This is a genomic window from Microcella frigidaquae, assembly GCF_014200395.1.
Taxonomy (GTDB): Bacteria; Actinomycetota; Actinomycetes; order Actinomycetales; family Microbacteriaceae; genus Microcella; species Microcella frigidaquae.
In genome coordinates this window covers 734,586-786,414 of the sequence record NZ_JACHBS010000001.1, presented here as the reverse complement: position 1 = coordinate 786,414, position 51,829 = coordinate 734,586, and the positions used below count along the sequence as shown (strand labels likewise).

General features: G+C 71.1%; 72 protein-coding genes, 1 tRNA gene and 1 riboswitch (2 of these 74 only partly in view). Of the genes, 47 read left to right on the top strand and 26 right to left on the bottom strand.

Annotation, left to right across the window (positions count from 1 at the left end):
- Positions 1-876, bottom strand: the 5' portion of a protein-coding gene (locus BJ959_RS03970) for a homocysteine S-methyltransferase family protein (protein ID WP_153982478.1). 63 nt of this gene lie to the left of the window's left edge; only the first 876 of its 939 coding nucleotides appear in the window; the start codon lies at positions 874-876; its stop codon lies off the left edge, out of view.
- A gap of 215 nt (positions 877-1,091) precedes the next feature.
- Here BJ959_RS03970 and BJ959_RS03965 point away from each other — a divergent pair, with 215 nt between their 5' ends.
- A complete protein-coding gene (locus BJ959_RS03965; protein ID WP_153982479.1) occupies positions 1,092-1,685 on the top strand; it encodes an RNA polymerase sigma factor in 594 nt (197 codons plus the stop codon).
- A gap of 13 nt (positions 1,686-1,698) precedes the next feature.
- Complete coding sequence (locus tag BJ959_RS03960) at positions 1,699-2,493, top strand: hypothetical protein (RefSeq protein WP_153982480.1); 795 nt, start codon at positions 1,699-1,701, stop codon at positions 2,491-2,493.
- 99 nt (positions 2,494-2,592) lie between these two features.
- On the opposite strand, the gene BJ959_RS03955 is transcribed toward BJ959_RS03960, so the two are convergent.
- Genes BJ959_RS03955 through BJ959_RS03945 form a run of 3 tightly spaced genes read right to left on the bottom strand, consistent with a single transcriptional unit; the run spans position 2,593 to position 5,904 of the window.
- Positions 2,593-3,555 (bottom strand): NYN domain-containing protein, encoded by a 963-nt coding sequence (locus BJ959_RS03955; protein WP_153982481.1) that lies wholly within the window; start codon positions 3,553-3,555, stop codon positions 2,593-2,595.
- A 59-nt stretch (positions 3,556-3,614) separates the two neighbouring features.
- Complete coding sequence (locus tag BJ959_RS03950; RefSeq protein ID WP_341799994.1) at positions 3,615-4,928, bottom strand: MFS transporter; 1,314 nt, start codon at positions 4,926-4,928, stop codon at positions 3,615-3,617.
- Positions 4,929-4,956: 28 nt separating this feature from the next.
- Positions 4,957-5,904, bottom strand: a complete 948-nt coding sequence (locus tag BJ959_RS03945) for an SDR family oxidoreductase (RefSeq protein WP_153982482.1) — start codon at positions 5,902-5,904, stop codon at positions 4,957-4,959.
- An 88-nt stretch (positions 5,905-5,992) separates the two neighbouring features.
- Here BJ959_RS03945 and BJ959_RS03940 point away from each other — a divergent pair, with 88 nt between their 5' ends.
- The gene (locus BJ959_RS03940; protein ID WP_153982483.1) at positions 5,993-6,757 is read left to right on the top strand and encodes a potassium channel family protein; all 765 of its coding nucleotides are present in this window, start codon (positions 5,993-5,995) and stop codon (positions 6,755-6,757) included.
- Here BJ959_RS03940 and BJ959_RS03935 read toward each other — a convergent pair.
- Positions 6,724-7,761: an NAD-dependent epimerase/dehydratase family protein gene (locus BJ959_RS03935; RefSeq protein WP_153982484.1), complete on the bottom strand. Its 1,038-nt coding sequence runs from the start codon at positions 7,759-7,761 to the stop codon at positions 6,724-6,726. The genes BJ959_RS03940 and BJ959_RS03935 overlap by 34 nt on opposite strands.
- 50 nt (positions 7,762-7,811) lie before the next feature.
- Between BJ959_RS03935 and BJ959_RS03930 the strand changes: the two genes are divergently transcribed.
- Positions 7,812-8,444: a hypothetical protein gene (locus BJ959_RS03930; protein WP_153982485.1), complete on the top strand. Its 633-nt coding sequence runs from the start codon at positions 7,812-7,814 to the stop codon at positions 8,442-8,444.
- On the opposite strand, the gene BJ959_RS03925 is transcribed toward BJ959_RS03930, so the two are convergent.
- Positions 8,441-9,235, bottom strand: a complete 795-nt coding sequence (locus BJ959_RS03925) for an alpha/beta hydrolase (protein WP_153982486.1) — start codon at positions 9,233-9,235, stop codon at positions 8,441-8,443. The two genes, BJ959_RS03930 and BJ959_RS03925, sit on opposite strands and share 4 nt — an antisense overlap.
- Positions 9,236-9,275: 40 nt before the next feature.
- On the opposite strand from BJ959_RS03925, the gene BJ959_RS03920 reads away from it, so the two are divergent.
- Positions 9,276-9,455, top strand: coding sequence for a hypothetical protein (locus tag BJ959_RS03920; RefSeq protein WP_153982487.1), 180 nt, complete (start codon positions 9,276-9,278; stop codon positions 9,453-9,455).
- Between the two features lie 61 nt (positions 9,456-9,516).
- On the opposite strand, the gene BJ959_RS03915 is transcribed toward BJ959_RS03920, so the two are convergent.
- Positions 9,517-10,011: an FBP domain-containing protein gene (locus BJ959_RS03915; RefSeq protein WP_153982488.1), complete on the bottom strand. Its 495-nt coding sequence runs from the start codon at positions 10,009-10,011 to the stop codon at positions 9,517-9,519.
- A 52-nt stretch (positions 10,012-10,063) separates the two neighbouring features.
- On the opposite strand from BJ959_RS03915, the gene BJ959_RS03910 reads away from it, so the two are divergent.
- Positions 10,064-11,422 (top strand): MFS transporter, encoded by a 1,359-nt coding sequence (locus BJ959_RS03910; protein WP_153982489.1) that lies wholly within the window; start codon positions 10,064-10,066, stop codon positions 11,420-11,422.
- Here the strand turns inward: BJ959_RS03910 and BJ959_RS03905 are convergent.
- On the bottom strand, positions 11,419-11,979 hold the full coding sequence (locus BJ959_RS03905; RefSeq protein ID WP_341799996.1) for a YceI family protein: 561 nt from the start codon (positions 11,977-11,979) through the stop codon (positions 11,419-11,421). The genes BJ959_RS03910 and BJ959_RS03905 overlap by 4 nt on opposite strands.
- 148 nt (positions 11,980-12,127) lie before the next feature.
- Here BJ959_RS03905 and BJ959_RS03900 point away from each other — a divergent pair, with 148 nt between their 5' ends.
- The gene (locus BJ959_RS03900) at positions 12,128-13,666 is read left to right on the top strand and encodes a DUF7059 domain-containing protein (RefSeq protein ID WP_348531756.1); all 1,539 of its coding nucleotides are present in this window, start codon (positions 12,128-12,130) and stop codon (positions 13,664-13,666) included.
- On the opposite strand, the gene BJ959_RS03895 is transcribed toward BJ959_RS03900, so the two are convergent.
- The 4 genes from BJ959_RS03895 to BJ959_RS03880 form a co-directional block, all read right to left on the bottom strand.
- On the bottom strand, positions 13,663-14,472 hold the full coding sequence (locus tag BJ959_RS03895; protein ID WP_153982491.1) for a hypothetical protein: 810 nt from the start codon (positions 14,470-14,472) through the stop codon (positions 13,663-13,665). The two genes, BJ959_RS03900 and BJ959_RS03895, sit on opposite strands and share 4 nt — an antisense overlap.
- Positions 14,469-15,362, bottom strand: a complete 894-nt coding sequence (locus BJ959_RS03890; RefSeq protein ID WP_153982492.1) for an ABC transporter ATP-binding protein — start codon at positions 15,360-15,362, stop codon at positions 14,469-14,471. Before BJ959_RS03890 ends, BJ959_RS03895 begins: the two co-directional genes overlap by 4 nt.
- A complete protein-coding gene (locus BJ959_RS03885) occupies positions 15,359-15,715 on the bottom strand; it encodes a GntR family transcriptional regulator (protein WP_153982493.1) in 357 nt (118 codons plus the stop codon). Before BJ959_RS03885 ends, BJ959_RS03890 begins: the two co-directional genes overlap by 4 nt.
- Before the next feature lie 68 nt (positions 15,716-15,783).
- On the bottom strand, positions 15,784-16,632 hold the full coding sequence (locus BJ959_RS03880; RefSeq protein WP_153982494.1) for a hypothetical protein: 849 nt from the start codon (positions 16,630-16,632) through the stop codon (positions 15,784-15,786).
- 65 nt (positions 16,633-16,697) lie between these two features.
- Between BJ959_RS03880 and BJ959_RS03875 the strand changes: the two genes are divergently transcribed.
- Positions 16,698-17,564 (top strand): DUF3097 family protein, encoded by an 867-nt coding sequence (locus tag BJ959_RS03875; protein ID WP_153982495.1) that lies wholly within the window; start codon positions 16,698-16,700, stop codon positions 17,562-17,564.
- A gap of 201 nt (positions 17,565-17,765) precedes the next feature.
- Here BJ959_RS03875 and BJ959_RS03870 read toward each other — a convergent pair whose 3' ends face one another.
- Positions 17,766-17,969 (bottom strand): cold-shock protein, encoded by a 204-nt coding sequence (locus tag BJ959_RS03870; protein WP_047567327.1) that lies wholly within the window; start codon positions 17,967-17,969, stop codon positions 17,766-17,768.
- A gap of 256 nt (positions 17,970-18,225) precedes the next feature.
- Between BJ959_RS03870 and BJ959_RS03865 the strand changes: the two genes are divergently transcribed.
- From BJ959_RS03865 to BJ959_RS03845, 5 genes are all read left to right on the top strand, one after another.
- Positions 18,226-18,816 carry a hypothetical protein gene (locus BJ959_RS03865; protein ID WP_153982496.1) on the top strand — a complete coding sequence of 197 codons (591 nt, stop codon included), beginning with the start codon at positions 18,226-18,228 and terminating at the stop codon, positions 18,814-18,816.
- A gap of 2 nt (positions 18,817-18,818) precedes the next feature.
- On the top strand, positions 18,819-19,316 hold the full coding sequence (locus tag BJ959_RS03860; RefSeq protein WP_153982497.1) for a DUF427 domain-containing protein: 498 nt from the start codon (positions 18,819-18,821) through the stop codon (positions 19,314-19,316).
- A gap of 92 nt (positions 19,317-19,408) precedes the next feature.
- Positions 19,409-20,488 carry a VIT1/CCC1 transporter family protein gene (locus BJ959_RS03855; RefSeq protein ID WP_153982498.1) on the top strand — a complete coding sequence of 360 codons (1,080 nt, stop codon included), beginning with the start codon at positions 19,409-19,411 and terminating at the stop codon, positions 20,486-20,488.
- Between the two features lie 229 nt (positions 20,489-20,717).
- On the top strand, positions 20,718-21,386 hold the full coding sequence (locus tag BJ959_RS03850) for a M23 family metallopeptidase (RefSeq protein WP_153982499.1): 669 nt from the start codon (positions 20,718-20,720) through the stop codon (positions 21,384-21,386).
- A gap of 20 nt (positions 21,387-21,406) precedes the next feature.
- Entirely contained in the window at positions 21,407-22,264 is an 858-nt protein-coding gene (locus tag BJ959_RS03845) for a glycosyltransferase (protein ID WP_153982500.1), read from the top strand.
- A 60-nt stretch (positions 22,265-22,324) separates the two neighbouring features.
- On the opposite strand, the gene BJ959_RS03840 is transcribed toward BJ959_RS03845, so the two are convergent.
- The 3 genes from BJ959_RS03840 to BJ959_RS03830 are packed head-to-tail and all read right to left on the bottom strand — an operon-like array spanning position 22,325 to position 25,277.
- On the bottom strand, positions 22,325-22,978 hold the full coding sequence (locus BJ959_RS03840; protein ID WP_153982501.1) for a LuxR C-terminal-related transcriptional regulator: 654 nt from the start codon (positions 22,976-22,978) through the stop codon (positions 22,325-22,327).
- Positions 22,975-24,429 carry a GAF domain-containing protein gene (locus BJ959_RS03835; protein WP_153982502.1) on the bottom strand — a complete coding sequence of 485 codons (1,455 nt, stop codon included), beginning with the start codon at positions 24,427-24,429 and terminating at the stop codon, positions 22,975-22,977. Before BJ959_RS03835 ends, BJ959_RS03840 begins: the two co-directional genes overlap by 4 nt.
- Positions 24,426-25,277 carry a TerC family protein gene (locus tag BJ959_RS03830; protein WP_153982503.1) on the bottom strand — a complete coding sequence of 284 codons (852 nt, stop codon included), beginning with the start codon at positions 25,275-25,277 and terminating at the stop codon, positions 24,426-24,428. Before BJ959_RS03830 ends, BJ959_RS03835 begins: the two co-directional genes overlap by 4 nt.
- Before the next feature lie 32 nt (positions 25,278-25,309).
- Positions 25,310-25,420, top strand: a riboswitch (TPP riboswitch).
- Between the two features lie 56 nt (positions 25,421-25,476).
- Between BJ959_RS03830 and BJ959_RS12570 the strand changes: the two genes are divergently transcribed.
- Genes BJ959_RS12570 through BJ959_RS03815 form a run of 3 tightly spaced genes read left to right on the top strand, consistent with a single transcriptional unit; the run spans position 25,477 to position 28,893 of the window.
- Entirely contained in the window at positions 25,477-26,151 is a 675-nt protein-coding gene (locus tag BJ959_RS12570) for an ECF transporter S component (RefSeq protein ID WP_153982504.1), read from the top strand.
- Positions 26,148-28,409, top strand: a complete 2,262-nt coding sequence (locus BJ959_RS12955) for an ATP-binding cassette domain-containing protein (protein ID WP_165879019.1) — start codon at positions 26,148-26,150, stop codon at positions 28,407-28,409. The genes BJ959_RS12570 and BJ959_RS12955 overlap by 4 nt, the downstream gene beginning before the upstream one ends.
- Positions 28,396-28,893, top strand: a complete 498-nt coding sequence (locus BJ959_RS03815; RefSeq protein ID WP_153982505.1) for a nucleoside/nucleotide kinase family protein — start codon at positions 28,396-28,398, stop codon at positions 28,891-28,893. The genes BJ959_RS12955 and BJ959_RS03815 overlap by 14 nt, the downstream gene beginning before the upstream one ends.
- Positions 28,894-28,914: 21 nt before the next feature.
- On the opposite strand, the gene BJ959_RS03810 is transcribed toward BJ959_RS03815, so the two are convergent.
- From BJ959_RS03810 to orn, 7 genes are all read right to left on the bottom strand, one after another.
- Positions 28,915-30,189, bottom strand: coding sequence for a D-alanyl-D-alanine carboxypeptidase family protein (locus BJ959_RS03810; RefSeq protein WP_153982506.1), 1,275 nt, complete (start codon positions 30,187-30,189; stop codon positions 28,915-28,917).
- Positions 30,189-30,560 (bottom strand): metallopeptidase family protein, encoded by a 372-nt coding sequence (locus BJ959_RS03805; RefSeq protein WP_153982507.1) that lies wholly within the window; start codon positions 30,558-30,560, stop codon positions 30,189-30,191. Before BJ959_RS03805 ends, BJ959_RS03810 begins: the two co-directional genes overlap by 1 nt.
- A complete protein-coding gene (locus BJ959_RS03800; RefSeq protein WP_165879020.1) occupies positions 30,557-31,096 on the bottom strand; it encodes a DUF2017 family protein in 540 nt (179 codons plus the stop codon). Before BJ959_RS03800 ends, BJ959_RS03805 begins: the two co-directional genes overlap by 4 nt.
- Before the next feature lie 25 nt (positions 31,097-31,121).
- Complete coding sequence (gene clpS / locus BJ959_RS03795; RefSeq protein ID WP_153982509.1) at positions 31,122-31,487, bottom strand: ATP-dependent Clp protease adapter ClpS; 366 nt, start codon at positions 31,485-31,487, stop codon at positions 31,122-31,124.
- A 59-nt stretch (positions 31,488-31,546) separates the two neighbouring features.
- Positions 31,547-31,951 carry an SHOCT domain-containing protein gene (locus BJ959_RS03790; RefSeq protein ID WP_153982510.1) on the bottom strand — a complete coding sequence of 135 codons (405 nt, stop codon included), beginning with the start codon at positions 31,949-31,951 and terminating at the stop codon, positions 31,547-31,549.
- Between the two features lie 68 nt (positions 31,952-32,019).
- Positions 32,020-32,095, bottom strand: a tRNA-His gene (locus tag BJ959_RS03785).
- A 37-nt stretch (positions 32,096-32,132) separates the two neighbouring features.
- The gene (orn, locus tag BJ959_RS03780) at positions 32,133-32,753 is read right to left on the bottom strand and encodes an oligoribonuclease (RefSeq protein ID WP_153982511.1); all 621 of its coding nucleotides are present in this window, start codon (positions 32,751-32,753) and stop codon (positions 32,133-32,135) included.
- 56 nt (positions 32,754-32,809) lie between these two features.
- On the opposite strand from orn, the gene BJ959_RS03775 reads away from it, so the two are divergent.
- Complete coding sequence (locus BJ959_RS03775; protein WP_153982512.1) at positions 32,810-33,073, top strand: thioredoxin family protein; 264 nt, start codon at positions 32,810-32,812, stop codon at positions 33,071-33,073.
- On the opposite strand, the gene BJ959_RS03770 is transcribed toward BJ959_RS03775, so the two are convergent.
- On the bottom strand, positions 33,033-33,458 hold the full coding sequence (locus tag BJ959_RS03770; RefSeq protein ID WP_153982513.1) for a hypothetical protein: 426 nt from the start codon (positions 33,456-33,458) through the stop codon (positions 33,033-33,035). The genes BJ959_RS03775 and BJ959_RS03770 overlap by 41 nt on opposite strands.
- 119 nt (positions 33,459-33,577) lie before the next feature.
- Positions 33,578-33,847 carry a helix-turn-helix domain-containing protein gene (locus BJ959_RS03765; protein WP_153982514.1) on the bottom strand — a complete coding sequence of 90 codons (270 nt, stop codon included), beginning with the start codon at positions 33,845-33,847 and terminating at the stop codon, positions 33,578-33,580.
- 122 nt (positions 33,848-33,969) lie between these two features.
- On the opposite strand from BJ959_RS03765, the gene BJ959_RS03760 reads away from it, so the two are divergent.
- The 28 genes from BJ959_RS03760 (at position 33,970) to BJ959_RS03625 (ending at position 49,248) form a co-directional block, all read left to right on the top strand.
- Positions 33,970-34,161: a helix-turn-helix domain-containing protein gene (locus BJ959_RS03760; RefSeq protein WP_153982515.1), complete on the top strand. Its 192-nt coding sequence runs from the start codon at positions 33,970-33,972 to the stop codon at positions 34,159-34,161.
- Between the two features lie 35 nt (positions 34,162-34,196).
- Entirely contained in the window at positions 34,197-34,913 is a 717-nt protein-coding gene (locus BJ959_RS03755) for a BRO family protein (protein WP_153982516.1), read from the top strand.
- Between the two features lie 156 nt (positions 34,914-35,069).
- Positions 35,070-35,339 (top strand): hypothetical protein, encoded by a 270-nt coding sequence (locus BJ959_RS03750; protein WP_153982517.1) that lies wholly within the window; start codon positions 35,070-35,072, stop codon positions 35,337-35,339.
- Complete coding sequence (locus tag BJ959_RS03745; RefSeq protein WP_153982518.1) at positions 35,339-35,554, top strand: hypothetical protein; 216 nt, start codon at positions 35,339-35,341, stop codon at positions 35,552-35,554. The genes BJ959_RS03750 and BJ959_RS03745 overlap by 1 nt, the downstream gene beginning before the upstream one ends.
- 79 nt (positions 35,555-35,633) lie before the next feature.
- On the top strand, positions 35,634-35,936 hold the full coding sequence (locus tag BJ959_RS03740; protein WP_153982519.1) for a hypothetical protein: 303 nt from the start codon (positions 35,634-35,636) through the stop codon (positions 35,934-35,936).
- A complete protein-coding gene (locus tag BJ959_RS03735; RefSeq protein WP_153982520.1) occupies positions 35,933-36,454 on the top strand; it encodes a RuvC family protein in 522 nt (173 codons plus the stop codon). The genes BJ959_RS03740 and BJ959_RS03735 overlap by 4 nt, the downstream gene beginning before the upstream one ends.
- 22 nt (positions 36,455-36,476) lie before the next feature.
- Positions 36,477-36,785 (top strand): hypothetical protein, encoded by a 309-nt coding sequence (locus BJ959_RS03730; protein ID WP_153982521.1) that lies wholly within the window; start codon positions 36,477-36,479, stop codon positions 36,783-36,785.
- Positions 36,785-36,958: a hypothetical protein gene (locus BJ959_RS03725; RefSeq protein WP_153982522.1), complete on the top strand. Its 174-nt coding sequence runs from the start codon at positions 36,785-36,787 to the stop codon at positions 36,956-36,958. Before BJ959_RS03730 ends, BJ959_RS03725 begins: the two co-directional genes overlap by 1 nt.
- Positions 36,955-38,013: a YqaJ viral recombinase family protein gene (locus tag BJ959_RS03720; RefSeq protein WP_153982523.1), complete on the top strand. Its 1,059-nt coding sequence runs from the start codon at positions 36,955-36,957 to the stop codon at positions 38,011-38,013. The genes BJ959_RS03725 and BJ959_RS03720 overlap by 4 nt, the downstream gene beginning before the upstream one ends.
- Positions 38,014-38,098: 85 nt before the next feature.
- On the top strand, positions 38,099-39,328 hold the full coding sequence (bet, locus tag BJ959_RS03715; protein WP_153982524.1) for a phage recombination protein Bet: 1,230 nt from the start codon (positions 38,099-38,101) through the stop codon (positions 39,326-39,328).
- Positions 39,328-39,984, top strand: a complete 657-nt coding sequence (locus BJ959_RS03710; protein WP_153982525.1) for a hypothetical protein — start codon at positions 39,328-39,330, stop codon at positions 39,982-39,984. The genes bet and BJ959_RS03710 overlap by 1 nt, the downstream gene beginning before the upstream one ends.
- An 8-nt stretch (positions 39,985-39,992) precedes the next feature.
- Positions 39,993-40,361 (top strand): hypothetical protein, encoded by a 369-nt coding sequence (locus tag BJ959_RS03705; RefSeq protein WP_153982526.1) that lies wholly within the window; start codon positions 39,993-39,995, stop codon positions 40,359-40,361.
- On the top strand, positions 40,358-40,645 hold the full coding sequence (locus tag BJ959_RS03700; RefSeq protein WP_153982527.1) for a hypothetical protein: 288 nt from the start codon (positions 40,358-40,360) through the stop codon (positions 40,643-40,645). The genes BJ959_RS03705 and BJ959_RS03700 overlap by 4 nt, the downstream gene beginning before the upstream one ends.
- The gene (locus tag BJ959_RS03695) at positions 40,645-40,905 is read left to right on the top strand and encodes a hypothetical protein (RefSeq protein ID WP_153982528.1); all 261 of its coding nucleotides are present in this window, start codon (positions 40,645-40,647) and stop codon (positions 40,903-40,905) included. Before BJ959_RS03700 ends, BJ959_RS03695 begins: the two co-directional genes overlap by 1 nt.
- Positions 40,905-41,135: a hypothetical protein gene (locus BJ959_RS03690; protein WP_153982529.1), complete on the top strand. Its 231-nt coding sequence runs from the start codon at positions 40,905-40,907 to the stop codon at positions 41,133-41,135. The genes BJ959_RS03695 and BJ959_RS03690 overlap by 1 nt, the downstream gene beginning before the upstream one ends.
- Positions 41,132-41,350, top strand: a complete 219-nt coding sequence (locus tag BJ959_RS03685) for a hypothetical protein (RefSeq protein WP_153982530.1) — start codon at positions 41,132-41,134, stop codon at positions 41,348-41,350. The genes BJ959_RS03690 and BJ959_RS03685 overlap by 4 nt, the downstream gene beginning before the upstream one ends.
- The gene (locus BJ959_RS03680) at positions 41,347-41,721 is read left to right on the top strand and encodes a hypothetical protein (RefSeq protein WP_153982531.1); all 375 of its coding nucleotides are present in this window, start codon (positions 41,347-41,349) and stop codon (positions 41,719-41,721) included. Before BJ959_RS03685 ends, BJ959_RS03680 begins: the two co-directional genes overlap by 4 nt.
- Positions 41,718-41,969, top strand: coding sequence for a hypothetical protein (locus tag BJ959_RS03675; RefSeq protein ID WP_153982532.1), 252 nt, complete (start codon positions 41,718-41,720; stop codon positions 41,967-41,969). The genes BJ959_RS03680 and BJ959_RS03675 overlap by 4 nt, the downstream gene beginning before the upstream one ends.
- A 113-nt stretch (positions 41,970-42,082) precedes the next feature.
- Positions 42,083-42,844: a hypothetical protein gene (locus tag BJ959_RS03670; protein ID WP_153982533.1), complete on the top strand. Its 762-nt coding sequence runs from the start codon at positions 42,083-42,085 to the stop codon at positions 42,842-42,844.
- Between the two features lie 26 nt (positions 42,845-42,870).
- A complete protein-coding gene (locus tag BJ959_RS03665) occupies positions 42,871-44,238 on the top strand; it encodes a ParB/RepB/Spo0J family partition protein (RefSeq protein WP_153982534.1) in 1,368 nt (455 codons plus the stop codon).
- Complete coding sequence (locus tag BJ959_RS03660; RefSeq protein WP_153982535.1) at positions 44,235-44,642, top strand: hypothetical protein; 408 nt, start codon at positions 44,235-44,237, stop codon at positions 44,640-44,642. Before BJ959_RS03665 ends, BJ959_RS03660 begins: the two co-directional genes overlap by 4 nt.
- Positions 44,643-44,847: 205 nt before the next feature.
- Positions 44,848-45,045, top strand: coding sequence for a hypothetical protein (locus BJ959_RS03655; RefSeq protein WP_153982536.1), 198 nt, complete (start codon positions 44,848-44,850; stop codon positions 45,043-45,045).
- Positions 45,042-45,776: a helix-turn-helix domain-containing protein gene (locus BJ959_RS03650; protein ID WP_153982537.1), complete on the top strand. Its 735-nt coding sequence runs from the start codon at positions 45,042-45,044 to the stop codon at positions 45,774-45,776. The genes BJ959_RS03655 and BJ959_RS03650 overlap by 4 nt, the downstream gene beginning before the upstream one ends.
- A complete protein-coding gene (locus BJ959_RS03645; protein ID WP_153982538.1) occupies positions 45,773-46,171 on the top strand; it encodes a hypothetical protein in 399 nt (132 codons plus the stop codon). Before BJ959_RS03650 ends, BJ959_RS03645 begins: the two co-directional genes overlap by 4 nt.
- On the top strand, positions 46,164-46,925 hold the full coding sequence (locus BJ959_RS03640) for a DNA-methyltransferase (protein WP_153982539.1): 762 nt from the start codon (positions 46,164-46,166) through the stop codon (positions 46,923-46,925). The genes BJ959_RS03645 and BJ959_RS03640 overlap by 8 nt, the downstream gene beginning before the upstream one ends.
- Positions 46,922-48,271 (top strand): replicative DNA helicase, encoded by a 1,350-nt coding sequence (locus tag BJ959_RS03635; protein ID WP_153982540.1) that lies wholly within the window; start codon positions 46,922-46,924, stop codon positions 48,269-48,271. Before BJ959_RS03640 ends, BJ959_RS03635 begins: the two co-directional genes overlap by 4 nt.
- A gap of 12 nt (positions 48,272-48,283) precedes the next feature.
- Positions 48,284-48,514, top strand: coding sequence for a hypothetical protein (locus BJ959_RS03630; protein ID WP_153982541.1), 231 nt, complete (start codon positions 48,284-48,286; stop codon positions 48,512-48,514).
- A gap of 8 nt (positions 48,515-48,522) precedes the next feature.
- Positions 48,523-49,248 (top strand): hypothetical protein, encoded by a 726-nt coding sequence (locus BJ959_RS03625; protein WP_153982542.1) that lies wholly within the window; start codon positions 48,523-48,525, stop codon positions 49,246-49,248.
- Positions 49,249-49,671: 423 nt separating this feature from the next.
- Here BJ959_RS03625 and BJ959_RS03620 read toward each other — a convergent pair whose 3' ends face one another.
- Entirely contained in the window at positions 49,672-49,932 is a 261-nt protein-coding gene (locus tag BJ959_RS03620; protein ID WP_153982543.1) for a hypothetical protein, read from the bottom strand.
- Between the two features lie 43 nt (positions 49,933-49,975).
- On the opposite strand from BJ959_RS03620, the gene BJ959_RS03615 reads away from it, so the two are divergent.
- Both BJ959_RS03615 and BJ959_RS03610 read left to right on the top strand, forming a co-directional pair.
- On the top strand, positions 49,976-50,200 hold the full coding sequence (locus tag BJ959_RS03615; protein WP_153982544.1) for a hypothetical protein: 225 nt from the start codon (positions 49,976-49,978) through the stop codon (positions 50,198-50,200).
- Between the two features lie 405 nt (positions 50,201-50,605).
- Positions 50,606-51,829, top strand: the 5' portion of a protein-coding gene (locus BJ959_RS03610) for a glycosyltransferase family 2 protein (protein ID WP_153982545.1). 189 nt of this gene lie beyond the right edge of the window; 1,224 of the gene's 1,413 nt are visible here — the first part of the coding sequence; it begins with the start codon at positions 50,606-50,608; its stop codon lies off the right edge, out of view.

The following is a 51,829-nucleotide window of genomic DNA, read 5'->3' as shown; positions in this document are numbered from 1 at the left end:
CCCGAGCACGGTCAGCGCCGGCAGCGTCGCGGTGAGGGCGGCGACGCGCTGCGCGAGGTCGTGCGGGTCTCCCGCGTCGAGGGCCTCCGCCTCGTCGAGTTCGGCGTGGCTCATCGTCGATGCGTTGGCGCGGAAGCCCCGCAACCGAGCGAGCGCGGGCGACGTGGGGTCGAGCGCGGCCTCCAGGTGGGTGGGGTGCGCGCAGTTCACCATCAGGTGCAGGGCGCCGGCATCCGTCGCGTCGTCCAGCTGCAGAATCGCCTCGGTGAGGGGCTGACCGCTCGGCAGTCGGCCGTCGACCTCCACCGTGAACGACATCACCGTTGCCACGTCGACCGAGGCGCCGGCCCGCACGACGCCGATCGCCTCCTCGACGTGCGTGATGGTGTGCGCCGACACGAGGTCGACGCCGGCCGCGGCCAGCGTGGCGATCTGCGCGTGGTGGTAGGCGGCGGCCTCATCGGGGGTCATCCGCAGATCTGCCGAGTAGCCGTCGCCGCGGGGTCCGACGCAGCCGCTGATCAGCACCGTGCTGGGTTCCGCCTCGGCGTCGCGCAGTTCGCGCAGCAGGTCGACGGCGGCGACGGTGATGTCGCGCAGCGCGGCCGCGTCGTACCCGAGCAGGGCACCCCAGTCGGCGCTCGCCCGCCAGGTCGCGGTCTCGAGAATGATGCCCAGGCCGTGCCGGCGGGCGATGGCGAGGTAGGCCCGGTAGTAGCGGCGCAGAGCGTCGCGGCCGGGCTCGCTCGCCAGCAGCGGGAAGGCGGCGAACGAGGGCAGGTCGAGGCCCTCGTGGAAGATCAGGGTCGTCTCGAGGCCGCCGTCGGTGAGCAGCATCGGGCCGTCGGGCAGCGCGAGCGGAGTGGTCGGCGTCATCGTGGCCTCCAACCAGCGGCAGGCGTGAGTGCCCGGCGCGGATCCGCAGTGTCGCCGTCGATCAGCTGCAGGGTAGCGGCCGAGTAGCCGCCGAGTCTGCCACGGGGGCGGTCGCCAGACAAGCCTCGCCCCTCTCGCCCCCTCGACGCGAACGCGAACATTCGTGCGCCAACCGGTTTGGCGCCCTCCTGTCGCGCCCCTAGCCTGTAGTGGCGATGACCGACCGGGGGGATGCGGGCGCCGAAGCGTTCGCGAGCGTGCTCGCCGCCGCCCAGGCGGGGGCGAGCTGGGCGTGCACCCGACTGTGGAACGACCACGCTCCGGCTGTCGCCGCCTTCGCCGCCGCCCGCGGATCGCGCGAGCCCGACGACCTCACGAGCGAGGTCTTCCTGGTCGTGTTCGACCGCCTCGGCAGCTTCCGCGGCGACGCGGCCGCCTTCCGCTCGTTCGTCTTCTCGATCGCCTACCGCCGTCTCGTCGACGAGCTGCGGATGCGGAGCCGACGCGGCGAGACCGTCGAGCTGCTCGCCGAGGAGGACCCGCGGCGGGCATCCAGCGCCGAAGACGAGGCCGCCGCTCGACTCGGCGACCAGCGCGCGCTCGCGCTCATCACTGACCTGCCGCCCGACCAGCGCGACGTCATGTTGCTCCGCATCGTCGCCGACCTGACCGTCGAGCAGGTGGCCGCCGTGCTCGGCAAGCGCGAGGGTGCCGTGAAGGCGCTGCAGCGCCGGGCGCTCGAACGGCTGCGGAAGAAACTTGCCCCGACCCGTACCCCTGACGCCCCTCCGGACGATAGCGAGCAGTGAGATGAGAAAGCGAATGAGCGCGGCCGAGGCCGAACAGGTTCTCTCCGGGGTGACCCCGGCGAGCCGGCCAGAGTTGCAGTCACTCGCCGAGGCCATCGATGAACTGCGATCTGTCGCTGCGGAGGCGCCTGCACCGGTTGCGTCGGCGTCGCTGAACGCGTTCTTCGACGCTCTCGGTTCGCCTTCTCTCTCGGCCACAGGCGATGCCACCGCGGCATCGTCGTCGACTGCCGGCGCTCCCGCTCTCGTGGGCGCGAGGTCGGCACTGAGAAGGGGAGTACGAAGAGTGATGGAATGGATTTCTGGTCTCGGCCTTGTGTCGAAGATTGCCCTGGGTGCCGGAGTGCTCGTGCTCGGCGCCGGGGGAGTCGGAGCCGCTGGTGCACTTCCGGGGCCGGTGCAGAGCGCGTTCGACACGGTCATCTCGACCGTCACCGGAACGGACGATGACCCGGCCCCGTACGTGGATGACGAGTCTGATCTGAATGATGACCCGGCTCCGTACGTGGATGACGAGTCTGATCTGAATGATGACCCGGCTCCGTACGTGGATGACGAGTCTGATCTGAATGATGACCCGGCTCCGTACGTGGATGACGATTCGGACCTGAATGATGACCCGGCTCCGTACATCGATGACGAGTCCGATCTCAACGACGACCCGGCTCCGTACATCGATGACGAGTCCGATCTCAACGACGACCCGGCTCCGTACACCGAGGACGAGTCGGACGACGATGACGCGACTGCCCCGCTCGATGACGACGAGGCGGATGACGACGCCGGCTCTACCACCGCTGAAGACTGATCCGCCTGACCTGCACGAGGAAGGGTTCGGCACCAGGTGGTGCCGAACCCTTCTGAGTGTGTGAGGCGGCCGGCCCGTTCAGGCTCCGCCCGGGCGCGTCTAGCTCTCGCGCAGCCGCACCAGCCGGGTCTGGGTCGACTCGTCGAGCTCGACGATGTTGGCGCGGGACTTCACGAAGTCGGTGAACGAGCTGTAGCCGAGAGCCTTCTCGTTGAACGCCGGGTCGAGGCGCTTCATCTGCTGCTTCAAGGCCGAAGCGTGCGCCCACTCCGAGTCGTCCGCTTCGTGCACGAGGCGCAGGGCGCGCACGAGCAGCGCGCTCGCCGCCCGCTTCGAGGTCGGCGTCTCGGTCGACTCGGCGGCCGGGGCGGCGGGCCTGCCGCTCGAGGCGCGGCGCCCGCCGGTGCGCCGCGCGGGGGCGGTGTCGTCGGGCGTCGGCTCCGCATCCGGCCCCGGTGCGACGAGGGCGGCGGCGATGTGGGCGGCCGGCCGGATGCCCGGCAGGGCGTCGTAGTCGGCGTACTCGTTGCACGCCGCACGCAGGCTCTTGCTCGTGCCGCCGGCGACGCCGACGCCGACGATGTACCGGCCGAGGCGCTTGGCCCGCTGCGCGAGGGCGATGTAGTCGCTGTCGCCGGCCGCGATGACGACGTGCGTGATGTCGGGCAGGCGGAAGAGGTCTTCGACGACGTCGACCGACAGGCGGATGTCAGCGCCGTTCTTCATCTGCTGGGTGGCGGGGAAGAGCTGCGTGAGATCGACGGCGCGCTCCATGAGCTGGCCCTGGTAGCTCGCGTTCACCCCCACCGACCAGTCGGCGTAGGCCCGCGAGAGCACGATGGTGCCGAACGACGAGGCGAAGTCGAGGATCGCCCCGATGTCGACCTCGGCCGAGCGAAGCCGCTCACGGATCTCATCGGTCGCCTCGGTGAGCCCCGACGGCAGTCGGTAGACGTTGTCCTTGCGCCAGGCGCCGCGACCGTGGATCTGGTCGTAGCGCGAGATAACGATGTTGTCGAAGTCGATGTACACCGCGACGCGGCTCTCTGCGGGCTCAGCCATAAGGCCCCCTCCTGTTGGCGGTGTGCCCAGTCTGACAGGCGGCGACCTGGCCGGGGGCGTCAGGGCTTCGGGTCGAGTGCGTCGTACTCGCGAAGGCTGCGGTAGAGCCGCAGGAACACCGCGCAAACGACGATGATGATGAGCCCGCCGAGCAGGGGAGGAAACCACAGCACGGCCGCAACACTGAGCATGCCGATGTAGAGGTCGCCGACGCGCGGCCCGCCGTTGACGACCACGGTGAAGAGGCCCTGCAGGCGCCCGCGCATGATGTCGGGCACCGCGGCCTGGATCATCGTCGTGCGGTAGATCATGCTGACCGTGTCGGCGGCTCCCGAGAGCGCCAGCAGCACGGCGGCGATCACGAGGGCCGGGATGTTCGCCTCGGTGATGTCGGTGCCGACGTCGTGCGGCAGCACCGTGGTGACCGCGAGCAGAATGCCGAACAACAGGATGCTCGCGCCGTACGCCGCGACCGCCACCACCATGCCGACCCCGTGCGCCCGTACACGCGTGATGCGCCCCGAGAGCAGCCCGAGCACGAGCATGCCGACCGCGCCCGCCGACGACAGGATGCCCACGGTCACCGCGCCGCCCCCGATGAGCAGGGCGCCCACGGCGGGAAAGAGCACGCGCGGGTTGCCGAACGTCATCGCGACGATGTCGAGCACGAACGATGCCCGGATGTTCGGGGCCACGCCCAGAAAGCGCCAGCCCTCGACGACCGAGCGCAGGTCGGCTCGGCGGCGCTCGCCGTCGGGCACCATCGCCGGCAGCGTGTACAGCCCCCAGAACGCGCCGAGGAAGAGCAGCACGTCGACCGTGTAGGTGATGCCGAAGCCGGCGTAGGCGACGAGCACGCCCGCGAGCGCGGGCCCGAGGGTCAGCTGCACGCCCGCGCTGATGCCGCCGAGGGCGCCGGCTGCGGGCAGCAGCTCGAGCCGAACGAGCCGCGGCACCATCGCCGAGCGCGCGACCTGCACGAGGATCGCCGCGACCGAGTTGAGGGTGATGAACAGGTACAGCGGAGCGATATCGGGCACGCCGAGCCAGCTGTAGACGGCGATCGCCGCGGTCGAGCCCCAGGCGACGAGCGCGGCGACGAGGGCGACCCGACGACGGTCGAAGCGGTCAGCGAGTGCCCCGCCGTAGAGGCCGAACACGATCATCGGCACGAGCGCGAAGGCGGCGACGAGCGAGACGGCGAAGGTCGACGCGGTGCGCTCGTAGATGTCGAGGCCCACCGCCACGATCGTCATCTGGCTGCCGATGCCGGTGATCGCCGCGCCGAGCCACATGCGGGCGAAAGCGGGGCTCTCGCGCAGCGGGCGCGTGTCGACGAGATGGCCGCGGCGGGCGGTGGGGGGAGCAGTCACAGTTGCTCCAGCGTACGCCCTTCGGCCGTTATCGAGACACCGTCTCAGCGTGCTCCGCGTAGCGCACGCCGGTCAGCTGCTCCGAGACGTCCCACAGCCGCACCAGGGCGGAGGCGTCGCGCGCGGGGAACGGCACCCAGGCGAGCGAGGCCGCACCGCGCAGCTCCATCGCGCCGTTCGGCCCGTAGTAGGCACCGGGCAGGGCGGTCGGGCTCGCCGCCGCGACGAGCGCGGGGCGGATCCCCTCGTCGACCGTCTGCATGATCCGGTCCATCCGGCGCTTCGCCGCACCCTCGACGGGTCGACCGTCGCGCGGTCCGGTGACCTGCAGGTTCGTCGAGGTGCCGCCCGGGTGCGCGGCCGTGCTCGTCACGCCCCAGCCCTCGAGGTCGCTGCGCCGCTGGAGCTCGCGCGCGAACGCCAGGTTCGCGAGCTTCGACAGCGCGTACGCGCCCCAGGCCGAGTAGCGCCGCTCGGCGTTGAGGTTGTTCCACTGCCACCGACCGATGCGGGCGACGATGCTGCTCGTCGACATCACGCGCGGGGCATCCGCCTTCTGCAGCGCCGGCATGAGCAGTCCGGTGAGGGCGAACGGCCCCAGGTGGTTGCTGCCGAACTGCAGCTCGAAGCCGTCGATGGTCTCGCGCCGGTCGGGCACCGCCATGATGCCGGCGTTGTTGATCAGGATGTCCACCGCGCGCCCCTCGTCGAGCAGGGTCTGCGCGGCCGCGCGCACGCTGCCGAGGTCGGCCAGGTCGCAGTCGAGCAGGCGCAGGCGCGCATCCGGATTCCGCCCGCGCACCCCCTCCGCCGCCCGCTCGCCCTTCTCGCGGTTGCGCACGGCCATGACGACCTCCGCGCCGGCGGCGGCCAGCCGCTCGGTGAGGCCCAGCCCGAGGCCGCTGTTGGCGCCGGTGATGACGACGAGGCGGTCGGTGAGGTCGGGCGGGGTGGAGTCGAGCGCGGTGCGGGGCATGGAGTCTCCGTGATCGGGATGCGTGGTGCGGACATCCCATCATTCGGAGCCGTGGCGGTGCTGGGAGTGCCGCCCCCAGAATGTGACCATGACCGCGACCGCCGCCTCGCCCGCCCGTGCTGCCCTCCCGGACGCCCGCCGCCTCGCCTGGGAGGCGCGCACCTCGACGACGCTCGCCGTGCTCGGCACCGCGTTTCTCGTCGCCTATTCCGTGCTCGTGCTGCTGCCCGAGCTCGACGGGGCGCTGCTGATCGTGACGGCCAGTGTGCTCATCGCGACCTGGGCCGTCTTCGCCGTCGACATGGTCGCGCGCGTCGTGCTAAGCGACCGGGGGCGTCGCGGGCACTTCCTGCTGACGCATCCGCTCGACGTGCTCGCGCTGTTCATGCCGCTCTTCCGCGCCCTGCGGGTCGTGACCCTGCTGCGGCACATCCCGCTGTTCGCGGGCGGCTCGGGAACCGCCGTGCGCAGCTCGGTCGGCGCGCACGCCGTGATCTACGCGGCGGTGTTCGTGTACGTGATCGCGCTCGCCACCCTGCAGGCCGAGCGCGGCGCCGAGGGCGCCACCATCACCACGTTCGGCGACGCCGTCTGGTGGTCGATCGTCACAATCACCACCGTCGGCTACGGCGACACCTACCCCGTCACCGACGTCGGACGCTTCCTCGCCGTTCTGCTCATGGGCGGCGGGCTGGTGATCGTCGGCACGACCTCGGCGATCGTCGTGTCGTACATCGGCGAACGTGTCGCGGCCGCACGGGTCGGCAGCGGCTCGGTCGGCAGCGGGTCGGTCGGTCACGCCACGGCGGGCGACGAGCCTCAGTCGCCGAGCAGCGCGTCCTCCGCGTCGTAGTCGAACCAGCCGTCGGCGCCGTACCGGTGCGCGAGCGCCGGGAACCGCTCGCGCCAGTCCCCGTCGCCGATCGCGGCGATCATGTCGTCGATGGCGGGGCCGATGGTCGAGCGGTGGCTGCCGATCGGCGCGTAGTCGAGCTCGCGCCGCGCGGCCTCCATGCTCATGACCACCGGCACCGGCACCGCCCACGGATGCTGGCCGACCGTGCTCTCCGGCCCACCCGCACCGCGCGGCAGCAGGTCGAACTCGGCCTCATGACCGAGGTGGGCGAACACCGCCTGCCCGATCTCGAGCGCCGTCGGGGCGGGGTCGTCGGCCGCGTTCAGAACGCGACGGCCCGGATGCTCGCCCGCCCGCCGCACGAGGTCGGCGATCACGGCCGTCGCCGTCGTGCCGAACCGGCTCTCGCCGCGGTCGGTCAGCGGCACTCGGCGCCGGCCGTCGAGCGCGCGCTTGATGAAGTACCACTCGCGCAGGGCCGGTGAGCCCGGGCCGTGGATCGCCCCCGGCCGCAGGATCGTGACGGGCAGCCCGTCGACGGCGAGCAGGGCGCGCTCGAGCGCGCCCTTCTGCGGCGAGTAGCCGTCGACGTCGGCATCGACGGTCGGGTGCTCCTCGGTGATCGGCACCGGAAACCGCGGGAAGTCGTCCTCACCCGTCGCCGCGTCCATCCACGTGCCGTTGGTGCCGAGGTACACCGAGGCGGTCGAGATGACGACGAGCGATCCGAGCTCGCCGACCAGCGACGCGTAGGGCTCGGCATCGGCCGGGGTGAAGGCGATGCAGTCGAGCACGAGGTCGTGGCCGCGGGCGAGCGTGCGGAGGGCATCCGGGTCGGCGCGGTCGAGGGTCGCCTCGGCGACGTGGCCGCGCAGATCGGCCGGCAGGGCGCGCCCACCGCGGTGGGCGACGGTGACGCTCGCGCCGGCCTGCAGCAGGTCGCGCGCGGCGGCGATGCCGATCTGGCCCGAGCCGCCGACGAGCAGGGCGTTCATGCGCATCGCCACACTCTAGGCGCTAGATTCGCGGTATCCCCGAGCGAGGAGCACGCATGGCCGCCGAGCCCACCCCCACCCCGAGCCCCGAGACGACGGCCGCCGAGCCCGCGACGCCCGCGGATCCCGTGAAGCCCGCCAAGCCCGCGACGCCCGTGAAGCGGCAGCCGCTCACCCGGCAGCAGACGCAGTCGAGCCTTCTCGCCGGTGCCGTCGCGCACACGATGTTCCAGGCCGGCTGGTTCGCGTTCGGCATGTCGCTGGCCGCCCTGGCGGCGACCGCGCTGTTCGGCAACGTGGTGAGCGCCTTCACCCGCTCGCTCGGCGGCGACGACCCGAACGCGCTGCTGCGGGCGCTCGACGGCGGCTCGGAGCTGCTGTTCTGGGTGGTCGTCTCGTTCCTCATCGGCAGCGTGATCCTCATCGCGCTCGCCGTGCTCGTCAGCGGGTGGATGCTCTCGGCCGCGGGCCTGCGCACCCCGTGGAAGGTGACCTGGGTCGCCATCGGCATCGCGGCGCTCGTCGACATCGCCTTCTTCTGGGTCTACGTCGGCCTCGCGAACCTGCTGACGGAGAGCCAGATCGCCGGCCCCGTGCTGCTCACCCCGGTCATCGCCCTCATCGGCGGCATCGTGGTCGGCTCGATCATCTGGTGGGTGATCGCCCGCACGCGGCGCGAGCGCGTCTAGCCCGCGAGCGCCTCGCCGAGCAGCGCGGTCAGTTCGGCCCGCATCTGCTCGCTCGTGATGCTGCGCTCGCCGTCGCCCGACTGCGGGCCGTAGTCGCCGAAGCTCGCGTGGTTGGCGCCCTCGATGGTCACGAACACGGCGTCGGCGGGCAGCAGCCCGGCGTTCTCCTCGATGATCGCGGGCGTCGAGAGCGCGTCGTTCTCGCCCGCGATGCTGAGCACGGGCAGCCCCGAGTCGGCGATGTCGCCGGCGCAGTAGCTGCCGAACAGCACGAGCCCCGCTGCGTCGGAGCCGGGCGTCATGAGGCACCCGCGCACGCCGCCCAGCGAGTGCCCGCCGACGAACCAGCGGTCGACCTCGGGCGCTGCCGTGGTGAAGTCGGCGAGGGTGCGGGTGTCGAAGAACGCCAGGTTGAGGGTCGGCTCGGTGATGAGCACGGTCGCACCGTGCTGCTCGACGACGCCGCTCAGCTGGTGCATGTACGCGTGCGCCTGCACCCGCGCGCCGGGAACGAACACGAGCCCGGTGCCCTCCGCGTCGCCCCCGCCCACGGTCGGCGTCATCAGGATGCCCTCCGGGAGGTACTCGACCGCGATCGCGTCGTTCGCCCACACGTCGATGACCGGCCCGCGCTCAGCCGGGTACGGGGTGCTCGCCCACATCACGAACCCGAGGACCACGAGGGCGAGAGCGCTCAGCGCACTCCAGCCGACGAGCCGCACGCGGCGTCGGAGGCGGGAGGGGCGACGGGAGGGGCGACGGGGGGCGGAGGCCGAATGCTCGCTGGTCATGCGGCATTATCTCGCCGCAACCTGGCACAATGGAGGCATCATGAACCTCATCGCCGTTGTCGTCTCGATGCTCCTCTTCCTGTCGTCGTTCGTGCTGTTCGCGTACGCGTACGCGGTGCCGGAGGGGTGGCAGGCGCTGACGTTCTTCATCGGCATCATGGCGGTCACCCTGTCGCTGGCGATCCCGTTCCACATCCTGGGGCACCGCGAGCGCAACTAGCGCGTCGCGCTGCACGCGCGAGCGGGTCGCGCGGCGACTCATGTGGCCGTCCGGCGTCGGTTCAGGCCGTGCGCAAGATGTTCGCCGTGAAGCGCTCGAGGCGCTGCTGCAGCCCCGCGCTGCGCCGGGCGATGACCTCGTCGCGCATGAGCGTCAGCTCGCTCGTCGTCGGCACCATGCGAATGATCGCCGGGCAGCCCAGGTCGTGGCAGATGTAGGTGCCGACCGAGTTGCCGTCGCGACCGGCCTCGCCGCCGCGCGGCGCGCTGAACATGACGACCTGGGTCGACGGCTGCGGCGTGTGGCACAGCGAGCACATGGCTCCGATGCCCGGTCGCAGGGCCGAGCTCGCGGCGCGCAGCAGGATTCCCACGGGCCGGTCGTCGACCCAGTGCACGATGTAGCCGCGCGGCGAGCCGGCCGGATCGCGCCAGCCCAGGTACTCGCGCTCGCTCCACAGGGTCTCGTGCAGGCCCGGCAGGGTCATCCGCTCGATCTCGGCCTCGCTGGCGTTGACCATGCTGGCCCGGATCTGGTCGGCGGTGAGCTCTCTCATCGCCTCTCAGGCTACGTCACACCGCCGGGCGCCCGCCGATAGGGTGGCGGTCATGCCCTCGCTCCCTCGGGCGCTCAAGCCCCTCGAAACCGGGCAGTACCGTCTGCTCGCCCTCGCGCTCGTGCTGTCGCTGTTCGGCACGGGCGTGTGGGTCGTCGCCGTGGTCTGGCAGGTGATCGAGCTCGGCGGCACGCCCGTCGACCTGTCGATCGTCGCCACGGCCGGCAGCATCGGGCTCGTGCTCGCCGTGCTGCTCGGCGGGGTCGCGGCCGACCGCATTCCGCAGAAGCGCATTCTGACCGCGGTCGAGACGATCAAGGCGGCCTCGGCCGTGACGATCGCCGTGCTCGCGCTGACGGAGACCATCGAGGTGTGGCACCTCGCCGTCATCTCGCTGCTGCTCGGCATCGCCGACGGCTTCTTCTACCCGGCGTACTCGGCGTGGCTGCCGGCGCTGCTGCCCGCCGACCAGCTGCTGGCCGCCAACGGCATCGAAGGCGTGCTGCGGCCGACGCTCATCAACGCCGCCGGACCCGCCGCCGCGAGCGCGGCGATCGCGGTGCTGTCACCCGGGCTCGGCTTCGCCATCGTCGGAGGCACGCAGGCGGTCGCCGCCGTGCTGCTCGGCACGATGCGGCTCACGCCCGTGCGCCGCGATGCCGACGCCGAGCCCACCCACCCGCTGAGGGCCGTGTGGGTCGACGTGCGCGACGGGGTGCGCTACATGGTGGGCACGCGCTGGCTGCTCGCCACCCTGCTCTACTCGGCCCTGCTCGTGCTCGTCATCATGGGGCCGATCGAGGTGCTGCTGCCGTTCGCGGTGCGCGACCAGACCGGGGGAGGGGCCGGCGCGTTCGCGCTCGCGCTCGCCGCCTTCGGCATCGGCGGGGCGCTCGGCTCGATCGTCGTCGCCTCGCTGCGGCTGCCGCGCCGCTACCTGACGCTCATGATCCTGGCCTGGGGCTTCGGGTGCGCGCCCCTCGTCGTCATCGGGCTCACCGATCAGCTGTGGGTGATGGTGGTCGCGCTGTTCGTGTGCGGCGTGCTGTTCTCGGGTGCCACCGTCGTGTGGGGCACTCTGCTGCAGCGCCGGGTGCCGCCCGCCATGCTGGGCCGCGTCTCGAGCCTCGACTTCTTCGTCTCGCTCGTGTTCATGCCGATCTCGATGGCGATCGCGGGGCCGGTCGGTGAGCTCATCGGCATTCCCGTGGCGTTCCTCGCCGCCGGGGTCATCCCGGTGGTGTTGGCGCTGCTGACCCTGCTGATCGCCCGGCTCGGCCCCGATGAGCTCGCGCACCCGCTCACCGACACCGCGGTCGTCGTCTCGACCGCGACCGGGCCGATCGTCACCGGGCCGGGCGCCGCGAGCGGTCTGCAGCGCCCGGCCGATGAGGAGCATCCGCCGATCTAGGCCTGCAGCTGGAACTGCGCCTCGATCGTGATGGTGACCTCGTCGCCGAGCAGGAAGCCGCCGGTCTCGAGCGCGGCGTTCCAGCTGACACCGAAGTCGTGCCGGTTGATGACGGTGGTGCCGCTCGCGGCCGCCTTCACGTTTCCGTACGGGTCGGTCGCGATGCCGCCGAACTCGCCCGTGATGGTGATGGGCTTGGTCACGCCGCGCAGGGTGAGGTCGCCGTCGAGCAGCAGGGCGTCGCCCTCGACCCGCAGGCCGGTCGACACGAAGGTCATGGTCGGGTGGTGCTCGATATCGAAGAAGTCGTTCGTGCGCAGGTGGTTGTCGCGGTCGGCGTTCTTGGTGTTGATCGAGGCCATGTCGACGGTCACCTCGACGCGCGAGTCGTGCGGGTTCTCGGCCGCCGTGACGGTGGCGTCGAAGCGCTCGAAGACGCCCTTGACCCTGCTGATGGCGAGGTGGCGCACGCTGAAACCGATCTCGGTGTGGGCGTGATCGACGGTCCAGGTTCCGGTGCGGTAGCCGGGGATCGTGTCGACAGTGAGGGTGGTCACCAGGGGGTTCTCCTTCGTCTCGATGGTGGGCGCGGTGGCCCCGGTCGATGCAGATGCATCGACACCTCCGAGTCAACGCGCGCACCCCGACGATCTATTCCATACCTGTCGGAATACGGCGGGCGCGGCCGTGGTGTTCGATAGAGCGGTGGATGCCGCGCTCGCCGACCGACTGCGCTCCGACCTGCTCGCGGCGCGGTACACGGTCGACCGGCTGCGGCAGCTCTGGGGCGACGAGGCCGACGCGGCTCTCGCGCGGGGCGACCGCGTGCCTGCGCAGCGCGCCCTGCACGGCTCGAGCGACCCGGCGGCGCTGCTCGCCCGACTGCTGCTGTTGGCGGAGCCCGCCGACGAAGCGACCCTCGCGCGCGTGCTGCCCACCCTCGGTTCGGCGGGCGCCCGATCGCTCGGCCTCGTCGACGGCGCTGGTCGCGCCACCCTCGACGTGCGCCCCGTCGCCGCGCTCGACGCGGCCGGACCGGTCGACTGGCTCATCGCCTCCGACCTGGGCGAGAGCGCCGTGGGCGGGCCGCTGCCCCCCGAGCACGTGCTGGGGGTCGGCGGGGCATCCGTCACGCTGAGCGGACTGATCCCCACGAGCCCGGTCGAGGCCGTGCTCGACCTCGGCACCGGCTGCGGCATCCAGGCTCTGCACGCGGCCCGGCACGCTCGTCGCGTCGTCGCCACCGACAGCTCGCCGCGCGCCCTCCAGCTCGCGGCGCTCACGCTCGCCCTCAACGGCGTCACGACCGTCGAGCTGCGCCAGGGCGACCTCTACGCCCCGGTGGCGGGCGAGCGCTTCGACCGCATCGTCTCGAACCCGCCGTTCGTCATCACGCCGCGGGTCGAGGGCGTGCCGATCTACGAGTACCGCGACGGAGGCCGCATCGGCGATGCGCTCGTCGAGGAGGTGATCCGCGGGGCGGCCGAGCACCTCGTACCCGGCGGCACCGCGCATCTGCTGGCCAACTGGGAGTACCGCGGCGACGGCTCCGCATCCGCCGCTCGCGAGAGACCGGCGGGCGACGGCCTCGCCCGCGTGCGGCGCTGGGCCGACGAGGCCGGTCTCGAGGCCTGGGTGATCGAGCGCGAGCGGCAGTCGCCGGCCGAGTACGCGGCGACCTGGATTCGCGACGGCGGCACCCGGGTCGGCACGCCCGCCTACGAGGAGCTCGCCGCGGCATGGCTCGACGACTTCGCCGCCCGCGGGGTCAGCGCCGTCGGCTTCGGATACGTGCTGCTGCGCCGCCCGCTCGACCCGATGCGGCCGCGGCTGCTGCGCACCGAGGTGCTCGGCTCACCGCTGGGTGCCGCGCCGACCGGTCTCGGCGACCAGCTGCTCGCCTGCCTGGCCGCGCACGACCGCATCGCTTCTCTCGATGACGAGCAGCTCGCCGGTCGGTGCCTCGCCGTGGCGCCCGACGTCACCGAGGAGCGCCACTACTGGCCGGGAGCCGAGGGGCCGACGGTCATCCGCCTGCGCCAGGGCGGCGGCCTGGCGCGCACGATCGAGGCGGACGCGGCGCTCGCCGGCCTCGTCGGTGCCTGCGACGGCGACCTCGCGGTCGGTGCGATCGCGAGCGCCCTCGCCGACCTGCTCGAGGTCGACGAGGGCGCTCTGCGCGGGCAGCTGCTGCCGCAGGTGCGCGAGCTCGTGCTGTGCGGTCTGCTCCTGCCGGTGGACTAGCCCTGCGACGGCGTCGCGCGGCGCAGGATGAGCCAGGCGGCGAGTGCGCAGACGGCCGTCAGGATGAGGCTCCACGCCGCGGTGCCGAGCACACCGGCCCACACGAAGAACTCGCCGACCTGCGGCCACGCATCGAGCAGGGTCACGAGGGCCGCGCCGCCGATGAACACGAACACCAGGCCGGCCCAGAACACGTACATGCCGAGCGCCCGCCAGCGCACGTAGACGCTCGCCGTCGCCGCCCCGATGCCGAAGAACAGCAGCATGAGCAGCAGCCCGAGCCCGAAGGCCTCCGGCCACTCCGACTGCCAGACGGCGTCGGCGCTGAAGAACCGCAGGCCGATGCCCCAGCCGCCCGTCGACTCCTCCAGCCAGGCCAGGGTGGCGAGCAGAGCCGCGTAGCCGACCGAGAGCATCACGGCGAACACGCCGAAGCCGAGCAGGAAGTCGCGTCGGGTCGAGCCGTAGCCGAGAGCGAGCGGGAAGGCCTGGTTGATGCTCTGAACGGCGACGACCAGCATGTAGACGAACAGGAAGAACGCGCCGCCGTTGACGCCCTCGGCCATCTCGCCCTCGGCGGAGATGTTCGCTCGCACGATGCCCCAGATGGCGAGGTTCATCAGCAGGATGATGCCGAGAATGAGCAGCGGCGTGTAGATCGCCGTCCACGGGTTGGCCAGCAGCAGGCGCACGCTCGTGCCGACACGGGTCGCGAGCGGGCGCGGCGCAAGGGGCAGCGGCGCCTCGACGGCGGGCTCCGACGCGGGCGTGTTCGCGGGCGTGCTCGCAGGGGTGGTGGCGATCATCGAGTGACCTCCTCGTGCTCGGTGGGGGTGCCCCCGGTCTGACGGATGATGAGCTGCTGCAGCGAGACCGGGCCGACCTCGAGGCCGGCGGCCCGCGCCGACGCGGTGACCTGCTCGGTGATGCCGGCGACGGTCGCGCTGACGAATCCACCCAGGCGCTCGCGGTGGATCACGTCGAGGCCCGCGACTGCCCGCTCGACGGCCTCGGCCGGGCCGGCGATGGTGGCGGCGTGGGCGCGGAGGGCATCCACCGGAGAATCGATGAGGATGCGGCCGTTGTCGATCACGAGGGCGTGCTCGAGCAGGTCGGCGACCTCGTCGATGAGGTGCGTCGAGAGGATGATCGTGCGCGGGTGCGCGGCGTAGTCGGCGAGCAGCCGGTCGTAGAACGCCTGGCGGGCGATCGCGTCGAGGCCCAGGTAGGGCTCGTCGAAGATCGTGATCGGCGCCCGCGAGGCGAGGCCGACGATGATGCCGACGCTCGACAGCTGCCCGCGCGAGAGCTTCTTGATGCGGCGGTCGACGGGCAGCCGCAGCTCGGCGGCGAGCTCGCGAGCGAAGTCGGCGTCCCAGTTCGGGAAGAAGCCGGGCGCCGCGGCGAAGACGTGCTTCGGCTTGAAGTCGTCGGGGTAGCGCTGGCTCTCTTTGATGAAGCAGGTGTGCTGCAGCACGCGCGGGTTCTCGACCGGGCTCTCGCCGGCGATCGTGATCGAGCCGTGCGTCGCGAACTCCTGGCCGGTGAGCAGGTGCATGAGGGTGGTCTTGCCGGCCCCGTTGCGACCCAGCAGGCCGGTGATGGTGTTGCGCGCGAGCTGGAAGTCGACGCCGTCGACGGCGGTGATGCCGCGATAGCGCTTCGTGAGGCCGCGCGCCTCGACGATGGTGGTCATGAGGCGGATTCCTTCCGGATGAGATCGATGAGGTCGGCGGCGCCGAGCCCGAGGGCGGCGCCCTCGCGCAGCAGCGGCTGCACGTACTCGGTGGTGAAGCGTGCCCGGCGCTCGCTGATCAGACGGTCGCGGGCACCGTCGGCGACGAACATGCCGATGCCGCGGCGCTTGTAGAGCACCCCGGCGTCGACGAGCAGGGTGATGCCCTTGAGCGCCGTGGCCGGGTTGATGCGATGGAACGCCGCGAACTCGTTGATCGACGGAACCTGCGCGCCCTCGGGGAGCGAGCCATCGATGATCTGCCGTTCGACGAGCTCGGCGATCTGGAGGAAGATCGGTCGACCGTCGTCCACGCGACCCTCCCTTCTGTGTTGGTTAGTTAGTCAAGTAACTAACCAGATAAGGAGGCGCGCGTCAAGCCCTACCGCGACCGAGCCCTCCAGCGCGGCACCGTGAGCACGATCGCCGCGGCGCTGAGCGCGACGCCGGTGAGCCCGAAGACGAGGCTCGCCGGGCTCTGCACCCCGCCGGCGGGGAAGGGCAGCTCGTCGGGCAGGGAGTTGCCGACCGAGAAGTACGGCCCCCACGCGGCCACGACGATCACGCTGCCGGCGAGGCAGGCCAGGGCGAGCATCCGCCGCGGTGTCAGGATGCGGTCGCCCGCGACCGACGGGAGGAGGGCGAGTATCGCGACACCGAGCACGATGGCGAGCGACAGCACGATCCAGATCGTGAGGCCGACCTGGAACGTCAGTCGCGACGCGGTGCTCCACACCGCGTAGACCTCATCGAGGGTCAGCTGCCCCTGCGCGATCGCAAGCGGCTGCTCGACCGCCATCGACCAGGCGCCGAGCGCGATGAGGCCCAGAAGGGCCGCCGCTGCACCGAGGCCGATCAGCCGCCGTCGTCCGGGCGCCTCGGGGCCGGGGCGCGCGGTAGGGCTGCTGCCCGGTTCACCGACGACGGTGCCGTCGACGAGGATGATGCGCGGGCGCGCGGCGGCTGGGTCGTCACTCGTCGCCGCACCGGCGCCCTCGGGCACGGCCATGCCGTCGAGTTCGGCCATAAGCTCGCCCGAGACCGCGCCCTTGACACCGCGAACGACCGCGAGGGCGTTGAGCACGCCGCCCGCGACGACGAGCGCGAGCGCCAGCCAGAGGAAGGCGACCGCCTCGTCCCGTCCGCCCGCAGCGAACCAGCCGACCGCCGAGACGGGCGCCAGCATCAGAGACGTGAGCCCCCACCGGAACAGCTCTCCGCTGCGTCGCATCGCAACCCCCTCGCCTCGCGTGTCGTGCTGCCGCCACCCTAGTGCGCGCGCCGTAGTCTCGCCGGGTGCGTGACTACGGCGACGATGTGCTCCGCGGCGACTGGCGGTCGGTGGGTCGCCGGGTCGTGCCCGAGGTGCCCGCCGAGCCCGGGGTCGTCGTCGAGCTTCCGCACGACGGCGGCCCCAGTGCCGGCTGGGTCGGCGCCGTCGTGCTCGTGGATGCGGGAAACGTGCACCTCGAAGACCGCTACGGTCGCGTGCGCGCGTTCCCGCTCGGGGCCGGGTTCCTCGTCGACGGAGAGCCCGTGCGGCTCGTCGCGCCGACGCCCGCGCGCGCCGCATCCGGTGCCGCCCCCGCCGCCCGTGCCCGCACGGCGAGCGGCTCGTTCGCCGTCGAGGGCGCGCGGGCCCGCGTCGCGCGGGCCAGCCGCATCTGGGTCGAGGGGCGGCACGACGCCGAGCTCGTCGAGCAGGTCTGGGGCGACGACCTGCGGGTCGAGGGGGTGGTCGTCGAGCAGCTCGACGGCGCCGACCACCTCGCCGAGCTGCTCGCCGACTTCGCGCCCACGGAAGGGCGCCGGGTCGGGGTGCTGCTCGACCACTGGGTGCCGGGTTCGAAAGAGTCGCGGCTGGCCGAGCAGGCGCTCGCGCGGGTCGATGCGCGGCACGTGCTCGTGATCGGTCATCCGTTCATCGACATCTGGCAGGCGGTGCGGCCGGAGGCTCTCGGCATCGGGGCCTGGCCGGAGGTGCCGCGCGGTCAGGATTGGAAGACCGGCACCTGCCGCGCCCTCGGCTGGCCGCACGCGACTGCCGCCGACCTTGCGGCGGCCTGGCGGCGCGTGCGCGGCGCGGTGCGCGGCTACGCCGACCTCGACCCCGCGCTGCTCGGGCGGGTGGAGGAGCTCATCGACTTCGTGACCGGCGAGTAGCCGGCTGCCAGCTCGTCTCACCCTTTGCGACAGTTCACACGATTGTGAGCGTGTGAGGTGTCGGTTTCGGTGTGAGAGGGGCGGCGCGAGCGCGCGGGCGGCACGGCGCAGGAATGACGAGAGCCGCCCCACTCCATTGAGGGGCGGCTCTCGTGGTCTCGCGCGGGTCACCCCGCGGCGAGCGCGCTCAGGCGATGACGCTTAGAGCGGGCGGATGTTCTCGGCCTGCAGACCCTTGGGGCCCTGGGCGACGTCGAACTCGACCTTCTGGTTCTCGTCGAGCGAGCGGTAGCCGCTCGACTGGATGGCCGAGAAGTGCGCGAACACGTCGGCGCTTCCGTCATCGGGGGTGATGAAGCCGAAGCCCTTCTCGGCGTTGAACCACTTGACAGTGCCTGTCGTCATTTCTGACTCCTTGTTACTCACGGAGTTTCGACTGTCGAAACCACCAGTCGAACCACTCGTGAATCCTGCTCTATACGAGAGCACGTACTGCTTGCACGGCACGTCGGACCGCCGAGGCGTATCAACTTCGGTTCTGAGAGTAGTGCACGGGGGGCCCGCGGGGGGCATCCTTCACCGAGTTGTTACACGCGTTCTCCACAGGCTGCACCGAACCTGGCCACGTACCGTGTCGTCACCGACCCCTGGAGATGGACCGATGAGCTTCTTCGACCGACTGTTCGGCGCCCCCACGCCCGAGCCCGACGCGCGCCGCACCCCCGCAGTGCGCTCCGACGATGAGCGCGCCGTCGAGCGCTACCGGTACCTGCTGCAGACGGCACCGCCCGAGACGATCGAGCAGGTGCATGCCGAGGCGTTCGCGAAGCTGACGCCCGAGCAGCGCCGCCTCGTCTACGACGAGCTGGCCCGCACGGCACCGGCCGGCGAGGCTCCGGCCGACGACCAGCCCGCCACCCTCGCGCGCGCCGCCACCCGGTCGGAGCTGCGCCAGCCCGGCACCATGGAGCGGTCGCTCGGCGGCCCCTCGTTCGGCCAGATGGTCGGCGCCTCGCTGCTGGGAACGGTCGCCGGATACGTCATCGGCTCGGCGCTCGCGAGCGCCTTCCTGCCCCCCATGGATGCGGGGCTGACCGATGCCGCAGGAGCCGACGCCGCGAATGCCGACCCCGGCGCGGATGCCGGCGGTGCCGACGCGGGCGCGGACGCCGGCGGGTTCGACGCCGGCGGGTTCGACGCCGGCGGGTTCGACGCGGGCGGCTTCGGCGACTTCGGCGACTTCGGGTTCTGATCGTGCCGCGCCCGAAGCGCATCGAGCCGGGCCCCGGCCAGGAGTCGGTCTGGGACTACCCGCGCCCGCCGCGGGTCGAGCCCGTGCACGCGCGCGTGACGATCAGGCTCGGCGGCCAGCTGATCGCCGACACGACGCGCGCGCTGCGCGTGCTCGAGACCAGCCACCCGCCCGCCTACTACCTGCCGCCCGACGACTTCGTCGCGGGCGCGCTCGAGCCCGGGGCCGGCTCGTCGTACTGCGAGTTCAAGGGCCGGGCCGCCTACTACGACATCGTCGGCGGCGGTCAGCGCGCGGAGCGGGCGGGATGGTACTACCCGAGCCCGAGCCGCGGTTTCGAGAGCATCGCGGGCTACGTCTCGGTCTACCCCGGCCGCATGGACCGCTGCACGGTCGACGGCGAGACCGTCGTGCCGCAGGAGGGCGGCTTCTACGGCGGGTGGATCACCGCCAATATCGTCGGACCGTTCAAGGGGGCGCCCGGCACCGGGCGCTGGTAGGCGCGGGGTCTCGCGGGCCCGCGCCCGCATCCTGATCGCCTCTTTCGGCGACCCGAACAGCGCGCGGCCCGCGGGTTCGCCATCATGGGCGGGTGACCGACCGTGCGCCGACCCCCGCCGAGATCCGTCGCTGGCGACGCTACCTCGCCGACGAGCGGGCCGAGGCCGCCGTCTACCGCGATCTCGCCGCGAAGCGCGACGGCGAGGAGCGTGCCATCCTGCTCGCGCTCGCCGAGGCGGAGGCCCGGCATGAGGCCCACTGGGTGGCTCTGCTCGGCGAGCACGCCCACGGGGTGCCCGCCGTCTCGCTGCGCACGCGACTGCTCGCGCCCCTCGCGCGGCGCTTCGGCAGCGTCTTCGTGCTCGCCCTCGCTCAGCGTGCCGAGAGCCGCTCGCCGTACGCGGCGGATGCCCACGCAACGCCCGCGATGGCCGCCGACGAGCGCATCCACGGCGAGGTCGTCCGCGGCCTCGCGGCCCGCGGCCGTCAGCGGCTCTCGGGCACCTTCCGCGCGGCCGTCTTCGGAGCCAACGACGGCCTGGTCAGCAACCTCGCCCTCGTCATGGGAATCGGGGCGGCGGGCCTGGGGCCCGGAACCGTGCTGCTCACCGGGTTGGCCGGACTCCTGGCCGGAGCCCTGTCGATGGGTGCGGGGGAGTACGTCTCGGTGCGCTCGCAGCGCGAACTGCTCGACGCCTCCACCCCCGACCCCGAGGCGCACACGGCCCTGCCGCACCTCGACGTCGACGCCAACGAGCTGGCGCTCGTCTACCGCGCCCGGGGGATGAGCGAGGAGGACGCGGTCGCGCACGCGCGCAGCATCCTCGCCGACTACGACCCCGTGGCCGCTGCGGCCCGCGCGGCAGAGGCTGGGGCCGAGCAGCACGAGGCGATCGGCTCCGCCTGGGGCGCGGCGTTGTCGAGCTTCGCGTTCTTCGCCTCGGGGGCGATCATTCCGGTGGTGCCGTATCTGCTGGGTGCCGAGGGGCTCACGGCCGTGGTCGCGGCGGCGGTGCTCGTTGGTATCGCTCTGCTCATCACGGGTGCGATCGTGGGCGTGCTGTCGGGGGCCTCGCCGCTGAAGCGGGCGCTGCGGCAGCTGGCCATCGGCTACGGCGCCGCCGCCGCGACCTACCTGCTCGGTCTGGCCTTCGGCACCACCATCGCCTGATCGTTCGGAGTCGAACAGGTTATTCATAGGTTCGACGGTGATACTGGAGTGTTGGCTAAGACGCTGACAGGAGCACTCGCCGCCGGCGCGTGAGACCGCCGGAATCGGCGCGGGTGCTCTGAGATCCCGCTTCCGGTGCTCTGTTCGAGTGCCGCGGGGTCGCCCGCGCAACGACGTGCACTCACCGTGTCCACGGCCTGACGGCCGCCACCAGGAAGTGTTGTTCTTCATGCTCCATCTGATCCATCCGGCGCTGTCGCGCGCCGCTGCACTCGAGCCCCGCCGCCTCCGCCACGACGCTCTCGTGGCCGCTGCCGTGGCTGTCGCCCTCGCCCTCGCCGTCAACGGCACCGTCTCGGCGACCCTCGCCACCGCGGCCGAGAACGCCGCCGCCCAGCCGCAGGCGCAGCAGTTCGCTGCCGCGAGCGTGGCGGTGCCGCCGACGGTTCGCGACGACTTCACCGTCGACGTGCGGCCGCCCCTGGTCTACCCGGTGGGCGCGGGCGCGCCGATCGGCAGCTCGTTCGGACTCCGCCCCTCGACCTGTGCCGGCTGCCCGTCGGTGCACAAGGGCGTCGACTGGACGCCCGGCTACGGGGCCCCCGTGGTCGCGATGGCCGACGGTGTCGTCTCGCTCATCGGCAACCCGGGCAGCGCCCTGGGCACGCACCTCGAGATCAGCCACGTGATCGACGGGCGCTCGGTGACGAGCGTGTACGCCCACCTCGTCGCCGGCTCCATTCCCTGGGCCCTCGGCGACCGGGTTCGCGTCGGTGATCTGGTCGGCAACGTTGGCACCACCGGCGTGACCGTCGGGGCGCACCTGCACTTCGAGCTGCGGGTCGACGGGGTCACAATCGACCCCGTCCCGTGGCTGCGCGCCAACGGCGCCCAGTAGCCACCCGCTAGCATCGACCCGTGTCGTCGTCGTCGACGGGGATCGCCCCCACCGTCTCCATCGTGATCCCTGCCTACAACGAGGAGGCGACCATCCGCGCCTGCGTGACCGCGGCGCTCGCGCAGACGGTGCCCGCGCACGAAGTGATCGTCGTCGACAATCGTTCGACCGACCGCACCGCGGCGATCGTCGCCGAGCTGCAGGCCGCGAACCCCGATGCCCCACTCCGCGTGATCCCGCAGTTCGCCGAGCAGGGGCTCGTGCCGACCCGCAACCTCGGTCTCGACAGCGCCACCGGTGATGTCATCGGGCGCATCGATGCCGACTCCGTTCTGGAGCCGACGTGGGTCGAGGAGGTGCAGAAGGCCTTCCTCGACCCGGCGGTGGCGGCCGCAACCGGCCCGGTGCTGTACTACGACATGCCGCTGCGCCGGTTCGGCCTGCGCGCCGACGACACGCTGCGCCGCGCGATGCTGCGGCTCGCCCGGGAGTACCACTTCGTGTTCGGCAGCAACATGGCGCTGCGGGCCACCGCCTGGCAGGCGATCCGCGGCGAGGTCTGCCGCGACGAGGAGGACCTCTTCCACGAGGACATCGACATCTCGGTGCACCTCTACGACGCCGGGCTGAAGGCCGTGTACGTGCCGACCATGGTCGCAGGCATGTCCGCGCGGCGCGTCGACGACAGCCCGCGCGACTACGTCTCGTACGTGGGCCGCTTCGACCGCACCTACACGCACCACGATGTGCGCAACCGCGCCCTGCGTGCACCGGCCTGGGTGTTCCTCGCGGTCTACCCGATCGCGAAGGGCATCCGCTGGGGGCAGAACGAGTTGGTCGCCCGGCTGTCGGGCTCCTCGGCCGTCAGCCCGGAGTAGCCGCTCGCCTCCTCGGCCGCGCCGAGCGGGGCGGTGCCGTTCGAGGCGGGGCGGCTGTTCTCAGCGCCGGGGCTCGCCCTTCGGCATCCACTCGGCGGCCAGCACCGCCGCCTGCGTGCGCCGCTGCATGCCGAGCTTCGAGAGGATCCCGCTGACGTAGTTCTTCACCGTCTTCTCGGCGAGGAACAGCCGGCCGCCGATCTCGCGGTTCGAGAGGCCCTCGGCGATCAGGGCGAGGATCTCCGTCTCGCGGGGCGTCAGAGCGTCGAGCGGAGACTGCGCGGGCGTCGACGACAGGCGCGCCATCACGCCCTCGGTGAGCGCGGGGTCGAGCAGCGTCTCGCCCGCCGACACGCGGCGGATCGCTTCGATGAGGCCCGTCGCACGGACCTCCTTGAGCAGGTAGCCGTTCGCGCCCGCCAGCACCGCCGCGAGCACCGCCTCGTCATCGTCGTAGGAGGTGAGGATGAGGCAGCCGAGCTCCGGCCGCTCCGACTTCACGTCGCGGCAGACGTCGATGCCGCTGCCGTCGGGCAGGCGCCCGTCGAGCACCGCGACCGTCGCGCCCGAACCGAGGATCGCCTCGGCCGTTCCCGCCGCCACGCCCGCTTCGCCGACGACCGTGATGTCCGCCTCCTGCTCGAGCAGGTCAGCGATGCCGCGACGCACGATCTCGTGGTCGTCGAGCAGGAAAACGCGAACGGGGGCAGTCATCGTGCCTCCCAGGGTACGCTCCAGCGCACCAGAGTGCCGTGCGGCTCGACCGGTTCGATCGCGAACTCGCCGCCGCGCTCGCGGGCCCGTGCCGCCAGGTTCGCCAGGCCGCTGCGCCGCTCCGTCGCTGGCATGCCCACGCCGTCGTCCCGCACGGTCACGACCACGCTCGTGCCGCGCACCGCCACCCCCACCTCGACGAGGGTCGCGCTCGCGTGCCGCACCGTGTTCGACAACGCCTCGCGGGTGACGGCGGCGACCTCGTCACCGAGACCGAGGTCGACGAGGGTGTCGACGGGGCCCGCGAACTCCAGCCGCGAGTCGAGGTGCTCGCCCTCGAGGGTCTCGCGCACGAGGGTGTTGATGCGGGCGCGCAGGCTGTAGCTGGCCGCGCTCGGCGGCGCCGACAGGCGGTAGATGGCCTGGCGGATCTGCCGGATCGTCGAGTCGATCGCGTCGACCTGGGCGGCGATGCGCCCGCCGGTCGGCGTCGCCGGATCGCCGACGACGCTCTGCAGCGAGAGTCCCACGGCGAACAGGCTCTGGATCACGTGGTCGTGCAGGTCGCGCGCGATGCGGTCGCGCTCGTCCGCGAGCGCGATGCGCTGCTGGTCGATACGAGCGCGGGCGAGCTCGCGCGCGATGGACACGGAGCGGGTGAAGCGGTCGATCGGCTCGAGCTCCGCATCCGCCGCCGGATGCCCGCTCGCGGCCCGCCGGACGACCAGCTGCCCGTCCGCCGTCTCCTCGATCTCCGCCGCCGGGTCGTCCGTCAGCGCGCGCACCGTCGCGGTGATGGTCGTGAGATCGTCGGGGTCGAGCTCTCCGGCGAGGAGGCGCTGGGTGAGGTGCTCGGAGGCGGCGAGCCAGCGGCGGTCATCCTGCGACTGCTCGTAGAGGCGCGAGTTCGCGATCGCCGTGCCCGCCATCGCCGCGAGTGCCGCGATGATCGCCTCGTCGATGTCGTCGAACGGCCCCCCCGAGTGCTCCGTGAGGTAGAGGTTGCCGTAGACCGTGCCCCCGACGTGGATGGGGACACCCAGGAACGAGTCCATCGCCGGGTGGTGCGCGGGGAAGCCGACCGAGCGCGGGTCGGCGGCCAGGTGCTCGAGGCGGATGCTGCGGCCCTCGACGATCACCGCGCCCAGGATGCCCCGGCCGGAGGGCAGCTCGCCCATGCGCGCGACCTCGGCCTGATCGAGGCCCGAGTGCAGGAAGCGCTCAAGCCGTCCGTCGGCGCCGATCACGCCCAGCGCGCCGTAGCGTGCGCCCACGAGCTCGCGCGCGACGCTCACGATCGTCTGCAGGCGCGGGGTCAGAGCGAGGCTCTCGGTGACCGTCTCGGCGGCGGCGATGAGCAGCCCCACGCGCCGATAGCCCTCGGCGAGGCCGTCGGCCCGCTCCATGATCCGCTCGACGAGCGCACCGAGCGTGTCGGCGGAGGTGCTCACGGTGCGCCGTCGGGGTGGTCCAGGGGGCTCGCGGTGCGGCGGGCGCCGCCGAGCGGCAGCGGGGTGGGGTCGGTCGCCAGCGGGTCCTTGACGAGGGTGGGCCGCAGCTCGACGGGTGCGATCGCCTCGTTGCGCCGCTTCGCCTGACGCGAGCGGTAGACGAGGTTCAGCACCTCGACGATGATCGCGAAGGCGATCGGACCGTAGATGAGCGCCTTGTCGATGTGCACGTCGAAGCCCTCGGCGATGAGCGTCGTGCCGATCAGCACGAGGAAGGCCAGCGCGAGCATCTTGACGGTGGGGTGGCGGTTGACGAAGTCGCTGATGGCCTTCGCGGTGAACAGCATGAGGGTGATCGCGATGACGACGGCGGCGATCATGATCCACAGCTCGTCGACCATGCCGACCGCGGTGATCACCGAGTCGAGGGAGAACACGATGTCGATGAGCAGGATCTGCACGATGACGCCGGCGAAGGTGACGGTCTTCGTCGACGGACGGTCGTGGGCCTCGGCGCCCTCGAGCTTCTCGTGGATCTCGACCACGGCCTTGTAGACGAGGAAGAGGCCGCCGAGGATCAGGATCAGGTCGCGCCCCGAGAAGCCCATGCCGAAGAGCTCGAAGATGTCGGCCGTGAGGCTGATGATCCAACTCGCGGCGAACAGCAGCAGGATGCGCATGATCATCGCGAGCGAGAGGCCGACGATGCGCGCCCGGTTCTGCTGCTCGGGAGGAAGCTTGCCCGCCAGGATCGAGATGAAGATCACGTTGTCGATGCCGAGGATGATCTCGAGCACGAGCAGCGTGGCGAACGCGATCAGCAGTTCGGGGGAGAAGGCGAGTTCCATGCCCGAATCCTAGGGCGCGACGGCGTACACTGGGCGGCGTACACGGGAGCCCGGTGAACCGGGCTGAGAGGAAGCGCACTCACGCTTCGACCGTCGAACCTGATCCGGGTCATGCCGGCGCAGGGAGGACATCTCGCACCCGTGCCGACCGTTTCGCGGGCGCGACAGGCGTGCCCGCGTCGACCGAAAGGCACGCTCCATGACTACTGCTGCACCCACCGGTCCCGCCTCCGCCGCTCTCGCCCGGCCATCCCTGAGCTGGCGCGTCGTCGACATCATCGTCGCGAGCGTGCTCGGCGTCGCGGGCGGACTCGTCTTCTGGCTGTGGAACCTCGTCTACTCGCCGCTCACCGCCCCCCTCGAGGCGGCGCTGCCCGGCCTGCAGGCTCTCGTCTACGCCGTCTGGCTGTTTCCCGCCGTTCTGGTCGGCTTGGTGATCCGCAAGCCGGGCGCGGCGCTCTACGGCGAGCTCGTCGCCGCCTCGGTCTCCGCTCTCCTGGGCGGTGTCTGGGGCTGGACGGCGATCGCGTGGGGTGCCGCGCAAGGCCTCGGCGCGGAGCTCGTCTTCGCGCTGCTGCTCTACCGTGCCTGGGGCCTCGCCCCGGCCGTGCTCGCCGGCATCGGCTCGGCCGTGGGCCTCGTGATCATGGACCTCACGTTCTACTACGCCGGGGCCCGCCCCGAGTTCATGGCCGTCTACGCGGTGAGCGCCGCACTCTCCGGCGCGGTCATCGCCGGTCTCGGCAGCTGGCTGCTCGTGCGCGGGCTCGCCCGCACCGGCGCCCTCAGCCGTTTCGCCGCGGGGCGCGAGGGGGCGCGGCGGGCGGAGGCGCTGCGAGCGGAGACGCAGCCGGCGGAGTCCGCCTCCGCGTGAGCGCCGTGACGGTGTCGACGCGGGGCGCCGCGCTCGTCGCGGCTGGCTGGGGCTGGACCCCCGCCGGCCGCGACGCTCCCGCGGTCGACCAGGTCGATCTCCGCATCGGGCCCGGCGAGCGCGTGCTGCTGCTCGGCGCCTCGGGCAGCGGCAAGTCGACCCTGCTGCAGGGCTGGGCCGGTGTGCTCGGCGGTGCGGACGAGGGCCTCGTCACCGGTGTGCTGCGCGTCGACGACGCGGCGCCCGACGAGCGGCGCGGACGCGTCGGCTTGCTGCTGCAGGACCCGGATGCGCAGCTCGTGCACGCCCGGGTGCGCGACGACGTCGGCTTCGGGCCGGAGAACCTGGGGGTGCCGGCTGCGCGCATCGATGAGCGCGTCGACACCGCCCTCGCGGCCGTCGGGCTCGGGCCGGCCGGCGCTGTCGGCCCTGATGCCGACGGTGGTCGCCTCTCGGGCGGGCAGCGCCAGCGCCTCGCACTCGCCGGGCTGCTCGCTCTCGAGCCCGCCGCGCTGCTGCTCGACGAGCCGACCGCGCAGCTCGACCCGGCCGGGGCCGCGCAGGTCGTCGCCGCCGTCGCCGAGCTCGTGCGCGAGCGGGCCCTGACCCTCGTCGTCGTCGAGCACCGCGTCGACCTCTGGCTGCCGCACGTCGACCGCGTCGTGGTGCTCGACCGCGGCCGGGTCGTCGCCGACGGCCCGGCCGGCGTGGTGCTCGGGCAGCGCGGCGCCGAGCTGGCGCGGTCGGGCGTGTGGATTCCGGGGCGGGAGGCGGAGCATCCGTCGCCCCGTGCGGCGACGATCGCGCCCGATGCGCCCGTGCTGCTGCGGGCGCGCGGGCTCGACGGCCGGCCGGCCGGGGGAGACCCGCTCGGGCACGCGCTCGACCTCGACCTGCGCGCCGGCGAGGTCGTGGCGCTCACCGGGCCGAACGGGGCCGGCAAGAGCACCCTGCTGATGACCCTCGCGGGGCTGCTGCCGCCCGCGGCCGGTGCCCTGGAGGCGCTCGACCACGGTGCCCCCGCCGACTGGAGCTCGCGCGCGCTCGCCGCGCGGTTCGGAGTCGTGTTCCAGAACCCCGAGCACCAGTTCGTGGCGCCCACGGTGCGCGACGAGCTCGCCGTCGGCGCACCCCAGCATTCCGATGCGTCGCGCATGGCCGCCCGCGTCGATGCGCTGCTCGATCGCCTCGGGCTGCGCGGTCTCGCCCCGGTCAGCCCGTACGCGCTCAGCGGGGGCGAGCAGCGCCGGCTCTCGGTCGCCACCGCGCTCGCCGCGGACCCGCCCGTGCTGCTGCTCGACGAGCCCACCTTCGGGCAGGACTCCCGCACCTGGGCCGCGCTCGTCGCGCTCATCGCCGAGCACCGCGACGCGGGCGGCGCCGTCGTCATGGCGACCCACGACCGCGCCCTCATCGCCGCGCTCGGCGCCCGCGAGATCGCCGTGCCCGCACTCGACCGCCGCGCCGTACGCGCTCCCGCCCCCAGCGCGGCAACCGCACGCCCGCCGCTCGGCGAACGGCTCAACCCGGTCGCCGCGATCGCGGCCAGCCTGCTGCCGGCCCTGCTGCTCGTCACGACGATCGACGTCACCTCGGCCGCGGTCGCGCTCGGCCTGCAGCTGCTGCTGATCCCGGCCCTGGGCATCCCGCTCGGCCGGGTGCTGCGCCGCGCGGTGCCCGTGCTCGTCGCCGCCCCCTTCGCCGCCCTCACGATCGCGCTGTACGGCCGAGAGAGCGGTCGCGTCTACGCCGAGTTCCTGCTCGTGCGCATCAGCGACGGATCGCTCGAGCTGGCCCTCGCCACCCTCCTGCGCATCCTCGCCATCGCCCTGCCCGCGATCGCCCTGTTCACCCGTCCCGATCCGACGCGGCTGGGGGATGCCCTCGGCCAGAACCTCCGCCTGCCCAGCCGCTTCGTGCTCGGGTCGGTGGCCGCGCTGCGCCTCATGACCGTGCTCGGCGATGATGCCCGCACCGTCGAGCGGGCGCAGCGCGCGCGCGGCCTCGGCGACCGCTCGCGCCTGCGCCGCCTCGGCGGGCAGGTGTTCGGGCTGCTGGTGCTGGCGATCCGCCGCGGCTCGGCCCTCGCCGTCGGCATGGAGGCGCGCGGCTTCGGCGCCCCGGGGCCGCGCACCTGGTGGAGGCCGTCGCCGTGGCGGGCATCCGACGCCGCGGTCGTCGTCATCGCGGTCGCCGTCGCTGCCCTCGGGGTCGCCGCGGCCGTCCTGACCGGGAGCTTCACCAGTGCGCTCGGCTGACGCTCGCATCACGCTCATCGACGGCCGCTCCGGCTCGGGCAAGACCACCTACGCCACTGCGCTGGCCCGCCGCACCGGGGCGCAGCTGCTGAGCCTGGACGACGTCTATCCCGGTTGGGACGGCCTCGAGGCGGCCGAGGCCCATGTGCTCGAGCACGTGCTCCGCGCGCTCGCCGCGGGCCGCCCCCCGCGCTGGCGCTCCTGGAACTGGGTCGACGCCCGCCCCGGCGCCTGGCACGACCTCGACCCGCACCGAGCACTGATCATCGAGGGATGCGGAGCCATCAGCTCTGCCGCCCGGGCGCTCGCCGACCACGCGATCTGGGTCGAGCTGGCTGACGACGTCGAGCGCCGCCGCCGCGCGATCGCGCGCGACGGCGAGGCCTTCGCGCGCCAGTGGGAGCGCTGGGCGCGGCAGGAGGAGTGGCATGCCCTGCGGCACGACCCGCGCGGCACCGCCGACGAGGTCGTCACGCCGGGGTGACGCTGCCGGCCTCTCGGAGCGTCAGCCCGTCCAGCGGCCGAGCACGGTGAACGGGTCGGCGAAGCGCCAGGCGACCCCGGGCTCGGTGATCGCGCCCGTCGATTCGAGGCGCACGACGATCTCGGTGCCGTTGCTCGCGGTGCCGTTGCCCGCAGTGCTGCCGCCCGCGGTTCCGCTTCCATCGCCCGCGCCCGGGAGGGTCGCGACGAGGCGCCCCGCGTCGGCGCCCCGCACGATGGTGGACCGCACCGCGGGCTCGACCCGTAGCTCGAGCGTGTCGAGCGCCGTCGAGCTGACGACGATCGACTCGAGCGCGATGAGCTCGGTCTCCTGCCCCCAGTCCGAGCGCGCCACCGCGACCACCTGACCGGCCGCGACGACCTCGACCGGCCGGATGGCCGTGCGCAGCCCCTCGACGACGGCCGACACCGCCTCGTCGGCGCGGGGGAAGCTCGGCTGGCCGAGCAGCACGACCACAACCCGCTCGCCGTCGACGTCGAGCGTCGCCACGACGCACACGCCCGCGGGGTCGGTGTAGGTGCTGACCAGCCCGCGGGTGCCCAGGCCCGGCAGCACGGCGGCGACGTCCGGGTAGGCGACGCCCGCTGAGGTCCGCAGCGGCCGATCGGCGACGATCTCCGCGACGGCGGGCTGGTCGAGCAGTCGTCCGGCGATCACCGCGAGGTCGGCGGCGGTCGACCGGGTCGCGGGGTCGAGCCCCGAGGCGTCGAGAACGATCGTGCTCGTCAGCCCGTGCGCGGCCAGCCAGTCCGCGGCGGCGCTCCGGTATGCCTCCATCCCCCCGAAGACCTCGTCGATCAGCAGCTCGGCGATGTTGTTGCCCGCACCGAGCAGCGTCGACGCGATCAGGTCGCGCCGGGTCCACGTCTGGCCGAACGTCACTGGCACGGTGCGCACGCCGAGCGCGTCGAGCTCGCGGTACCGGGCCACGGCCTCCTGGTCGATGGTGAGGGCGGGGCCCGGCGAGCCCGCGGACAGGGGCTCGGCGTCGAGTGCGACGGCCAGCAGCACGAGGCGCGCCGCACCGGCGATGGGCCGCGGCTGGGCATCCTGCGCCGCGATCGGGGTGGCGCCGTCGACCGCGATCGCGCTGGCACCGTCCTCCGGCAGCGGCACCTCGTCGCTCCATGAGGCGGATGCGGCTGCCGGCAGCCGCTCCTCCACCACCAGCCGCGGCACCGGGCTGATGAGGGCCGCGGCGGCGTAGACCGTGCCCAGCACGACGGCGAGGGCCACGAGGCCGCTGACGATGCGCCGGGCGCGATAGTTGGGCATCAGTCCCACCCCAGCCGGTGCAGCTCGTCGTCGTCGATCCCGTAGAAGTGGGCGATCTCATGCACGAGCGTGACGTGGATCTCGTCCCGCAGCGTCTCCAGCGACCCCTCCGCGGCGGCCAGCAGGGGCTCGCGGTACAGGATGATCCGGTCGGGCAGCTCGCCGAAGCCGTACTGGCCCCGCTCGGTGAGGGCGACACCCTCGTACAGGCCCAGCAGGTCGAGCGAGCCGTCCTCGGGGCGGTCCTCGACGACGAACACGACATTGTCGAGCCCCTCGATCATGTCGTCGGGCAGCGCGTCGAGCTCCTCCGTGACGAGGGCCTCGAACTCCTCGGCCTCGAGGTGCAGCGGTGTCGGGCCGGCGCTCATCGCGCCTCCGCCGCGCGCCGCGCGTCGTCCGACTCCTCGAGCAGCCGCACCAGGGAGTCCTGCAGCCAGGCCAGCCAGTCGTAGACGTCGCGCAGACCCGGCTCGGCGAAGGTGCCCTCGTCGCCGTCGACGATGATGCCCATGCGCTCGGCGATCACGAGCCGCAGATCGCCGACACCGCGCACCCAGTCGAGCGCCTCGGCCTCGGTCAGTGCGACATCGGCGGCGGCGCTCGCCGCGGCGATCGGCGCGAGCGCGGTCGACAGCGTGCGGGCGAAGCCGATCTTGCGGTCGACGAGTCCGCGCCGGCTCAGTTGCCGCCATTCGTCGGCGAGCTCCGGATCATGCCGGTAGGCATCGGGCAGCAGCCGACCGAGCGCACCGTCGCGCTCGGTGCCGGTCTCGAGGGCGTCGGCGAGCAGCGCCTGCAGCTGGTCGGCGAGCGAGGCCAGGATGCGGGCCTCCTCCACCTCGACGCGCACCGTGCCCAGCACCCCGTCGGCGGCCTGCTCGGCCGAGGCTGCGCTCACCCGCATGGCTGCCCCTCCGGCCGCGCGCCGGTCATCGCGGCACCCGCTCGACGGTCGCCCACAGCCCGTACTCGTGCATCGCCTCGGCGTGCCGCTCCATGACCTCGCGGTTGCCGTCGGCCAGCACCGCCCGACCATCGGTGTGCACCTGCATCATCCGCTGCTCGGCGGTGCCCGCATCCAGCCCGAAATGCCGGCGGAACACCCACGCGACGTAGCTCATCAGGTTCACGGGATCGTTCCAGACCACCACCTGCCAGGGCACGTCGGCGGCGTGCAGGGGCTGCTCGAGCAGCAGGCCGCCGGTCTGCTCGCCGGTGTCGCGGCGGGCCTCGCCGCGCGGAGCGCCCGGGCTCACGACCGCGACGGGCGCGACGGGAGCGACGAGCGATCTCATGTGCCCATTGTCACCCGGGGGCGGCGCGCACGGGAGGAGGGCGCTCCGCGGCAGCCCGGTCACGCCTCGTCGAGCATCCGCTGCCGGGTCTGCGCGAACTCCTCGTCGGTGATGAGCCCGCGCTCGCGCGCCGACTGCAGCGCATCGAGGCGGGCGACGAGATCTCCGCTGCCGCCGCCGCTCGACTCCGCCTTCCCGGTGACCGCGTCGGAGATGATCGCGCCGGTGACGATGGCGGCCCCGGCCTGCTCATCGGTGACCGCGAGGAACCGCTGCTCGTCGGTGAGCCCCAGCTGCTTCGAGGCCTCGTTGACCACGACCATGCGCCACACCCCGAAGGCGATGGCGGCGATGAACACGAGGGCGAAGAGCCCGACGATGGCCCCGCCCCCGGGCAGCAGGTCCACGGGGACCCCCGGATCGAGCGGAACGGGGATCATGTCCTGCTGCATGAGCGTCGACATCGGCGCCTCCTCATCGGGTCGGCGCGGTCGCCGACATGAGGGTCACTCTAGACCGGAGGCGGAAAACGTGGGGTGAGTAACGGGGCTTGAACCCGCGACCTCCTGGACCACAACCAGGCGCTCTGCCAGCTGAGCTATACCCACCATGCGTCCGCTACGCGAGCGGAACCCCGACAGTCTATTACAGGCGGGGCGCCCACTTCGCCACGATCTCGGCGGCCACCTGCTGGGTCTCCTCCGAGGTCGGACCGGGCTCGGCCACGAAGCCCGCCCGGCGGTAGTAGTCGAGCTCGCGGATCGACTCGAGGATGTCGGCCAGCGCGCGGTGCCCGCCGTTCTTGGCCGGCGCGTTGAAGTACACGCGCGGGAACCACCGGCGCACCAGCTCCTTGATGCTCGACACGTCGACCGAGCGGTAGTGCAGGTGCGCGTCGACGCTCGGCATGTGCTTGGCGATGAACGCCCGGTCGGTGCCGATCGTGTTGCCGGCGAGGGGAGCCTGCCCGGCGGTCGGCACGTGCTCGGTGATGTAGGCGAGAACCTGCTGCTCCGCATCCGCCATCGGCACCCCGTCGGCCAGCTCGTCGAGCAGGCCGCTCGCCGCGTGCATGTCGCGCACGAAGTCGCCCATGTTCGCGAGGCCCGCCTCGCTGGGCGCGATGACGATCGAGAAACCGGGATGCACCGGCTCGAGCTCGTAGTCGGTGATGACCACCGCCACCTCGATGAGGTCGTCGACCGTCAGATCGAGCCCCGTCATCTCGCAGTCGATCCAGACGAGGCGATCGGTCGTTGAACTCACCGCGGCAGTCTACCCAGCCGCCCCGACCGGAGGCTGCGCCGCCGTACCCTGGAGGCATGCGGCTCGAGCTCTACACCAGCGCCTTCTGCGACCCCTGCCACCGCACGCGCGATGTCGTCGCCGAGGCGCAGGCGCTGGTGCCGGCGCTGCAGGTCGACGAGCTCGACGTCGCGGCGCATCAGGACCGCGCGGCCGACCTCGGCATCACCAGCACGCCGACGACGATCATCTACGGCGCCGACGACCGCGAGGTGCTGCGGGCGACGGGAGTGCCGACCCTCAGCCGGCTGTTGACTGCTCTGGCGCAGGCTCTCGACTGACGGCGCCCTCGGGCTCGAACGGCTCGAGCGCCGCGAGCGCCGCGCGCACGGCCGCTCCGAACGCCGCGACCGAGCCGTCCAGGGCGGTCAGCTGGGCGTCGTCGAGCAGGGGTGAGAGCATCCCGTCGCGGTCGACCAGCACGACCGGGGCGCTGTCGCCGACGGCGGCGCGCTCCCGCTCGTCCAGCTCGTTGAGGTGGCGCAGGTCGACGCGGACGTCCAGCTCGGTCACGAGAGCATCCCACTCCCGCTTGCGGCGGATCGGCGAGTGCGTGATGCCGCACAGTGCGCAACTCCTCGTGCCGAGCACGTGCCCGACGATGTAGCGCAGCTCGCCGACGAGTCCGCCGTCGGCGTTGTAGACGCCCAACAGGCGATCGACCATCCGGATGCTCCTCTCGTGTACCGCGATCGTGCAACGCCGCGCTGAAGGACGCCCGAGAGCACGCCGCGGTAGCCTGGGAGCACCAGCCCTCGTAGCTCAGCGGATAGAGCAGGAGCCTTCTAATCTGAAGGCCGCGACTCCGCAGTAGCGATCGCCGGAGCCTGGCCCGTCATCAGCCAGAACATATCGACTCCAGTGCGGGCGCTGATGTGCATGACGGCCTCGGTGAAGTTGCGCGGCATCATGCCGCCTTCCCACCGAGCCCAGTCGTTGACGCCGAGCTCGCACTCGACAGCGGCCTCCTTGAGGTTCCACCCCATCCGCTGGCGAACCATCGCGAGCCGAGTGGCAAAATCTGCCGTCGAAGGCACCCATGCGGTGGTGCTCATTCCTGTTCTCATGCGTTCATGCTGACACATAACGCGCATTACGCGCAAGGCTAGCTTTTCTTTTACGACGCGCCGAACGTGTTGTATTGCATCATTCGCGTTTACATGGCACAGTGTCGCCCATGACATCGCAAGTGATCTATCTCACGACGAATGAGGTCGCGCAGTTCGCGCGGGTCGACGCATCCACCGTTCGGCGCTGGGTCGAGCGCGGCGAGCTGAAGCCCGCGATGACACTCCCCGGCGGCCACTATCGCTTTGCCCAGGCAGATGTTCACAAGGCGCTCGGGGTTAGCGCGGAGGGTGCCGCGTGAGTGCCATCGAGGCCTTCGCGTTCGAGGGTCGCGAGGTGCGCACGGTCATGGTCGATGGTGCGCCGTGGTTCGTCGCGGGCGACGTGGCCCGCATCCTCGGCTACCGCGACGCGGCGAACATGACGCGTCGCCTCGACGAAGACGAGAAGGGTACTCGCTCAGTGAGTACCCCTGGCGGCCAGCAGAACCTCACGATCATCAGCGAGGCCGGACTCTACGGCGCTGTGCTCGGAAGCCAGGTGTCAGAGGCGCGCTCTTTCAAGCGGTGGGTGACGCACGAGGTGTTGCCCAGCATCCGCAAGACAGGCGCGTACGGCTCAGCACTGCCGACATCGTTCGCGGAGGCCCTCGAGCTTGCGGCTGCTGAAGCCCGCCGAGTCGAGGCGCTCGAGGCGCAGGCCGCCCTCGACGCACCGAAGGTCGCTGCCTATGAGCGTCTGATGGATGCCGACGGCCTTCTTTCGATGGAAGCCGTGGCGAAGATCGGCGGCATCGGGCGCACCACTCTGTACGCACGCCTGCGCGAAGCCCGCGTGATCGTGCAGGGCGGTTCGCGGATGCCGTATCAGCGGTACATGCACTGGTTCGACGTCAAGGTGACCGTCCATGAGGGCCGCGACGGGTTCGAGTATGTCGACTACACGCCGCGCGTGCGTCCCTCCGCGTTGGTGAAGGTGCTGGAGAAAGCGGGCGTCACCCTGCGCGCAGATTCGGTGCCGCAGCAGCTCGCTGGGTTTGGGGGCATGTCGTGATCCCCGACCTGATGAACAGCGAGCCGCTGACGCTCATCGTGCTCGCGGTCCTCGCGTGGATCGCCCTCGCGGTCGTCGCACGCCGGCACCCCTGACCTTCCTGGCCGGCTGCCCCCCGACGGCGGCCGGCTCCCACCTGAGAGAGAAGAGAACCCGATGGTCCAGTCCACTCCGCCGCTGGTTGAGAACCGCGGCCTCCCGCTCGATGTCGTCCGGCATGTGCTGTGGCACTTCGGCGACAGCGTGTACGGCGTCGAGCCGGGCATGTTCCGCCAGCGGCTGATGCTGACCGTGTCTTCGGCTGACCAGGAGAACCGCGCGCTGCTGGCGAAGGGGTTCCCCGAGATTGTCGGCGCGATGAACCTCGCGCAGCTGACGGAGGGTGGCTTCGAGGAGCTGCGGTCGATCGCGAAGGCGGCGCTCTGATGGCGGCGGCGGATGCGCTGGCGGTGCAGCTGGCGGCGGTGTGGCCGGCGCTGGCCGTGCTGATCGTGCTCGGCATCGTGGTCGCGATCATCGGCGGCCTCGTGGAGTGGCGGCGGAAGTGGCCGCACGGGTATGGCCGCACCTGTAATCGGCCGCTGTGCCCGTGCTGGCCGTCGCAGGTGGCGCGTCTTCGCCGTGAGGGGTCGCGCTCGTGACCGCGCTGCTGGTGGTGTCCCTGGTCGCCGCGGTCGTGGGCTGGGCCGTCTGGGCTGATCGCGCGTTCGGCGGTGACTCGTGACCGCGGTCAACGTCGAGGTGGAGACGATCGAGCACCTCGACTTCGAGCAGGGGTGCGAGATGCGCGTGCAGCAGATGATCCGCGTTCTCGGCGTGTGGGTGTGCGGTCCGGTGTCGCGGCCGTGCGGTCGTCCCGCGGTCGGCATCATCCGGTGCCGCTCCTGCAGGGTCTTCGGGTTGACGTGCGAGCCGCATCGAGCGGAGGCGCTGGCTCCTCGACAGATGGTTTGCACGTCCTGCGGGGCGGAGGGGCCCGGTCCGGAGATCTACGCGTTCGAGCCGCTGCGGGTGTCGTCGTGACCGCGGTGCTCGGCGTCGACCAGTCGCTGCGCGGCACGGGCCTGGCGCTCCACGCGGACGGGGAGACGGTGACCGCGCTCGTGCGCGCCGACCTCGGCGAAGGCGTCGCCGGCATCCGGCAGGCGGTGCGGTACATCGTCGGCCGGGTGGTGACGTTCGCGCCCGCCTGCGACCTCTACGTGCTCGAGATGCCCTACATCCCTCGCCACAACTCGGGCCTGGTGCTCGAGCGGGCGTGGCTGTTCGGGATGCTCTACGACCAGCTCTGCTCCCGCGGCCGCGTGGCGATCGTCGCAGCCAAGACGCGCGCGATGTACGCGACCGGGAACGGCAACGCGGACAAGGCCGACGTGGTCGCCGCAATGCGAACCGCGCACCCGCACGTCGAGGTGCGGGACGACAACATCGCTGACGCTCTGGCCCTGATGGGCATGGGGTGTCGGTGGCTCGGCTCGCCGGTGGACGGCGAGATCAACACCAAACAGGCCCGCGCGATGACATCCGCGCGGTGGCCGTAACCCAGGAAGAGAGAACCCACACATGACGGTGCAGATTCAGCCCGCTCGTCCGAAGGACCAGCACAACGGGCTCGAGAACCTCGAGGACGACCTGCTCGATGACCAGCAGCAGACGGTGACCGCGATCGTCACCTATGCGGTGGCGAAGGTCGTCGACGATCTGAAGAAGGACGAGCGGTATCCGGTGCTGTATGTGAAGCACATCGAGCCGATTCTGGGTGCGGATCGGGAGGCGGCGGAGGCGCTGCAGCAGGCGGCGTACAAGGCGCGGACGGGTGAGGACCAGCTGGATCTGGACTTCGCTGCTGAGGACGCGGAGGGCGATGAGTGATGGGCGCCCGTGCACAGCGGCGCCAGCGGCGCACGACGGAGCAGCGCGCGCACGACAAGCAGCAGCGGGCGGCTCGCGCGGATGTCGCGCGCGCGGAGTGGGAGGCGCGGCGCGCGGCGTACTTCGAGCAGCTCAAGAACGGCGTGCTCGTCGAGCGTGAGGTGCAGGCATGAGCGCGGCGGTGCTGGAGGATCTGGCTGACCGGTTCGGCCCGTCCGATGCTGACCGGGAGGAGTGGCTCGCCGCTCGCCGGCAGGGCATCACCGCGACCGAGGTGCGCGACCTGTGGCTGCTGGACCCGGGCCGTCGCGTGCTGGCGATGCGTGAGATGGCGGAGAAGAAGCTCGGCCGTCGTGCGGATTCGTTCTCGGGGAACAAGTACACGGCGTGGGGTAAGGAGCGGGAGCCGATCATCGCCGAGCTCGTGCGCACCAGGTATGGGATCGAGCCCGAGTCGCGGCTGGTGCGTGCTGCGGAGAACCCGCGGCACCTGGCCAGCCCTGACGGCATCGGCTCGGGGCTCGTCGCGGACCTGGTGATCGCGGAGATCAAGACATCGGGGAAGGACATCGCGCCCGGCTCGGACGCGTTCCTCGCGACCGGCTACCTGGCGCAGATGGTGTGGCAGATGTACGTCGTCGGCGCGACCCTCTGCCTGTTCGCCCACGAGCAGCGGCTCGGCGCCGGAACGGACGATGACCCGTTCGTTCCGGGCGAGACCGGTTTCGGCTGGTTCTCGGCGGAGGAGCACGGGAGCCTGCTGGCCGAGCTGGCGGCGATCGCCGACGAGTTCCTCGCCGTGCTGGACGAGATGGGCGCTGAGGCGTTCGTCGAGGCCGACATCGACGAGGAGCTCGACACGCTCGCCGTGAACGTGCTGCGCGGCCGTGAGCTGGAGGCGGAAGCGAAGGCCCTGAAGGAGCCCGCGTGGAAACGGCTGCAGATGCTGCTCGATGAGCGTGGTGTGCCGTTCCAGCAGGAGTCGGTGCTCGCGCGCATCACGTACACGCCCGGCGAGGTGACGACCCCCGACGCCTTCGACGAGGTCGCCGCTGTCGAGGCCGATCCCGCGCTCTGGGACGAGGTGCTGCAGGCCAGCCAGGAGTCCGAGCGGATCGCTGGCGTGATGGCGCGGTGGGCGGAGCACAAGGCGAAGTTCACGAAGCCGGGAGAGCCCGAGAAGGGCCGGTCGCGGCTGACCGTGACGGCGGTGAAGCCGAAGCGGTGACAGACGGGGCGCGGTCGTCCACAGGGGTGGGGGCGGCCGCACCCTCCCGAAGCAACAAGCAAGACCCGACGAGAGAGAGAAGAACATGACGAGCACGACCCTGGCGTTGCCGACGACGAGCAACGTGCACGAGTGGAACGACGAGGAGAAGGCGATCGTGGAGGCCGCTGGCCTCGTGCACACGGATTCGCAGACCGGACAGAAGACGCTGGCGGAGCGGCCCGTGGTGGCCGCGTTCCTGGCGCACTGCGCGCAGACGCAGCTGAACCCGCTGGCGCGGCAGATCTACTGCATCGCGCGGAAGTCGAAGGGTCAGCTGAAGTGGCAGATCCAGATCTCGATCGACGGCGCACGCCTGGTGGCGGAGCGGTCGGGCGAGTACGCGGGGCAGACGACGCCGGAGTTCACCAGCGACGGGGTGACGTGGACGCAGGTGTGGCTGTCCTCTGACCCGCCGAAGGCCGCCCGTGTGGGTGTGCTGCGGAAGTCGTTCAAGGAGCCGCTGTACGCGATCGCCTTGTGGGATGCGTACGCGGTGTACGACGACGTGTGGGAGAACGGTCGCAAGACGGGGGAGAAGAAGCCGTCGGCGATGTGGTCGAAGATGGGGCCGCTGATGCTGGCGAAGTGCGCTGAGATGCTGGCGCTTCGGAAGGCGTTCCCGCAGGACCTGTCGGGGTTGTACTCGTCAGAGGAGATGCAGCAGGCGGGTGGCGCTCTGGTCGAGCGTGAGACGCCGGTGACGCGTGAGCTCGGCGTCGGGCCTGACGGCGACGTGGTCGAGACTCACCCGGGAGCGGTGATCCGCAACCAGCGTGCGCAGGCTGCTCGCGTTGCGTCGGCGCCGGAGGCTCCCGCGCGTGACTGGGCGGCCGAGCTCGAGCAGGTCACTGACCTCGACGGTCTGCGGTTCCTGTACCGGGAGGCGCAGCGGGTCGGCGCGTTCGCTGAGCCGGTCACGTTCCAGGGTGTCGGGCAGACCGTCGAGCAGGCGCTCTGGAAGGCGAAGGAAGCCCTGGAGGAGACGACGCCGCCGCTGGTGGAGGCGAAGCCGACGAAGGTGAAGCCGCGCGACTGGCTGCGTGAGGGGCGCGCTCTGGATGCGGAGCAGCTGCGGGCGCTGATCATCGAGGCGTCGACGGCTGGTGCGGCTGACGAGGTGGTCGGTCAGCTGGAGGAGATGTACCGGTCGCTGTCGGCGGTGGCGCCGGTGGAGGGCGCGTCGTGGGCTGAGGATGCGGGTGATGACCGGTGGCAGGGGTCGCCCGCGGTGCTTGACGCCGAGGTCGTCGCTGACGATGACGAGGTGATCTGATGGCCGCGCCGAGGGGTGAGGCGCACACGCCCGAGCTGACGGTGGAGGAGGCGGCGAAGGCGCGCGCGTTCGCGTTCGACGTGCCGCCGGCAGAGGACAACGAGCCTTCGGTGCCGGTCGAGAAGTCCATCGACCCCGTGGTGGTGTCGGCGCCGGTGGTGCGGTTCGAGCGTCACCTGGTGCTCGTCGACGGGCAGGTGCTCACGGACATGGCAGGCCGACCGGTGGCGGATCCGTCGCTGCAGGAGGAGCGTGCCGATCTGATTCGCACGCGGTTGGCGCCACAGCCGACGGCGGGGCAGATCAAGACGCCGGATCAGGTGATCGATGACCTGGAGTGGGCGAAGCATGGGGTGGCTGAGGGTGCTCGGCTGATTCGTGAGGCGGAGCGGGCGTGGAAGGCGCTGAAGCACGAGCTGGAGCGTCGTCGTGCGCACGCCCGTCAGCGGTCGCTGGGGCGGTCGGCTGATCAGCGGGACGCGGACGTTTACCTGCAGACGGAGTCGCTGGCGCGGGCGGTGGATGACGCGGAGACGGTCCTGAACTATGTGCGGGCGGTGTCGCGGGCGTCGGAGACCACGACGTCGGCGGCGCAGACGCAGGCGCGGATGGTGGAGGCGACGTTCCGTCTCGCCGGGACGGGGCGTGAAGCATGAGCGCGGGCATGGATCACGGGGCTGAGGCTGAGCGGCTGCTCGGCGAGCTGCGTGAGGGGATGCTGACGCATTCGGGCGCGCCGGTCGATGTGCAGCTCGCGATCGTGCACGCGCTGCTCGATGTGGCTGAGGCGGTGCGGGCGGCCTGCGAGGCGCTGGCGGGGAGCGTGGGCGAGTTCGTCGACGACTCGGCGCTGCCGTCGGAGGGTGGCATGGAGGTGCGGGCGGGCGGTCCGGACCCGACGCCGGACTACCCGGATGCCGGGTACTGCGGTGCTCGCTCGCCGCGGGACGGGCGGCCGTGCACGTGGCAGGCGGGGCACGAGGGTGCTCACGTCGCGGGGAATAGTCAGATCGCGGTCGAGGTGTGGTGGTGAGCGGCCAGCGCGCGTCTGTGGACGGCATCGAAGTCGAGGTGACTCTCAGGGTCAACGACTGGGCGGCGCTGGGCGAGCGGCTCGCGCACCAGCACAGCCAGCACCAGGCAGACCTGCTCGGCGCCTACGCGCTCGCGAGCGGCCGATACGCGATGCAGTTCCCCCTCGTCGCTGAGCGGCTGCTGCTGGCGGAGAAGGACGACCCGGATATGCGGGCGACGCGTGAGGCGGTGCAGCGGTTCTGCCGCGAGCTGCTCGAGCACCTCGATGAGGGGAGCCGGTGATGGACGAGATCAACGTGCTGGTGGAGGCGGCGCGCCTGCTGCGGGAGGCGGCGGACGACGTCGAACGGTACCAGCCGGTGCAGTCGTCGCAGTTGCGGTCGGCGATGGTGCGCCTCGACGAGTTGGGGTTCTCACGGACGTTCGTGGCCCGGCAGGTGGCGGAGTGGCTGGAGGCCGAGGCAGAGGCGGCGCTCGCCGCGGGAGACGCCCCGTTGGGGGCTGCTCTGGCGGTGGCGGAGAAGGTTCGGAGGGAGTCGTAGTGGCTGAGGAGAAGGACGTGCAGGCGGGCCTGCTGAACGCGTCGGTGTTGGGCCGTCGGGTGCGGGTGCCGCAGATCGGTGGCGATCGGGAGGGGAAGTTGGTGCTGGTTGTGCATGGGAAGGCGGTGCATGGGCCGGGCGCGGTGGTGACGTTGGAGTTGCAGGTGCCGGGTGGTCGTGAGCGGGTGCGTGTGGCTCCGTCGTCGACGGTCACGGTGGTGACCCGATGAGGCTGCCGCTGAGCGCGAGTGACCTGCGGGCGATCGCTGACGCGTTGGAGCCGATCGAAGTCCAGCCGGCGATCGCGCAGAACCCGGTGATCGGTCGCATCGAGGTGATCCGTCCGGATGGTGATGACGTCGTGGGCTACTTCGAGCGCGAGACGTTGGATCCGATCGATCTGGCGGATGCGTGGTTCGGGTTCGTCGCTGGCGGTGACTCGTGACGCCCGTCGAGCGGCTGCGGGCCGCGATCGAGAAGCTCGAGTCGATGCGTGCGGCGTGCACGCCCGGCGACTGGGACTTCGAGTCCATGCCCGAGACCGGGGAATCCCGCATCTACTCGGAGGCTGACGGGTTCGCGTTCATGTCGGCAACGACGGTGACGTTCTTCCCGGTGCCGGGTGGCATGAAGCCGAACGACGCCGAGCTGATCGTGACGCTGCACCGCACCATCGACGCGCAGATCAGCATCCTGCGTGCGGCTCTCGCGCGCGCCGAGGCGAAGATCGCCGGCGGCGGTGTCGAGCGCGCCGTCTGGTCGAACGCCCGCGACGCCCTCGCTCTGGCTGACGCGATCCTCGGGAGCGACCGATGAGCCCCGCTGAGCGGCATGAAGCGAAGCTGCGCGACCTCGTCGAGACCGCCGGTTTCGAGCTCGCCGTGTCCCTCGACGCGCCCGGTCGGTTCCGCATCGTCGAGATCGTCGACGGCGAGTTCTCGACCGTCGCGTGGGCGTCGACGAGCGCGCGCGGCTTCGACGTCGTGTTCCCCAGCACGCAGGCGCGTGCGACTACCCCCACCGAACTGGTGGATCAGCTCGAGAAGTGGAAGGAGGCCCGCTGATGGGCGTCGCAGACAGGTTGGAGGACGGCTTCCCGCATGGGACGCCTGACGGGTATCGGCAGGGCTGCAAGGGCTCTCACTGCCCGGAGGGTGATGAGGGGCGGCTGTCGTGCATGCAGGCGTACACCCGCTACCAGTCGGACTACGGGTATCGGCGTCGTGTGGATGAGGGGATGACGCCGGTGCAGCTGGCGGAGTTCGACGCGAAGGTGGCGGAGGAGAAGCGGGCGCTGGTGGCGCAGGCTCCGCGGAGCGCGCCTGAGCCGGGCCCGACGGCAGAGCCTTCCGCGGTTCCGGCGATCGCGGATGAGCGACACGGGTCGACGAGCGGCTATGCGGCCGGGTGCCGGCTGAAGGAGGCGTGTCCGGGTGTCGCGCTGGTAGGGAGGTCCTGCACGCAGGCGGCGACCGAATACCAGCGGGAGGTCAAGCGGAGGAAGCGGGCGGAGAACGGCGCGACCGCGCCCGGGCCCTCCGAGGCGCCTGCCGAGCCTGCTGACGACGCTCCCGCGCTGCTCGCGGTGCGTGACCAGCTGGCGAAGTCGGAGGGGCGGGTGGCCGAGCTGGAGGGCGTGCTGAGCGATCGGGAGCAGGTGAACGCGGCGCAGGCGAAGCGCATCGCGGAGCTGACCGATCGTGTGGCGTCGCTGGAGTTGGAGCTCGACGTCGCCAAGAGCGCGCGCGAGGTCACCCTCTCGAAGGACGCGCAGCTGGTGGTGCCGCCGCGTGAGGCCAACCCGTCGCGGTTCCGGTTCCAGCGCGACGACGCCGGCGGCGTGGTCGTCGACGTCGACGGCGAGCAGCCCGGCTTCGTCCGGTTCGACCTCGACCAGAGCGGCGCGCTGGTGGGCGTGGCCGTGCAGTCCGGCAAGTAGCAACACCCGACAGAGAGAAGAGAGAGATGAGCATGGAGATTCGTGAGGTCGCCCCGGGCGATCTGATCGTGGCGGCGAACGTGCGCCGCGACGTGGCGCTGACGAAGGAGTTCGTGGCGTCGGTGAAGCAGCACGGCGTGAAGGTGCCTGTGCTGGTGCAGGAGGGCCCGACGGGGCTGGAGGTGCTGGATGGTCAGCGGCGCACGCTGGCGGCCGTGGAGGCGGGTCTGAGCGTCGTTCCGGTGGTCGTGCAGCCCGTGGTGACCGATGAGGGCCAGCGGATCGTCGATCAGCTGGTGGTGAACGAGCACCGGTCGGGCCTGTCGAACGCGGATCAGGTGGAGGCGATCCGTGACCTGGCACTGTTCGGCCTGTCTGCGTCGGCGATCGCGAAGAAGACCGGGGAGAAGAAGGCGACGGTCGACGTCGCGCTGAAGGTCGCTGCCGTTCCTGCTGCGGTCGAGGTGATGCGTGAGAAGCAGGTGTCGCTGGAGGACGCGGCGATGCTGGCCGAGGTGGCGGAGGTCGACGAGGAGTTCGCGGCCGAGCTCGGCGAGAAGCTGGCGAAGGGCTACAACGTCGGCTACGACGTGCGCGAGTGGCGGTTCGAGCGGGCGAAGGCTGCGGCGATGGCGGAGATCGAGGCGGCCGGGGTGGAGGTCGTGGAGCCGCTCGGATACGACGCGGACGACCCGCGCGCGGTTCGTGACCTGTTCCTTGACGAGGCGTTCGAGCGGCGCATGGACGGGCTTGATGAGGCCGAGATGAAGCAGATCGCAGGGGATGGTCTCGTGGCGTTCCTCAGCTGGGGGTGGGGAGGTGCCGACCGTAACGAGCGCGTCGTCGAGGTCGAGTACGGCGTGCGCGGCTGGCGCGAGCGGGGACTGTTTGGCCGCGACCGCTCCGCGTATGCGAGCAAGCCTGCGGCCCCGACCACGCCGGAGGAGGCCGAGGCGCTGAAGGCGGAGCGGCGCGCGGCGCGCGAGCGGACGAAGGCGTGGGAGATCGCGACCGAGGGGCGGCTGGTGTTCCTGCAGGGGCTGCTGCAGCGGAAGACTCTGCCGGCCGGGTGGGAGTTGCAGGTCGCGCTGCTGCTGTGCCGCTCGAGCTCGAACATCAACTGGTCGATGGCGAAGGGGCTCCTGCAGGCGTCGGAGCAGGACAGCGAGTACGTGGGCTACCTGACGCTGCGGCGCATGCTGTCGGAAAACCCGGCGCGCGCGGCGCACGTCGCGCTCGCTGTGGCGCTGGCCGAGCGTGAGGGCGGCCGCGACTTCGACCGGAAGGGCTGGCAGGCGGAGGGCGTGGCGGACTACCTGCGGCTGCTCAACGGCTGGGGCTACGAGCTCGCCGATGTCGAGCGTGAGGTCGTTGAGGGAGCGCAGGCGGCGTGACGACTCCGACCCCTGTGGTGCGTGCGGTGACGTACGAGCGCGACGATCACCGTTGTGTCTCGTGCGGCACGCTCGCCACCATCACCTACCAGCACCGTGCTGCTGAGGGCATGGGCGGGCGGAAGGCGCGGCCGCGGCTCGCGGAAGGGCTGACGGCGTGCGCGTTGTGCAATGCGGCCTATGAGGGCGCGCTGCAGGTGCGGGCGCTGGCGTACGGGTGGAAGGTGCGTCGGTTCGTGGTCGAGCAGGGGTTGGCGGCGCAAGTGCCGGTACGGTACGCGCTCGCTGGGTGGCATCAGCTGACGACTGACGGGATGCGGATTCCGATCTCGCAGAAGGCGGCGGTTGAGCTGATGCGCGCCGTGTACGGGCCGGTGTGGGACGAGTGGAGGGCCCTCGCGTGACGTTCAGGGCGATGTACCGCGGCACCTGCGGCTCCTGCGGGGACCCGATCGTGCCGGGCGACGAGTGCGCCTATGAGGAGGGCTCGGTCGTGCACGAGGACTGCGTGGGCGCCCCTCGCGTGCGGGTGACGGTCAAGCGGGCGGAGATGTGCACGAGCTGCTGGCTTGAGCGGCCGTGCCCCTGCGATGACGACAGGAGTGCAGCATGAAGCGACTGATTCCGCGAGTGGTCAAGGTCGAGTACTGGGGCGGAGACCGCCCCTGGATGCTGGGTGTCGAGACGTGGGTGACCGAGCACGAAAGGCACCTTCCGTACACGTCATTCGTCGAGAGTGCCGAGAGGTTCGTGATGTTGCACCTCGGCCACGTTGCCCTCGAGTGGAAGTGGGGGGTTCGCGCGTGAGCGTGAAGGTGTCGAGCTGGGTGTGGCATGACGCCACCCAGGAGGTCAACGGGAACGAACTGATCCTGCTGCTTGCGCTCGCCGACGTCGCCGACGACTTCGGCCGGTGCCGGTTCGTCGACGCGGAGACGGCGCTGACCTACGACGGGCTCGCGCGGAAGGTGCGCGTCGACCGTCGCACGATCGAGCGGCTGATTCCGAAGCTGCGCGACCGGGGTCTGATCGAACAGATCAAGGGCGTGAAGGGTCGCCCGAACGAGTTCCGCGTGCTGGTGCCGTGGGCGTCACAATCCGCCGACAAAGTGTCGGAACTCCGTCCGGATTCCCCGACAGCGCCGCAGAATTCCCCGACAGCGGTGCAGGAATTCCCCGACAACGACGACATTCGCTCCTCTCTTATACGTATAGACGTAAGAGACGTAGAGAGAGGGCGCGCTTCGCGCGGCACCACCATCGCCGAACCGTTCATCGTGACCGTCGAGATGCGGCAGTGGGCGGCCGCCGAGACACCGCTGGTCGACGTCGACCGCAGCACTCGCATGTTCGTCGACTACTGGCGGGCGGCGACGGGCGCGAAGGCGACGAAGAGGGACTGGCTGGCGACGTGGCGGAACTGGCTGCGACGTGACCAGGAGCGCGCTGAGCAGCGCGGCGGGGTGAAGCTGTCGCCGGCTGATCGTGCGATGGCGACGATCGCGCTGGGCGCCGATCAGAAGGCGGTCGGCGCATGATCCGGGCCGAGATGGCGAGGGTGCTCGCGTTCATCCAGCTCGGCGACAACCGACACGTGGACGGGCTGGTGCTCGACTACTGGATGGAGGTGGTCGGAGATCTCCCGTTCGAGGCTGCGATGCAGGCCGTGCGCAGGTTCCGGCGCGAGCGGCCGGGCGTGTACCTCGAGCCCGGGCACCTGCTCGAGCTCGCTGGTGTCGTCGACGAGAAGCCGTCGCCGATCCCTGACCTCACCGAGCAGGTGGGGCGCGCTCTCGCGCTCGAGCGTGCCGGCCTGACCGAGGAGCAGGCAGCGGCCATGACGGTCGAGGAGCTCGCGGCGCGCCTGCAGCCGCCGCGGGCGCTCGACGCCGGCGAGGAGTGGGCGGTGCCGGTGGAGGTCGACGATGAGTGAGGTTATCTACGCCGACGAGTTCGTGCAGCTGTTCCTCGGCGACTACCGCGACGCAGACCTGTCGCAGATGGACGCGACAGCCATCATTACCGACCCGCCCTACGGGGAGACAAGCCTGGAGTGGGACCGCTGGCCGACTGGTTGGCTTGACGATGCCTGTTCGATCGCACCCGCGCTCTGGAGCTTCGGGTCGATGCGGATGTTCCTGGAACACGGAAAAGAGTTCACTGACGCGGGCTATCGGTTTGCGCAGGACCTGATCTGGGAGAAGCACAACGGGTCAGGGTTGGCCGCCGATCGCTTCCGGCGCGTGCATGAGATCGCCACGCACTGGTACCACGGCGAATGGGCCGACGTGAAGCACACGACACCGACCACTGCTGACGGGAGCCCGCGCGTCGTTCGTCGACGCGAGTCCAAGGGCGAGCACCAGGGCTCGCGAGGGGCGAGTAGCTACGTCTCTGAGGATGGCGGACCCCGGCTCATGAGGTCGGTGATTAAGGTCCGTTCGGAGCACGGTCGCGCGGTGCACCCCACCCAGAAGCCGGTGGGCATCGTCGCGCCGCTCATTGAGTACAGCACCGAGCGGGGCGACCTCGTCGTTGACCTGTTCGGCGGCTCGGGCACGACTGCTGTGGCCGCGCGAGCGCTGGGTCGTCGCTGCGTCATCTTCGAGGCGCGCGAGGACTACGCCCTGGCCGCCGCGAAACGACTCGCGCAGCAGACGTTCGACCTGGAAGGCCTGAGCGCATGAGTGACGAGTACACGTACACCGACGCTGACGCACCCGACGATGTCGCGGTGAAGCGCGACGTGCCGTGGTCGCTCGAGGCAGAGCAGTCGGCACTGGGGTCGATGATGCTCTCGCGCGACGCGCTCGAAGACGTCATGGCGGTCGTGCAGCCGGATCACTTCTACCTGCCGAAGCACGAGACGATCGCCCGCGCGATCGGCGTCCTGGTCGCCCGCAACGAGCCGGTGGACGTGCTCACGGTCGGCGACGAGCTGCAGAAGCACGGCGCGCTCGGCAAGGCGGGAGGCGCCGCCTACCTGCACGAGCTTGCCGGCATCCCGACCGTGGTCAGCAACGCGGGCTATCACGCCCAGATCGTGAACGACCACGCTCGGCGCCGTGTGCTGCTGCAGGTCGGTATGCAGATCACGACGAAGGCGTACGCGTCGGAGGGGACCGTCGATGAGCTCGAGGATGCGGCACGGCGTGCTCTGGACGCGGCGACGTCGCGCGCGGGGAGGTCGGTGCGGCGCATCGGCGACGCGCTGGATCAGATCATCGACACCCTCGACGAGAAGCCGCAGTTCCTGCCGACGCCGTGGCAGCCGATCGACAAGCTGATCGGTGGGTTCGCGCCCGGGTCGCTCGTCGTCGTCGCCGCACGTCCCGGGCAGGGGAAGACGATCGCGCTCATGCAGACGGCGGTGAAGCTCGCCCGGCACGGCATGGTCGCGTTCTCCTCGCTCGAGATGACCGAGGCCGAGCTCGGCGTGCGTCTGCTGTCGTACCTGGGCGAGATCCCGATGCAGTCGCTGCGGAACCACTCGCTGACCGACCTGGAGTGGAAGCGGGTCGCGGAGACGCGTACGAAGGCGCGCGAGGCGCCGATCTTCATCAACGATGCGGGCGGACAGACGCTGGCCACGATTCGACAGCACGCGCGCGCGGTCGCGCGTCGGGGGAAGCTGACCGGGATCGCGGTGGACTACCTGCAGCTGGTGCAGGGCGAAGGGTCGGACCGGCGTGTGGTGGTCGACTCGATCTCGCGTGGCCTGAAGCAGATCGCGAAGGACTTCAACGTGCCCGTGCTGGCGGCCGCGCAGCTGAACCGACCGCAGCAGGCGCGCGGTGGCCCTGTCGAGCCGACTCTGGCCAGCCTGCGCGAGGCGGGCGGTATCGAGCAGGACGCCGACGTGGTGATCCTGCTGCACCGCGATGCGGAGAAGCATCCGCGAGACATCAAGTTCATCGTGGCGAAGAACCGGCACGGCGAGCTGGGCGCGGTGAAGCTCGCGTGGGAGGCGCACTTCGCTCGGTTCGTGGAGAAGCCGTGGACGCCGACGCATCACCTGTACGAGGAGAGCTGAGAGGAGACGATGGTGGCGATCGAAGTGACGGAGACGTTCGAGGTGGCTCGGGTGGAGGTCGGTGACGACTACCGGGTGCACCTGTGGCAGGCGCGGAAGGCGTCGAGCTACACGGTGACGCAGGCCATGACGTTGGCCCGCGAGTTGGTGGCGGCTGCCGATGAAGCCGATCGTCTGCTGGCTGACCATCTGCGCGACATGGCCGCGCGCACGGCATCAGAAGCGGGCGGGGCGCCGCTGTGATCGAGGAGATGACCGACGCCGATGTGCTGCAGTGGCGATGCCAGCGCGCCCTCGGCGAGGTGAGCGAGCTCTCGATGCACGTGCGGTCGCTGATCGTGCCCGGCAACGGGCAGGGGGAGCGCGGCGAGGAGGATCCGCGCGAGCGTGCTCCGTTGCGGGTGACGCCGACGGACGCCGCCGACCATCTGTTCGCGAATCTGCTGCTGTGGCTCGACTACTGGTGCGAGCAGTTCGAGGTGGTCGCGCCGGTGTCGTCGGCGGTGGCGTGGTCGAACTACCGGGAGGTGCAGGGGTTCCGCGCGGGCACGTCGGTCGAGGACGCTGGGCGGCTCGCGGGGAAGGTGGCCGGCGCGTTGCTCGCGCTCGAGCCGAGCATCGCCGGGCACGGGCAGGGGAGCGTGTACCACGGGGAGATCGTGCGCCTGGTGGGGGAGGTGCGGGGTCGGTTTCCGATGGAGCAGCGGAAGCCGAGGCCGGCGACGCCGCGCGCATGCCCGACGTGTGAGCAGTTCGAGGTGCGTGCGGATTGGTGGGGGGTCGACGTGACCGATGTGGAGGTGAAGTGCGGCCACTGCGGGTGGCGTCCTGAGGGGGACCTGCGGGCGTTGAGTGGCTGGCTGGAGCCGGTGGTGGTGGAGCGGCGGGTGGAGCCGTTCGATCCGGCGAATCCGTTCCATGAGGGGCTGCGCGCGCCCGTGCGCAGTTCACACGATTCCGAGACAGGAGAGCAGTGACGATGCGAGTCCGTGACCGATTGTTGATGCTGGCACAACGTGTCGCCGGGGCACTGAAGTGGTGGGGGTCGAGTTTCCACCTGCGCACCGATCCTGCCTGCGCCGAGTATGTCGCGCCACGACCGGGGTCGCGGCTGGAGCGAGGGTCGAGGGGCTACAGCTGCACGCGGTGTGTGGCAATCTCGTCGCTTTGGTTCAGCCCCGAATTGCCCGATTCCGGCAGGGAGGCAGAGCAGTGAGGCGCCGCTACGCCCGGCGCATTCGAGCGGGCATTGCGGCGAGCAGGCTGCCGGTGTTGCACCAGCTGCTGTGGCTTGGGAACGTGGCCGATGATCTTGCGCTGCGCGCCTACTGGCGAGCGCGGAACAAGCACATCCGCACTACTCCTGATTCCGGGTCGACCTCATGAGCGTACGAACCGAGTCAGGTCAAGCACCCTTCCACGATCTCTCGAAAATCGGCCTTACGAATCGCGCGCAGCCCGTAGCGATCGCGCGCCACCCATCGATCGCCTTCTCGAGAGATCGAACTGATCAACGTCGGCCGTGCTGGGCGAAAGTGGCCGTACAAGGTCCACTCGTTATCTCCCGACTTCCGAAGCGAGTATCGGGTTCGTCCATCGACGAAGATGTGAGCATGGTCAGCCCCGATCTCGGTTGGCAGGTCCGCAGCGGAGGGAATCATGCTCAGATGCTACGGACAGGCACCGACGTCCGAAGGGCGCGCTGTGGCTGATCGCCAGCTGCAGAACCTAGATGCCCCGTTCTGGACGCATCGGCAGGCCGCCCTTCACCTGGGATTCACGACGGCCACGATCCGCAAGTACATCCGCCAGGGCCTCCCGACATACCTCGACGGGACGCTAGTGAAGCCGCGCGAGGTCGTCGCGCACCGGATTGCGGCCCGTGAACGACAACTGAAGACCCTCGCACGTGACCATAACCAGTTCTAGGTGATCACAACACGCGCTAATCAACGATGGTCGGTACGGGTCTCCTGGTAGGCTCTTGCCTCAGGCAAGCGCGCACCCTCCCACCGGAGGCGGCGCGCTTTCGCCGTTAACGACCGGCCGCCGAACCTCTTCTCCGTCGGCCGGGAGAGGCCTGATCCACCTGGTCCGTCGGGGGCGCAATCGGATCATCTGCGACGCACTGGTCACACAGTCGTTGCACGCCTGAGGTGGCGGCACCTGCACCGAGCTGGGAGCCCGGGGGTGCCGCCACCACAGTGCACCCACGCTCGGGTGGGGTGTCAACGCGGCGGTCCATCGTGCCGCGAAGGACGCCCTACAGCGCCGCCTCCTTTCGACGGCGCGGCGCACCTGCACCCCACCCTCCTCTCACCCACGGAGAGCCACATGACCGACGTCATCATCGGCGGCACCCGCTACATCCCCGAAGGCACCCACACGCCCCGCATCGGCATCGGCATCACCACCCGCAACCGCGCCGACGTCGCCCAGCACTCGATCGCCGAGATCCGCCGCCTCACCCCAGACGCGAAGGTCGTCATCGTCGACGACGCCTCCACCACCCCGTTCCCTGACGCCACCTACCGGTTCGCCGAGAACGTCGGCATCGCCCGGGCGAAGAACAAGTGCCTCGAGCTGCTCGCCGACTGCGACCACATCTTCCTCTTCGACGACGACGGCTACCCGCTCGTCGACGAGTGGTGGAAGCCGTACGTCGAGTCGCCTGAGCCGCACCTGATGTACATCTTCCGCGACCGGTCCGGCGGCCCCGGCGAGCTATACCGTGACGACCAGCACGTCGCCTACACCGACTCGCGCGGCGTCATGCTCTACGTCGACCGCAAGGTGCTCGACGTCGTCGGCGGTATGGATCCCATCTTCGGGACGTGGGGTCACGAGCACCCGTCGTGGTCGGACCGGATCTTCAACGCCGGCCTCACTTTCTGGCGGTACGCCGACGTCGTCGACTCCGGCCGCCTGATCTGCTCGCTCGACGAGGACGAGAAGGTCACCCGCTCGGTCCCGCAGCGGGAGCGGCAGGCGCAGATGGCCCGCAACGAGGCGATCTACTGGCAGTACCGCCACGAAGCGAACTACGTCGAGTACCGCACCGCCCGAACGGTCATCACGACCCTCCTGACGGGCGTGGTGGACCCTCAACGCGGCCAGCACATGCAAGCCGACCCCGCACTGCTCGCGACCCTGCAGAAGTCGCTCACCGTGCCCCTCGTTGTGCTCCACGACCAGCTCAACGCACACTCGACGGACATGGTCACGTACGAGCGCGTCACAGCCACGCTGAACCCGTACGTGCAGCGCTGGCAGTCGATCTACCGATACCTGCGCGACCACCCCGAGCTGCACCTGGTGTGGTGCGTGGATGGCACCGACGTCGAGCAGCTGCAGGACCCGTTCCTCCTCGACTTCGGCGATCGCCTCGCCGTCGGCACAGAGCACGAGGTGGTCGGCTGCGACTGGATGCGCAAGAACCACCCGAACGAGACCATCCAGGCGTTCATCGACCAGCACGCCGACGAGCAGCTGCTGAACGCTGGCCTCGTCGGCGGCCGCCGCGAGACGGTGATGGCGTTCCTGCACGACCTGCTCGCC

Bases quoted from the DNA above. Each gene is read 5' to 3' on its own strand.
- BJ959_RS03965 (WP_153982479.1), top strand. From the start codon at position 1,092: ATGACCGACCGGGGGGATGCGGGCGCCGAAGCGTTCGCGAGCGTGCTC.
- BJ959_RS03960 (WP_153982480.1), top strand. From the start codon at position 1,699: ATGAGCGCGGCCGAGGCCGAACAGGTTCTCTCCGGGGTGACCCCGGCG.
- BJ959_RS03955 (WP_153982481.1), bottom strand. From the start codon at position 3,555: ATGGCTGAGCCCGCAGAGAGCCGCGTCGCGGTGTACATCGACTTCGAC.
- BJ959_RS03945 (WP_153982482.1), bottom strand. From the start codon at position 5,904: ATGCCCCGCACCGCGCTCGACTCCACCCCGCCCGACCTCACCGACCGC.
- BJ959_RS03940 (WP_153982483.1), top strand. From the start codon at position 5,993: ATGACCGCGACCGCCGCCTCGCCCGCCCGTGCTGCCCTCCCGGACGCC.
- BJ959_RS03935 (WP_153982484.1), bottom strand. From the start codon at position 7,761: ATGCGCATGAACGCCCTGCTCGTCGGCGGCTCGGGCCAGATCGGCATC.
- BJ959_RS03930 (WP_153982485.1), top strand. From the start codon at position 7,812: ATGGCCGCCGAGCCCACCCCCACCCCGAGCCCCGAGACGACGGCCGCC.
- BJ959_RS03925 (WP_153982486.1), bottom strand. From the start codon at position 9,235: ATGACCAGCGAGCATTCGGCCTCCGCCCCCCGTCGCCCCTCCCGTCGC.
- BJ959_RS03920 (WP_153982487.1), top strand. From the start codon at position 9,276: ATGAACCTCATCGCCGTTGTCGTCTCGATGCTCCTCTTCCTGTCGTCG.
- BJ959_RS03915 (WP_153982488.1), bottom strand. From the start codon at position 10,011: ATGAGAGAGCTCACCGCCGACCAGATCCGGGCCAGCATGGTCAACGCC.
- BJ959_RS03910 (WP_153982489.1), top strand. From the start codon at position 10,064: ATGCCCTCGCTCCCTCGGGCGCTCAAGCCCCTCGAAACCGGGCAGTAC.
- BJ959_RS03895 (WP_153982491.1), bottom strand. From the start codon at position 14,472: ATGATCGCCACCACCCCTGCGAGCACGCCCGCGAACACGCCCGCGTCG.
- BJ959_RS03890 (WP_153982492.1), bottom strand. From the start codon at position 15,362: ATGACCACCATCGTCGAGGCGCGCGGCCTCACGAAGCGCTATCGCGGC.
- BJ959_RS03880 (WP_153982494.1), bottom strand. From the start codon at position 16,632: ATGCGACGCAGCGGAGAGCTGTTCCGGTGGGGGCTCACGTCTCTGATG.
- BJ959_RS03870 (WP_047567327.1), bottom strand. From the start codon at position 17,969: ATGACGACAGGCACTGTCAAGTGGTTCAACGCCGAGAAGGGCTTCGGC.
- BJ959_RS03865 (WP_153982496.1), top strand. From the start codon at position 18,226: ATGAGCTTCTTCGACCGACTGTTCGGCGCCCCCACGCCCGAGCCCGAC.
- BJ959_RS03850 (WP_153982499.1), top strand. From the start codon at position 20,718: ATGCTCCATCTGATCCATCCGGCGCTGTCGCGCGCCGCTGCACTCGAG.
- BJ959_RS03840 (WP_153982501.1), bottom strand. From the start codon at position 22,978: ATGACTGCCCCCGTTCGCGTTTTCCTGCTCGACGACCACGAGATCGTG.
- BJ959_RS03830 (WP_153982503.1), bottom strand. From the start codon at position 25,277: ATGGAACTCGCCTTCTCCCCCGAACTGCTGATCGCGTTCGCCACGCTG.
- BJ959_RS12570 (WP_153982504.1), top strand. From the start codon at position 25,477: ATGACTACTGCTGCACCCACCGGTCCCGCCTCCGCCGCTCTCGCCCGG.
- BJ959_RS03810 (WP_153982506.1), bottom strand. From the start codon at position 30,189: ATGCCCAACTATCGCGCCCGGCGCATCGTCAGCGGCCTCGTGGCCCTC.
- BJ959_RS03805 (WP_153982507.1), bottom strand. From the start codon at position 30,560: ATGAGCGCCGGCCCGACACCGCTGCACCTCGAGGCCGAGGAGTTCGAG.
- BJ959_RS03800 (WP_165879020.1), bottom strand. From the start codon at position 31,096: ATGCGGGTGAGCGCAGCCTCGGCCGAGCAGGCCGCCGACGGGGTGCTG.
- clpS (WP_153982509.1), bottom strand. From the start codon at position 31,487: ATGAGATCGCTCGTCGCTCCCGTCGCGCCCGTCGCGGTCGTGAGCCCG.
- BJ959_RS03790 (WP_153982510.1), bottom strand. From the start codon at position 31,951: ATGTCGACGCTCATGCAGCAGGACATGATCCCCGTTCCGCTCGATCCG.
- BJ959_RS03775 (WP_153982512.1), top strand. From the start codon at position 32,810: ATGCGGCTCGAGCTCTACACCAGCGCCTTCTGCGACCCCTGCCACCGC.
- BJ959_RS03770 (WP_153982513.1), bottom strand. From the start codon at position 33,458: ATGGTCGATCGCCTGTTGGGCGTCTACAACGCCGACGGCGGACTCGTC.
- BJ959_RS03765 (WP_153982514.1), bottom strand. From the start codon at position 33,847: ATGAGCACCACCGCATGGGTGCCTTCGACGGCAGATTTTGCCACTCGG.
- BJ959_RS03760 (WP_153982515.1), top strand. From the start codon at position 33,970: ATGACATCGCAAGTGATCTATCTCACGACGAATGAGGTCGCGCAGTTC.
- BJ959_RS03750 (WP_153982517.1), top strand. From the start codon at position 35,070: ATGGTCCAGTCCACTCCGCCGCTGGTTGAGAACCGCGGCCTCCCGCTC.
- BJ959_RS03745 (WP_153982518.1), top strand. From the start codon at position 35,339: ATGGCGGCGGCGGATGCGCTGGCGGTGCAGCTGGCGGCGGTGTGGCCG.
- BJ959_RS03730 (WP_153982521.1), top strand. From the start codon at position 36,477: ATGACGGTGCAGATTCAGCCCGCTCGTCCGAAGGACCAGCACAACGGG.
- BJ959_RS03725 (WP_153982522.1), top strand. From the start codon at position 36,785: ATGGGCGCCCGTGCACAGCGGCGCCAGCGGCGCACGACGGAGCAGCGC.
- BJ959_RS03720 (WP_153982523.1), top strand. From the start codon at position 36,955: ATGAGCGCGGCGGTGCTGGAGGATCTGGCTGACCGGTTCGGCCCGTCC.
- bet (WP_153982524.1), top strand. From the start codon at position 38,099: ATGACGAGCACGACCCTGGCGTTGCCGACGACGAGCAACGTGCACGAG.
- BJ959_RS03710 (WP_153982525.1), top strand. From the start codon at position 39,328: ATGGCCGCGCCGAGGGGTGAGGCGCACACGCCCGAGCTGACGGTGGAG.
- BJ959_RS03705 (WP_153982526.1), top strand. From the start codon at position 39,993: ATGGATCACGGGGCTGAGGCTGAGCGGCTGCTCGGCGAGCTGCGTGAG.
- BJ959_RS03695 (WP_153982528.1), top strand. From the start codon at position 40,645: ATGGACGAGATCAACGTGCTGGTGGAGGCGGCGCGCCTGCTGCGGGAG.
- BJ959_RS03685 (WP_153982530.1), top strand. From the start codon at position 41,132: ATGAGGCTGCCGCTGAGCGCGAGTGACCTGCGGGCGATCGCTGACGCG.
- BJ959_RS03675 (WP_153982532.1), top strand. From the start codon at position 41,718: ATGAGCCCCGCTGAGCGGCATGAAGCGAAGCTGCGCGACCTCGTCGAG.
- BJ959_RS03670 (WP_153982533.1), top strand. From the start codon at position 42,083: ATGCAGGCGTACACCCGCTACCAGTCGGACTACGGGTATCGGCGTCGT.
- BJ959_RS03665 (WP_153982534.1), top strand. From the start codon at position 42,871: ATGAGCATGGAGATTCGTGAGGTCGCCCCGGGCGATCTGATCGTGGCG.
- BJ959_RS03655 (WP_153982536.1), top strand. From the start codon at position 44,848: ATGAAGCGACTGATTCCGCGAGTGGTCAAGGTCGAGTACTGGGGCGGA.
- BJ959_RS03645 (WP_153982538.1), top strand. From the start codon at position 45,773: ATGATCCGGGCCGAGATGGCGAGGGTGCTCGCGTTCATCCAGCTCGGC.
- BJ959_RS03640 (WP_153982539.1), top strand. From the start codon at position 46,164: ATGAGTGAGGTTATCTACGCCGACGAGTTCGTGCAGCTGTTCCTCGGC.
- BJ959_RS03635 (WP_153982540.1), top strand. From the start codon at position 46,922: ATGAGTGACGAGTACACGTACACCGACGCTGACGCACCCGACGATGTC.
- BJ959_RS03625 (WP_153982542.1), top strand. From the start codon at position 48,523: ATGACCGACGCCGATGTGCTGCAGTGGCGATGCCAGCGCGCCCTCGGC.
- BJ959_RS03620 (WP_153982543.1), bottom strand. From the start codon at position 49,932: ATGATTCCCTCCGCTGCGGACCTGCCAACCGAGATCGGGGCTGACCAT.